This window comes from Nostoc sp., assembly GCF_036917555.1.
Classification (GTDB): Bacteria; Cyanobacteriota; Cyanobacteriia; order Cyanobacteriales; family Nostocaceae; genus Nostoc.
On record NZ_JBALDD010000044.1, the window covers coordinates 1 to 57,671 of the forward strand.

The following is a 57,671-nucleotide window of genomic DNA, read 5'->3' on the forward strand; positions in this document are numbered from 1 at the left end:
TGATTTTTTTGTACAAGCACTACTGGCTGACTCTAATAATAATTATCTGTCTCGCCCATCACTGCTTCCTAAATATTAGACCTGAATCCTTACCTTTTCAGCAAAATAAAACCAGGTTCGGCGATGGTAGAGCTTAAAACACTAAATTTAAAGGTAAATCATGGTATAGAAGGAGATATTAATGCCGATCCTATAAGTCCCAGGCAAGTTTTAATTGTTAGGTACGAAGATATTTTCGACTTATCAATTCAACCAGGAGAATTGCGAGAAAATATTGTGGTTCAAGGTATAGAAATTGATAATTTTATCCCTGGCTCTCTGCTAACCTTTGAAAGTGGTGCAGCAATTCGGCTAACTTTTCACTGCGAACCATGTAAGCGAATAGCTCACTTGGTAGAATCATTAAAAAGCATCCAAGGTAAAAGAGGAATTTTAGGTGTAGTTATTAAATCAGGTCAAATCAAGGTTGGTAGTAATTTTCAGGTTCAAACTAATAAATTTCCAGCATTATCTGAAATTCCATATAAACGATTCCTAAATTTTATTATCAAAATTCCAAGTGGAAAAGTAGTTACATATAAACAGATAATCAAAGCTATAGGAGTAGATAATAGCTATCTAAGAGCTATTCCTATATACCTGAAAAAAACTTCACCTGTTGATTATCCAGTACATAGAATATTAGACTCTAAAGGTTATTTGATAACTTATGTGAGCCAACAAAAAAATAAGTTGGAAATGGAAAAAGTTCAGGTTTTATCTAAAGCAGATTTATTAAATAATTTAAACAAAAGTTTTGTAGAAATTAAAGATTATTTATGGGAAGATGGTACTATATATTTATAATACATATTAATGTAATTACCAAAATCTTGGTAAGATTATCCTATATTCAGAGTTTTATCAAGACGATCCCTGATTTTTTATTTGTTTAGATGTAGCTTCCATAAAGTCGATAAAAACTTTTATGAGCTTATGAATTCCCTCGCTACCTCCTGCAATTAAACCTCCTGTCAGCAATGCATCTAAACAACGAAAAATAATTACTTGTATGGGATTATCTAAATCAATTACTACAAGCGGCTCAATTGAGCGAATACCTATTGCGCTCATTAAAAGACCAAATAAAAGAGATGTCCATAGAGCAATTGTTCGTGTATCAGATTTATAGGCTGCTCTTTGGCGCTCTTTTTCATTTATATCATCCATTTGTGGCTTGAATATTTTTAATGGTTCTTGTTGGTTTTGTGTAAAGTTTTGGATGATTTGCTGTTCTAAACTCATTCCTTCAGGTGGGAGTCCACTGGTTTGATTAGATTCTAAAGAAGAGAATTGGTTCTGTTGTGCTTCCATAAGTCTTATCTTCTCAGACAGGAGAGCCTTTTTTTGCTCAATACTAATATCTAATTGTTCGATGAATGGCCCACGCCAAGTAGTTATAAAAACTTCTAAAGAACGCTCTAATAGCAAAGAAATGAATAATTGTAATGTGAGCAGTTGGACAATATCATTAACCCCAAATGGTTTTAAAACAAATGGTTTAGATGATAACCAAGTTGATAAAGTTACTACTAGAAAACTAATAATGATTAATACAATAAATAGAGGAGATTCTGGAGAAAGCTTTAGCAACGTATCTATACTCCTGTTTCGCGTCACAATATCTAACACAGCCTGAAGGTGAAAACTACACCTGCTGAGTAACTTAACAACGTTAATTTGATAGAACAGTAAATAATTTATGACCCGTCCCTTTTTTCTAAAAGTGTGATAAGTCACGCCCTTGTGTGAGCAGAAAGCATTCCAGTGCTACTGTGCATGAGATGACGCTATACCAAGTAGCAACCGTAGCACTAACTAAAAACCCCTCCAAGGTTTTGTATTGGAGGGGTCAAAGTAATTTTTGCAAATGAGATGGTGATTAGGGGGAGACAGCAGCTTTTCCTGCTCGGCTACGCATTTTCTTGTCAAAGCAACTAGATGATAGTACAGCATTTCATAAATCCATTACGAACCTCTGCAAGTCTGTACTTAGTAAGAGAAATCATTAGTGGTGTTGTATGATGTCAGCTGCGACTCGACAGCCTTTAGATAACCTTCATTATTCAAAGCTTGTGCTGGTAACTTTTTAGCGTTGACAGCAGCCTTAACCACATTTAGTGCAGTCAGGTTTCCTGTTTGATATTGAGATACCAAAGCGCTACCGCTAGGAATACCCTGTGCTTTTAGATTACCTTGATAAGCTAGAAATGCAGCATCAAAGGGTTTGAAGTAGCTGACCTTATTGGAATGAGTAGATAAATTGTTAGAGTTGATAGCTATAGGTTCGCCACTATTGTTAGTAGCTATCTGAACGCCACCGATTCTAGGCAATAAAGCAATAGAAGTAACAATGAGTGCAGAATCGATCAAGATAGAGAGTTTCATAGGATTATCCTTAGTTATAGTAAAGTGCAATTAGTGTTCTTGAGTAATAGAGTCTTATTTTTTATCTGTTTTAACTTCCTGCACTCAGTTCACCTGAACGGTTGATTTGCTGCTCACCCATTCGGGTGATTTAATTGAGCGCATCCTACGGTTCATTCAAAGTTGCTAAGACCCATCATCTGATAAGCAAGAACAGCAGTATCAAAGGTTTTGAGGCAATTAATATCTGTGGAATGGTTGTGTAAAGTAGTAGATTTGATACCTGTATTGATTGATGTGCCACTCTTGCTATGAGTAGCTATTTGAGTCCTAGCGATTCTAGGTAGGACACTAGAATCAAGAATGTGTGCAAAATTGAGCGGGGGAAAGAGTTTCATTATTGATGCTGTGTTGGTTAATAAATTGGGAGTAAAGTTTAGGACAAACTTGAACAGATATATATTTAACAGAGGTTATCTAAAAATTTATGCAAAGCTGTTACTCAGTTGTAGATATAGCCCAACTGAGGCATCATATTTCTGCGCTATCCCTTCAGCAGCTTATTGGTTTAGTATAAATTAAATCTAATTTGTCTATTCGGGTTTACTGAACATACAAATTACAGTAGACCGTAAAATTTTTTCTATCTAATTTATTACGGTAATCATCAATTAATTGGTGTAATAAACCGAATTTACAGCAGGTTTAACTATATATAATATGAATATGTAAGCACAAAGTTAAGTGCAAAAATTATTAAATAAAGCTAACTAATGCGAGGAAGAGTTATGACACTAGTTCGTTAGAACCGTTGGAGAGAAATTGACACTCTACAACACCAAATCAATAGTTTATTTGAAGATACCAGACTACCATCTGCATTGTTTGACAAAGGCTTAAGCAAAGTTCCTGCTGCTGAAATCCAAGAAACTGAAGATGCGATTCATCTGAAGATAGAACTGCCAGGAATAGAAGCTAAAGACCTAGATGTGCAAGTCACAGAAAATGCTGTTTACATTAGTGGTGAGCGCAAGTCTGAAACGAAAACAGAGGAAAAAGGTGTTACCAGAAGTGAGTTTCATTACGGTAAATTTCAACGCGTAATTCCTCTATCTGCTCGGATTCAAAACACCAAAGTCACGGTAGATTATAAAGATGGCATCTTGAATCTAATACTGCCTAAAACTGAGCAAGAAAAGAACAAAGTTGTCAAGGTAAATTTAGAACAGTCTGTTAACTAATAGTTTGCGATCAGCTACGCTAGGCGGTTACACCATCGCACTACTTTACCTGCAATGATTGATTGAAATAGTTAAGAGCTTGGTCATGCGAGTGACTAAGCTTTTTTCTAAACACTTTAGTGTTTAGAAAAAGTACTATAGTGGTTCCCATTCAGATGCGGTACAACATTATATTGCAGGGTGTAGGGGCACGGCAGTGCCCCTACGTGTCAATTTAAGCCAAGGCTCATTCCATTCGCGGCTACACAGGCTCTCGTCCGCCGCCGCAAACTAACGAAAAATCAAAGTTTTGAAACCCACGGAGGTGGGTTTTGTTTGTATAGACGTGGTTTCTAACCGCCCATTTCGCGTTAATTTGACACCAATGGGCAGTGCTGTACCCCTACAGGTGTACCTCATGTAAACGAGAAGCACTATATGCCTGACTCAATTATGAAGAAGTGCTTCGGGAGAATTTACTGAGCAATTGCGTCAAATTTACACAGGCAAAATTACTAATTGGTAGCAAATTAGTCCCAAACTTCCAAATCTACCTGTAAAACCTTTTGCCCCAACTGAACCGGAAGCAATCAGTAAATTTCAAGAAATAGTCCTGAAAAATGCCCCTCAAAACGAAGCTTTATTTGCAGCGAAAGTTACTAAACTTGATACGACAAAAACCCAAAACCTAATATGCAGTGAGACTTTAGAGGGGCGAACCACTGGTATTATCAGTTTTAGGATTATCAGTAAAACTTCGACTCAGTGTACTGGCTATCCTCTAGCGATCGCAGATGCTAAAAAGTCTGCTATTCAACCTCTGTTTCAAAAAGCGTGATCGGCGCTCAATTAATCCCTCAGATGACTTGTGTCAACATGATGATTATTATGTTGATGTCACAACTTTCCAAAGCTACCCTCTGGGATACCCTATTTTTGTAGTGTACCCTAAAGACAGCAACCGCCTGCCTGGTGGTTCTACATTTGCCCAGATGCTAACTACTCGTCAGGGTCAGTGTTTACTTAATAAAGTAGGTCTTGTAGCTTTACAACCTATGCCTGATGATATAAAATATTATGCCTGCAAATCGGTGCCCTAATTCCAGTTGCGAATATTTTAACCGCATCCTGCCTAACAATGCTAAGGTTTGTCCCTGGTGTTCCGCTCCTGTGGGTAATGTAGTTGCCCCTACACCACAACCGCCTAGTCAACCACCGCCCAATCAACAACCGCCTGTTCAGTATCAGCGCCCAGCCACAGACCAACCTAACTACCAACCTCCCCAACAAGCTCCCGTTGATTATTCAACAGTCTATCAGCCAAGAGTTTCCTATCAACCAACACCGCCTGTTTATACCCCTCCCACTCAAAGAGCGCCAGCCTTAAAGCTGATTCATAGCACTGGCAGAGAATTTCACCTCGTTGGGGAAGGAGGTTATATTGGTCGCCGCAGTCAGAGTCCAGGAATAGCACCGCCAGAAATTGACTTGACTGGTATTCCCAATGAGGGAATAGTCTCTCGTCGTCATGCGCGAGTCGATTGGGACTGGTCGCAAAATTCCTACATGATTGTTGATATGAGTACAAATGGGATTTATTTAAACAACAATTTTCTGACTCCTGGTATGCAGTATCGCCTACTTAACGCTGATTCACTGCGATTTGGTCAGGATAATCTAGTCAATTTCACTGTATATATTGTGTAGTAACAAGTTGATTTGGTAATCAGCATTCTCTGTTTTGCAACTACATGAAGTATACCCCTCTCCAATCCTCACGCTACTTGCTTTCATAGCGGGAAGGCTAAAAGCGAACAAGTTGGGCATTGCCCCGGCCAACGCAGTGGTTCTAAAGGGCTGCGGTTTACACACAAGTCGAAAAAAGCTTGATTTTCCATTAGACTTCTTGCATAAATCCAAAATAAGAACCCCACCCCCAAGCCCTCCCGGAAAGCGGGGTGGGGTGTTAGGGACTTTTGCAAGAGGTCGATTGTTCTCTCGTTTATCTCGTTCCCATGCAGAGCATGGGAATGGCTTCTATTGTTTCGCACGACTGACCTTAATTTTAATACCGTCCTCTTCTTGCAGTGCTTGGCGTAGATGATCGCGAACCTCTGTCAAATCTGGTTTTAGTCTGATCGCGTGCTGATAGTATTTGATTGCAGCTTTGATATCTCCTGATTGGTGGTGAACCTTGCCCAAATCGTAATTGAGTGCAGCATAGTGATCTCGATCCGCTGCGGATAGTTTGTCTTGTGCATAGAGGACAGTTGCGATTCCTACCTCGGCTTCAAGGTAATTGGGTCGCAGGGTTTGGGCGCTTTGGTAATATGCGATCGCCTCGTCCAAGTTTCCTTGTTCTTGTAGAGTAAATCCTAGATGATAGTGAACTTCTGGTTGGTTTGGATTTAGGACGAGAGATTGCCGATAGTATTCCGTTGCAGTTTCTAAATCATCTACCTGTTTGCAGTGGTTGCCTAATTTATAATTGAGGGCAGCATAATGCGCTTGTTTTTCTGAGGGCAGCTTTCCCTGAGCATAAAAAGCATTCGCTAAACTCACTTCGGCTTCAAGGTAGTTGGGTTGCAGGGCTTGGGCCCTTTGGTAATGTGCGATCGCCTCGTCCAAGTTTCCTAGTTTTTGGAATGCGATGCCAAGGTGATAGTGAGCTTCTGCTAGAGTAGGCTGCATTGTGATGGATTGGCGATAGTATTCGATCGCAACCTTTAAATCACCTACCTGTTTTCGTTTGCTACCCAATTCATAGTTGAGAGTGGCGTAATGCAGCTGCTTTTCTGGGGATAATGTTCCCTGAGCATATCGGGCATTTGCCAAAATTACTTCTGCTTCGATGGAGTTGGGCTGGAGTTCTTGGGATTTTTGGTAATGTGCGATCGCAGCCTCCGATTGATTCTGTTGTTGCAACGTATAGCCAAGATTATGATGGATTGCTGATGAAAGCATTGAGGATTCGGAGGGGAGTGCTAAAGCTTGCTGATAGGCTGTTTCTGCTTCTGGTAATTGATTTTGAGCTTGGTGCAAGTTGCCTAAACTAAACCAGGCTTTCACATCTTCAGGTTGCAGCTCAAGGACATATCTGAACAACTCTTCAGCAATTGAGTACTTTTCTTTGTGGTGCATCAAGACTCCTAACCGATAGAGTGTGGCTGGGTGTTGAGGTTGCACGTTCAGAATTTGACGATAGCCTTGCTCTGCTCGATCGAGTTGGTTGGTTTGTTGGTAATGGGCAAAACGGTGGAGCGCTTCCGGAATTGTTCTTAAATTTAGCGCTTGATTTTGGTGCGATCGCTTGGGCTGGATCAGCATGGTTTTGATCTGACGGGCTTTGGCGCCAAACGAAAACTTGTATGCCTCATTGCCCATCAAAAAATCATAGACTTTAAATTTATTGTCGATTGCATGTTGAATCCCATAGGCATGAAGAACCAGACCAGAAGAAAGCTCTCTCACGGTATCGTCACGACCTGCGATGAAGAAGAGAGCCGTTTTCCGATCAAAATCCATTAAGTTTGCGATCGCGCCTAGCGGTTGTTTCCCTTGCCACAGCACCGGTAAGTATAAGCTTTGGTGTTCAAAGCAATGACGCAAAACAAACCCAATTTTCTCTGCAATTTTTTGGCAGTAGTCTGCGCTTTTTCTCCCTTCCCAATTGGTTTGCCAAAATCCAATATTCGGTCATGAGTCATTTTCGGTTATCACGAAAGAGAAAGGACAATGGACAAATGACGGTGGACAGAGGATAAAGGAAAAATGAGCAATGTATTTCGGGAATTTCTGCAAAAAGTAGGCAGCGGAAACCACACAGCCGAGAATTTAACTCGTATTGAAGCAGCCACTGCTACTAAAATGATGCTGCTGGGTGAAGCGACACCAGCCCAAATTGGAGCCTTTTTGATTGCTCACCGAATTAAGCGTCCTACGGGAGAAGAGTTAGCTGGAATGTTGGATGCTTATGAAGAACTGGGGCCAAAACTGCAACCCATAGCCTCTGGGCGACCAGCGATCGCTCTTGGCATCCCTTATGATGGTAGGACACGCACAGCACCAATTAGTCCGGTAACAGCTTTATTACTCGCCACAGTGGGACAACCAGTGGTAATGCATGGTGGCGATCGCCTACCAACGAAGTACGGCTTACCTGTGATAGATATTTGGCAGGGTTTAGGAGTCGATTGGACTACCCTACCCCTAGCACAAACTCAACAAGTGTTTGAGCAAACGGGAATCGGCTTTATTTATTTACCTCAGCATTTTCCCTTAACTACAAGTATTTGGGACTACCGCGACCAACTTGGCAAACGTCCGCCGTTGGCGACAATGGAGCTAATTTGGTGTCCTTATGCTGGGGATGCTCACGTAATTGCTGGGTTTGTCCATCCGCCGACAGAAGGAATGTTTCAGATAGCTCTCGGACTGCGGGGAGTAACAAAATTTACATTAGTCAAAGGATTGGAAGGTAGTTGCGACTTACCGCGCGATCGCACTGCAATCATCAGCTTATCTTCATCCGTAGCATCCCAAGAGGTAGAACGATTGCACCTCGTACCGCGTGATTATGGCTTTACTACCAAGAACGTACCCCTTGGAACTACTGAAGAACTGGTGGCGGATATTCAAGAGGTTTTGGCAGGTAAACCAGGTGAATTGATGCAAACAGCCTTGTGGAATGGCGGATTTTATCTCTGGCGGAGTGGTATTTGTTCAGATATGGCAGAGGGTTTAGTTAAAGCAGAAGAATTATTAACCAATGGTGTAGTAGCAGCTAAACTCCAAGAACTAAGCCAGGTAGTAAATTCAGTATCAGCAGATATATCCTTTAGGGTGTCAATGACTTCTCTAAAATAGATTTTTGTTGCAACCAATCTTTACCTACTTGGATACTAATATCTGAGCCAAGGTTGCCAGTGCTTTCCACGCGCACTTCTCCAAATCCCAAAGTGTTGCGAATTGATTCAGCACTGTCACCATCTCCTTGTTGGGCGACAATATGAGTTACCTCTAGAGGTTCACCCCATGCCTTGGCCACATAGATGTTGCGATATCCAGATTTTTCCAAGGCTCTAATTAACGGTTGGAGGTTAGAGCGATTGCTATCTGTACTATCTTGAATTGCTACACGCAAAGAGCGGGGGTCGGTCGCAGTCGCTAGCTGTTCCTGTTCTGACTCCAAACCAAAGTGTTGAGCCATCAGTTTCGCAATACCATCTTTGTTAGGCAACCAATAGCTAGCATCAAACTCGCCTTTTTCGCTAAAGCGACCTGGCAGCATTAACATTTGCATATTAGAGCGATTTGTCCGCACCCCAAAACCCATTAGCGCCACTAACTCTTCAACTGTCAAGTTGGTATCAATGTGTTCTTTGACGACATCAAGAACTTTGGGTAATTGAGCAACAGTAGCTGGGTTGAGTGTTTGCTCCATCAAAGCGCGGATGACCATTTGCTGGCGCTGAATCCGACCAATATCACCGAGTTCGTCATGGCGAAAACGCAGCAATTGTAGTACCTGATCGCCATTGAGATGCTGCTTACCCGCCTTCAAATTGATGTACAAATGCTGAGAATCATCTTGGTATTTCATATCTTTAGGGACGTAGACAGTCACGCCACCTAAAGCATCAATCAGCTTGGCAACTCCCAAAACATTAATTCGCACATAGCGATCAATTCCTGCCCCTCCTAAGAGATTACTGACAGTTCTGGCAGTCAAAGCTGGCCCACCTTCAACGTTGGCGGAGTTAATTTTTTTTACTCCATAACCCTCTATTTCCGTGCGGGTATCTCTAGGAATGGAGAGCATATTTATTTTTTTCGTCTCTGGATCGAATTTGACCAAGAGCATCACATCAGAAAGACCATCAAAGGAGTTGACTTGGGGGAGGTATTTGAGATTTTTAGTATCTTCAGGAGGGTTTTGGATATCTGGGGGAAGTACGCTCATTCCCATCACCAAAAGATTTACCGGACGAGTTAATTCTGAAAATCGCAGCACACCTCCAGAAATGCGATCGCTATCAAAGGCCGCCTCATCCTTTGGAGTTAGCTGCGCTTGTTGCAAAGGCGTACTGGTCAAAGACACTGCTAAAAGCGCCCCCGCAGTTGCTGATACCATCGCAATACCACTCATACCTACCCAAAACCACAGCCAACGTCCTGATGTCGAGTTTTGGGAAATTTTTTTATTGGACTTTGAGGCTTTTCCCGACTGGTTTTCTTCCGCCGAACTTCTTTGAATCGTCACAGACTTCCTCACACTTACTCAACTAATCAAATTCAGTAATTTTGCAGACTAAAAACACCTAAACAAATCAACCCATAATAGCTAACTCTTAATTATCGGTGCTAACTTTTTTAATGTAGTGTCAACCACAACACTTATAGCAGCATTTATTCTCTTTTTGGGACAACCTGGAGATGTTTTACTGAAGTATGGCAATAATAAACTGGATTTGACTAGATATATAAATAAATAAGCCAGAAATTTTCCAAAAATCAGTAAAAACACCGATAAATTATCACCATAAAAAATTAAGATAAATACTTGCCAAGCACTCGTTCAGCTAAACTACTAAACCCTGGTAAACGACCAGATTTGCCTTGCATTAAGCGCCAAATCAACCAAACACTTACTAAAAAGTAACCTGATGTGAGAAAGCTATTGAGGATAAATAGACGTAGCGGAAAAAAATCTGAAGTTGCTGCTCCGGTAGCTAATAATAGATAACTCAACAACCAAATAAGTGCCAAAGTAATAGACAGACGACTAATAGCAAGTTGTTCCCGACTACCCTGGCCCCGATAGAGCGTCCACAAGGATGGAAAAAAGCCGACGATCGGAATTAAATGTAAAAGCAACTGTGTTTTGGGCATTGGGGATGGTGGGGTCCCCTCTGGGGATAAGGGGTAAGGGGCATTATTATTCTCCCCCTGCTCCCCCTGCTCCCCCGCTCCCCTGCTCTCCTGCTCCCCTGCTTCCCTACTCCCCATTCCCCACTCCCCATTCTCTTTTAGTTCAAAATTCTTCATTGGGGTTAGTCTAACTCCTAAACTAGAAGGATGAATAAGACTCATATAGTTAGAGATAATAAGCTGTAAAGAAAAATTTCATTTAGTCCTATTCCGCAATCAGCTCAAAATGCAGACACGTAAGCTACTCGACTGGTGGCAAAGATTCACACCAATAGCGCGAATCGGGGCGATCGCGTTATTCCTTCCGCTGCTAGTTCTCAATGGTTGGGCAATTTCGGTATTTTTCAATTATTTCCATTCTCTCATAGTCATTTTAGTCGGAGCCTCAGTGCTAGCATTTCTACTCAACTACCCCGTGAGTTGGATGGAGCATCATGGTGCCAAGCGAGAGCAAGTTGCTATCCTAGTATTTCTCTTGGCTTTATCGATTTTATTGGCGTTGGGTGTGACACTTTTTCCCCTGGCTCTTACCCAAGCTCAACAACTGGTGGCGCGTTTGCCAGAGTTAATCGACTCTGGACGCTCTCAGTTAATGATATTAAACGGAAAAGCTGAGACTTTTGGCTTACCGATTAACCTCGATGCTCTAGTGGTGCAAATCAATGATCGCGTCAAAGGACAATTACAAGCGATCGCTGGACAAGTTTTAAATCTGGCTGTACTTACAGTTACTAGTCTGCTAGATATTCTCTTGACGATGGTTTTGACTTTTTATCTTTTACAGCACGGGGGTGAACTCTGGGAAAGTTTAGTCGAATGGCTACCTAATAAATTTCGCGAGCCTTTCTCTAAAACAGTCCGCTTAAGCTTCCAAAATTTCTTCATCACCCAGTTGATTTTATCTACCTGTATGGCTTCAGCCCTTATTCCTACCTTTTTGTGGCTGAAAGTACCATTTGGATTGCTATTCGGACTAACTATTGGTCTGATGGCTCTCGTCCCCTTTGGCGGTTCTGTAGGCATCGCCCTGACTACACTATTGGTAGCGTTGCAAGATTTTTCAATGGGTGTGAGAGTGTTGATCGCAGCAGTAATTGTACAGCAAATTCTCGAAAATTTAATTGCTCCCAGAATTTTAGGCAGTTTTACTGGTTTAAATCCAGTTTGGATTTTAATTTCAGTCTTAACAGGGGCAAGAATTGGCGGACTGTTGGGTGTAATTGTAGCAGTACCTACAGCTGTTGTGATTAAGACTGCTTTAAGTGCCTTGCGTCCTGGTACCGGGATAAACGACAGCGCCACTGGGGAGATAACTGCATCCGTTCCAGCAAATGAGTCCTCGAAAGCTGATGCCAACAACACTTTGAGCATTTCTGAAGCAACATTGCCCTAATACAATAAGGCAGAAGCAGGAAGTGTATCATCAGTTATTTATCAGGAACGGTAAGGGGCAAGGAAAAGGGTAAAAAGCTATTGCTCCTATGGTGGAGGACTATTATCAACCTTTTACCCTTTACCCCTCTTATTTATTTATTAAATTATATTGCGAGCGATTGTTTAATATAAAAATTTTCCAAATAGCTTGAAAAGTCAGTCCTTGCCACAAGACATGAATGCTAATTGGTGTTTTGATTCAAGGGTTTCTGACTCTTGAATTAACTCCAATAACTTGAGTGTTTTGAATTAAGTGCAAACTGAAAAATGAAGCATAAACATCATCACTAATCCAATCACAGAAGCTTTTAATCATAGAAGCAACAACTGCCTATTATAATTTTCAACAAACTCAACATGGGCGATCGCTTTCAAGCAGTTGTCTTTGCTCTCGATATACAAAGGAGTCACATGAGTACAATCACTACCAAAGACGGTACGCAGATATACTACAAGGACTGGGGAACAGGGCCCACAGTTATTCTCTCACACGGCTGGCCGCTTAATGCTGATAGCTGGGAAATCCAAGCGCTGTTCCTGGCATCGCAGGGCTATCGCGTCATCACCCACGATCGCCGTGGGCATGGCAGATCGAGCCAGCCCTGGAATGGTAACGAGATGGACACCTATGCCGACGACCTCGGTACGCTGATCGAAACGCTCGACTTGAATAGTATTACTCTAATCGGCTTCTCCACGGGTGGTGGTGAAGTCGCCCGCTATATCGGTCGCCACGGTACAGCACGGGTAGCCAAAGCAGGACTGATTTCCTCAGTCCCGCCGCTGATGCTGAAAACGGAGTCCAATCCCGGCGGACTACCGATCGAGGTTTTCGACAACCTCCGTGCTGGTTCCATCGCTGATCGCTCGCAGCTATATAAGGATCTTGCTAGCGGCCCGTTCTTTGGCTTCAACCGCCCAGGTGCAAAAGTCTCGCAAGGTCTAATCGACTCTTTCTGGTTGCAGGGGATGCAATCAGGACACAAAAGCGCACTCGACTGTATCAAAGCGTTCTCTGAGACGGATTTCACCGAGGATCTCAAACGGTTCGATGTGCCGACCCTGATTATCCACGGTGATGATGACCAGATCGTGCCCATCAAGGCTGCGGGGCTGGCTTCAGCTAAGATCGTCAAGAATGCCCGTTTAGAAGTCTACGAGGGCGCACCGCACGGTCTCACTAATACTCATGCAGACAGGCTCAACACAGACCTGCTGTCGTTCCTCAAAGGGTGACACTGAGCCACTGATTTAAAACATCAATAAGATATATTATATCTTGCAAAAATCCCTAACACCCACCCCTTAATCCCTTTCCCGCTTTTCGGGAGGGGAGACATAGCGTAGCTTGCTGGGGTGGAGTTCTTATTTTTGATTTATGCAAGAGGTCTATTGATGACTTTTCTTAGCACTGACATAATTCACACCTTGAGAGTACAGCCTGAAATGAACTCTGCAAGAATTGCTATTTGCTGAGTAAATTGGGATATAGATGCAGAAAATTTTTCTGTGTAAACTTGACCAGCAAATGGTAATGAAAAACTATTATCAAGATTTTTTAATTCGTGATTGGGTGAAAAGCGATCGCACAAGAGCCGCTGAAGTGATCAGTTATGTGTTATCAGAATACGGTCTGGGTTGGGAACCAAAGGGTGCTGACCGAGATGTGCTGCGCGTAGAGGAATGTTATTTAGCTACTGGGGGAGAGTTTTGGGTAATTGAACACCAAAGTCAGTTAGTAGGTACTGGAGCATACTACCCCATACACCGAGGCGAAAAAGCTGTAGAAATCCGCAAAATGTATCTTTTACCCAGCATCAGGGGTTTAGGATTAGGGAAATATTTGTTACAACAGCTAGAAGCAGCGATCGCAAAGCGTGGTTTTCAGCAAATTTGGATTGAAACCGCCAGCGTTTTGGTGGAAGCAGTCAAGCTGTATGAAAGCAATGGCTACACTCCAGCAACAGGAGTAGAAACAACAAGGTGCGATCGCGTGTATGTTAAGTCATTGGTCAAAGACTAATGACTAATGACTAATGACAAAGGACAATTCTAAATGCACCCTTGGATTAAAAATCTCACAGGCTTACTCAATCTTTTTCTCCAATCCCATTGCCCTCTATGTCAACGCGCAACTTCCCAAGAATTCTGTCAGAACTGCACCAGACAACTGCAAAAATGTCAACGTAAAGACCCGATTTCTCTATGGCAAGAGCCTATACCTGTGTTTGGCTGGGGGGAATATGGTGGCCCGGTAAAACGAGCAATCGCAGCGATGAAATACGAAAATCAACCCCAAATAGCTCGTCCTTTGGGTCAATGGTTAGGAGAAGCATGGTTGTTAAATTCACCGAGGCAAGATAGCCAGCCTGTAGTAGTTCCTATCCCACTCCACGCTAGCAAACAAAAACAACGTAAATACAATCAAGCCGCACTGATAGCACAAAGTTTCTGCGAAATAACTGGATTAAAATTGAAACTAAACGGTTTAGCAAGAGTGCGAGAAACTGAAGCGCAGTTTGGTTTGTCGGTATCTAAACGAGAAAAAAACTTGGACAAAGCTTTTGCTATTGGGCAAGAATTTCGCCATCGTCCTCCAAATGTCCCAGTGCTGTTAGTGGACGACATTTATACTACTGGTGCTACTGCCAGGGCTGCTGTGCAAACACTTCGTCAGTATGGAATTGTGGTCTTAGGATTAGTTGCTGTAGCTACTGCCGTCAAAGACGGATAAATTAAGAAATAATGGGCAAGCTTTGACAGATAAATGCATAAATTGACTGAATTACCCTATTTTTGGAGAAAAATTGCTTGAAATGTATGAATAAAGTTTTTGCAGCAGGTTTAAAACAACTCATCATCATTCCTGCCACATTGCTGGCAATAGGCATTAGTACCAGTCCAGCTTTTGCTCAAAATAAATTATATAGTCCAATTCCTTTATCTAACAGTACTGAACTTTCTGATAGCCTGTCTGACAAAGACATTCCCACAGGTCAAGGTGGGTTTGCCCGTGATTACACAGTGAAGTTGCAGAAGGGTGATAATTTAGCAGTTGACCTGTCATCGGAAAACTTTGACAGTATCATCACACTGCTGGCACCTGATGGTTCGACTTTAGCAGAAAATGATGATGGCCCTGATGGTAGTAGCAATTCCTTACTCTTTACTCGCATCGTGGAGACAGGAAGTTATGTGATTCGTGTCCGGTCTTTTGGAGAAACTGGGGTTGGGGCTTTTAAACTCAAGGTGACAAAGTTGCAACCGATTAAATGAAGTGGGCATAGGGCATTGCACATTGGGCATTGGGCTATTAGTTATTAATTCTTTTCTCCCCCTGCTCCCTCTGCTTCCCCCTTCCCCCTTCCCCACTCTCCTCATCTTAAAAAACGGTTAATACACAAAGAAATAGGGCTTCAGTCCACTCAACGACTGCGCCGTAGGTATCTCCAGTGTGTCCACCTAGTTTGTGGTTGAACCATGCACCAGTTAAAGTGGCGATCGCACTTCCAACAACTATCATTGTCAGTGCGAGAAATAGCTGCTGTTTATCTATTAGCCAAAGTAAACCACTCAAACTAAACAACAACAACAATCCCGGTAACAAATCTTTGTAAGAACGAATGGCTTGTTTGTGAAATGCGCCTTTACCAGTTGCTTTCAGATAAGGATATCGGGCGATCGCTAGTTGTTGTCCCCAACGTCCCCAACCACAAGCAGCCATCAGCAATAAGCAACGGTTTTCTGGCATATCCGCTAAAGCTGTTATTTTCAGTATCACCAAGGTGATCGCAGCCATTGCTCCAAAGGCTCCTGTAGCACTATCTGCCATCACCTCCAGTCGCCGATCTGGGTCGCCCACTGCTAAACCATCGGCAGTATCCATTGCCCCATCTAAGTGCAATCCTCCAGTGATGGCAATCCAAACACTTACTACCAAAGCACTACGAGTTAGCACGGGCATCCCCAGATAATCCATCCCTGTATCCAGTAACCCTAAAATTCCCCCAATTATCAACCCAACAAGGGAAGCAAGACGTGCCACTCCCTGAAAATCCAATCCGTTTAAATACGGTAATGGAATACTTGTGTAAAATATAATACTAGCTGCCAGCTTTAACAGCAGCTTTTTCCACCACTGTTGCTGTTTCGTCATCTGAATTACATTAATTTTTGGTAAATTGCTGGATAATAGTCTTGATTTCGGTACAACCGACATGAGCAGACTTTAAAACTTTAAATAAGATTTACTTCTATTAAACATTCTCGTTGAAAATTTTGTTATGCTGGTCTAAGTGGCAATTAAGTACTTTTGAGTAATTTCTTATACAAAAATAAGTGATTTAGGAAGTTAAAATTCCATCACGGAGCAAAATTTGTGTTTTGTATTCCTTAACTAAAAACTTACTCCAAATTATTAGACGATTGCCCCATAAAATTGATATTTTTTTAAATGTAGGGAGTAAACAAGCTATTCAATTATGACAGTTTAGCTATGTTACTGCTCTCCTTAGCTCAATCGCAATTTTCCTATGAGTCACCATCTACCCGACACCAGGATACCAGCTCCGTGCATTATTAACACGGGCATCATTGTGAATAAGCTCGACATCCGGCGATTGCTGGCAGATTTAGGTCGAGTCCACTACATCTACACCCAAGAAGATAAGGTACTGAGCGAGGGTGAAGGAGATGTGATGGAAGTTTTTGCCAATCCGCAAAGGTCTACCTTAGTGGCTAACCGCGCGCTATATCTGAATGTTTGTAGTTTTGATTACTTAGAACTAAAACAGTCGTTGCAACAAGAAACCTACTTCGATTTGATGCAAGAAGGAGTGTGTCTGCGGTTAATTCCCCGATCAACCCCTTTACAAGAGCGACGAGAACGAAGCTTCAATGTCAGCGCCATAGAAGCGATGATGGAACAAGTACTCTCAGCCAGGTGGGATGCAGAAATTGACGATGACTGTTCTGATTCTTTCTAAATAACAATTATTTAGAGTATATACTCGTAAAGTTGGTAACTAGGTTAGTAATGAATGCTTAAGTGTTCACTAAAACTCAATTACCAATTTTGATGTTTGTCCATAATTTAGCCAAATAATATTAATTTTGCCCTAATACCATTTGGTTTTATGGCTGCTAGTAGCGCAAGGCAAAAGTCAAAAGTCAAAAATCAAAAGTCAAAAAGCTTTCATCTTAAGCTTTCTGGCTGTAATGAAATGGTAGGTTTATTTCTGCCGCGTTGTACTAGTTATGGATTTCTGAAACTCTTTACTGATTAGTGTTTCACAATCCAAAATCTAAAATCTAAAATTCCAAATGGCATGAGTGCGAATTTTTCTTTTCAATGTCTTGCTTGCTGTAGTCAGACAAAAGCTAGAGCAGGAGTGTTTTTCACCCCTCACGGTCTTGTAGAAACCCCCAGATTTATGCCAGTGGGAACGCTGGCAAATGTCAAAACTATTACTCCAGCCCAGCTACGAGATACTGGGGCACAAATGATCTTATCCAATACTTATCATCTTCACCTACAACCAGGGGAAACGATCGTGGCTGGGGGTGGTGGGTTGCACAAATTTATGGGTTGGAACGGTCCAATGCTCACAGATTCGGGTGGGTTTCAGGTCTTCAGCTTAAGCGAGATGCGAAAAATTACTGAAGAAGGCGTAACTTTTCGCTCGCCCCATGATGGACAAATTATTAACTTAACACCAGAGCGCTCCATTGAGATTCAAAATACTTTGGGGGCTGATGTGATTATGGCCTTTGATGAGTGTCCGCCCTACCCAGCGACTCGCCAAGAGGTAGAAACTGCAACTGAGCGCACTTACCGCTGGTTAGAACGCTGCATAACGGCTCATCAACGCAGCGATCAGGCGTTGTTTGGGATTGTGCAAGGGGGTGTGTATTTGGATTTGCGTTGCCGTGCGGCGGAAGCTTTGGCTAAGTTGGATTTGCCCGGATATGCCATTGGTGGCGTGAGTGTGGGAGAACCGCCAGAATTAATGGCTGAGATTGTCAAAGTGACAGCACCGCTTTTACCCCCCGAAAAGCCGCGTTACTTAATGGGTGTAGGTACTTATCGGGAAATGGCGATCGCGATCGCATCTGGTATAGATTTATTTGATTGCGTCATTCCCACTCGCTGGGCAAGACATGGTACAGCGATAGTCCAAGGCGGACGCTGGAATTTAAAAAATGCTAAATTTCGTGAAGATTTTACGCCATTAGATGAAACTTGCCCGTGCTACACTTGTCAAAATTTTAGCCGTGCTTACATATCTCATTTAGTGCGATCGCAGGAAATTTTAGCTTATACCTTGTTGAGCATTCACAACATTACCGAACTAATTCGCTTTACGCAAAAAATTAGAGAAGCAATATTGAGCGATCGCTTTGTTGCAGAATTTGGTTACTGGCTCAACTCATCTGAATCAGCATCAGATAAGGGTGAAATTACAAATGACTATTGATCAATGATCGAGACTCAAACCATGTTAAGATACTTCTCAATTATGAAAGCTGTGTTGGATAGGTGGATTTAAACAAAAATGGAAGCAGCACTTTTATTAGCAAAACTGCCAGAAGCTTACCAAATCTTCGATCCTTTGGTAGACGTTCTCCCAGTTATCCCCGTATTCTTCTTGTTGCTTGCTTTCGTTTGGCAAGCAGCTGTGGGATTTAGATAAGTTAATTTATTGTTCAATTTATAGGGCAGGTACTCTACCTGTCCTATTTTTTTTGCAGCACTGTGTTTGATAAAGTTAATATTTATTAATATTTTGCAACAAATTATTATAAGAAATAAGATGTTAATCAAGCTATGTCAATATGAAGCCTTGAAAGCCAAGCTTATAGTCAAAAAGGAATTAGTTGTGGGTAATATCAAATTCGTTAAAGAAAATAAAGAGGTAGTAGCGGCAGATGGCGCTAATCTCCGCCTCAAGGCGATACAAAATGGCATTGACATATATACATTGATTGGCAAAATGACTAATTGTGGTGGTAACGGTCAGTGTAGTACTTGTGTTGTGGAAATAGTCGAAGGACTAGAAAATCTTTCCCCCCGCACAGACGTAGAAAACCGAAAATTTAAGAAAAAGCCGGAAAATTACCGTCTTGCCTGTCAAACTTTAGTGAATGGCTCAGTCAGCGTAGTCACGAAGCCTTAAATTCTCAAATCTGTCATGTATATATCTAGTCAGTAGTCAAAATACTTACCAAAATTGAGTTTCCTCTCTACGAGACGCTACGCGGATATTTTGAATACTTCGACAAGCTCAGTACAAGTTTTGAATTTTGAATTGGTATAACTCTGTCATCGTTGATGCTATCCTAATGTTATTGACTGGAAATTTAAGAGAGGCTTTCTTGCCATGCAAGTTAATGACCTAGGGTTCATAGCGAGCATTTTGTTCGTACTAGTCCCCGCTGTGTTTTTACTAATTCTGTACATCCAAACTGCTAGCCGCGAAGGTGGAAAAGATAGTTAAGATTAAGAGTTTGTGCATAAAATAAATAACCCCTGCACTATTGGTGAAGGGGTTTTTATTTATCAACCAGCAACTTAGCGCTGAATAGTAAAGGCAACACAAGTCTTACTTTACTATTCTATGACAACAATTATTATACTCAGCACTGTTAACTTTAAGCGATTGTCCGCGCCAATAATACTGGACAAGTGGCATTGACTCGAACATAGTCAGACAAAGAAGATCCGATGAGTCGATCTATATCAACAAAACTCTTAGCGATCGATGGACGACGATCTGGAGAACCGAGCAATAATAAGTCTATATTTAACTCTTCTGCCAATCGACAAATTTCTTCACCAGGCTTGCCACTGCTGATATAAGAACGAGATTGGATGCCTTGTTTTTCAGCTTCTGCAACAGCAGCTGCTAAAACTGGATTTTTATCTGAGTTAACCTGGGTTATTTCCGATTTTTTACCGCCAAAATCTGTACTAATATTTGCCAAAATTAATTCGCCGCCCGGAATATCTCGGAGTAAAAACAATGCCAATTTTAAGCAATTTTTTGCTGAATCAGAATTGTCTATTGCCACCATAATGCGCTTAATTCTTTTAACATAAATGTCATCTTTTACCAGCAACATGGGGCGAGAAGATAGTTGGAAAACATACTGACTGACTGAGTTTGATAAAATCGATTGCAGCCGCTTCAGTCCGCGTGAACCCATAATAATCAAGTCAGCGTCGATTTCATCGGCGACTTGGCAAACTACATCTTTGGGGTCGCCTTCACGCAAAATTGAAGAAACTTGGCTAGGATCTAAGTTCAAGGTTTGAATGGCATTCGCCAGGATTTTACCACCATTTTCCCATTTAGCTGTCATGGTAGTAGCAGTTCTTTGTGCAGGAACAACATGCAAAATTGTAACTTTTGCAGATTGAATTGAAGGGATTTCTTTCAGGGTTTTGAGCATTTCCTCTGCGTGTCCCAATCCTGATACAGCCAGCAAAATTCTTCTGATCATCTTACGTAATTTTTGTGAAGTTTACTTTTGTTTTCGCTGTTGGTACTTGGCTCTGGTCGGATTTTCACCACCTTGTTTGACAGCCTTGTTAGTAAGTTGGCACAAATAAACTTTGTTTTTTAGTATTTAACACTCAAACAAATAGCAAAGGATAAAAAACTAAACAAATATTTAAGTTTATTTGCACTTAGTTACTTAAACTTTCAACTAGACTTCAACTATTAAGGATACTCTCAATGTAGCCCGATGAACTTAATAAATTATAATGTTAGTTATTATTTTTAATCTAGGTTAAGTTTTTTTAATTAAGAGTTAGTTAAGTATTGCGAAGAAATGCTAAAACAACTCTTCAGCAAAATTGATTTAGTGTAATCTTTAACAGGCGATCGCTTTCGACTTGAATAGTCTACACTCCTCCTGAATTACCCATATTTTTTACCTTTTTTAAGTCTTTTGCAGTTTTGGTAACTCAGATAGGATTGCTATATCCAAACATTCGCAAAATGCAGGATAACAACATCCGAATTCGGATGTTGTTATAGTCGAAATTATATTTAATACTATATTGAAACCCCCCAATTTCTATTTGCAAGGTTTGTTTGATGACTTGTGAGATTTGCTTAACTGCACCGTTGAGGTCGGGGGAATTTAATTATTCACGGTGATTTGAGATCGTTTTACTTCAGAATTCTAGTGTATAAATTACGAATTATTTAAAATCTGCCATTCCCCTGAACAATGTGCTTAACGGTGGTTAAGGTTTCCAGGCTGATAAATCCCCGACGATGACCTTTTTGGTTAGACATACCGAGAAACACTGAATCTCCCCGTGAGGGGTTGCGGGAAAAACGTGGGGAAGTGTTGATGTAGGTAGAGGCGCTGTTAACTCCCAAGGCAAACTGCCGACTTTCCTGGTAAGATTCAGTAACGATGGAGTCAGCATGACCACTACTGTATTCATTAATCCAGGCGATTGCAGCCTCTAAGCTATCCACCAGTTTAAAAGCTACTGTTTTGGTTAAATAAGGGTTTCCCCATTCGCCTTCCTTCACCAGCTGCAACTGAGGAAAGGCTTGTACTAGTTCTGCATCCCCTTTAATTTCAAAGCCTTTTTCCATCAAACTGTTCCACAAAACAGCTAAAGATGATGGCAAGGCCTGACGATGAATTAGTACCTTTTCAATGGCGTTGACTTGATCGGGTTCACTTTGATGACTATTAAGAATCATCCAGCGCACCATTTCTAAGCTACTATTGGGCGACCAGTAGAGGTAACAGTTACCCATCGCTGATTTTAAAACTGGGCAAGTTGCTTGTCGGACTACCTGCTGTACTAAGCTAGAACGTCCGTAGGGAATAACTAAATTCACGTACTGGTCTTGGGTGACTAAATCCCGAATCGAAGCCCCATGTTCTGCTGTGATCAGTTCTAAACAGCCCGGAGCTAGACCAACTTCTGCAATCGCATTTTGCAGTGCCTCAGCGATAGCGGCGTTGGAATGGCTAGCTTCGGTGCTGCCTTTGAGAATTATACAATTGCCAGTTTTGATACAAAAACCCGCTGCGATCGCCCCTAAATCGGGAAACGCCTCATAAATAAATCCAATTACTCCCAAGGGCATTAACTGGGTATAACTCTGGGAATCTTCCAGTTGATAATCAGCAGTTCTGACACGTCGCAACGGATCTGATAATTCCCCCAACCGTTGTAAAATGTCTACTGTCATCTCTAGCCTTGTGGGAGTCAGCTTCAGCCAGTCCAATATCAACTCAGGTACTGCCATTTCCCGACTGGCTTCTAAATCCAAGGTATTGGCTTCTAGAATGTCGTCAAATGAGCGCTCAATCGCCTGTGCCATCGCCAATACTGCACGACTTCGGTCTGCTCCCTTTGTGAGTCCCAACTTTAGGGAAGCTTGATAGGCTCGTTGGGCACTAGTAATCGGTTCGGGGTGGTCATCCAAAACTTCAACAGTCATTGAGTTAACGTCTGTAGGTCAGCCAGACCATTAGTGCTGGTAAGATAGCCAATAGCACCGCCACCATTGCCCAAGCAATAATGCTGGAACCATTTGCCAATCGCAGTGCTAATGGCAGCCATATAATCACTAGCACGAAAATAATGCCCAGCGCTATAGGCAGATAGCTTTCTCCCAAGCGGGGATGGACAACATGCCAACTATTTCCCATCCAACGCCAAGCCCGTTTGTAGGGATAGGTGGTAGAAAGCTGTTCTAGGACATGACCATTATCTTCTACCACAAAGATTTGCTGACAGCGATCGCAACCAAATGCTTCTGTCAGCGTAATCGGAATTAACTGACCCCGGCGACGACAGGGACAGGGGTATTCGGTATTAAAATCGATTTTTTCGGGTTTTTGAGATTGCACAAGCGTTCTAATAACTTGAGCGTGTTTTACATGAACTGCGAGAATATGATGCCTTAGAGGCTTCTGTGTTTATATACATAGAAAGGCGATACAAACATTGTCCTGATTAAATATAGTAGATGCAGCTAACTTTTAGTATACTAGTTGCCAAATTAGTACGGAGTTATCTATTTGTAGTCTTTCTCCGTAGCTGGCGATCTTGTTTAAAAACTTTCTTCTTTTCATCTGTCACTTTCAAGGTAATGTGGTTGCGTTTTTGGGGATTTATTATGCTGACAGACCTGGTACAATTTTAAGCATAGGTAGCTACCACTCCGAAAGCAAATCCTTTGGGAAGGCTACGCTCGTAAACAACACACATCAACAAACCCGCTAATTTACCTTTGGGTCACTGTAACTATATATTACTATCAGTTCTCAAGGTTAGATCGGCATTATGTCCAATATCTACTCCTTGGAGTTCACAAGCGTTTACAGAGCGGGAATTGCTAAAATATCTATTGTAGTGTGTAACTCTTTGTCCAAATGTATAAGGATTGTGACTAATGTTGACTTACTTGTCCACATTTGGATGGGTTTACAAGAGTGCAGATCTAATCTACGAAAACTTCAACACACCCTAAAAACACCAAACCTCTTGGAACTGTTAAATTCAAGAGGTTTTAGTTGGAAGCGGGTAACGCGATTCGAACGCGCGACATTCACCTTGGCAAGGTGACGCTCTACCACTGAGCTATACCCGCGATCATCACCCAAATAGTAATATCTCAGATTTATCTGTAATTGTCAACCCCTTAATTCAGTTATGAGTGCTGAGTTTTTTAACTCATAACTCAGCACTCATAACTGAATTTAGCCCACTTCTTCTGACTCCACAGTTAAATTACCAACGCTGGCACTTGGAAAAGAGGCTGGTAAAGACTGACTATTACGAGAATATGGCTCTGCTAGGTTAGAACGCAGTTGCCGCATCAGGCTAGCCATTTCTAAGGCATTCAGGGCGTAATCCCAGCCATGATTACCTTTTATACCTGCCCGTTCTAGAGCTTGCTGCATAGTATCTACTGTCAAAATGCCAAAAATTACTGGCACCCCAGTTTGAAAGCTAGCGGCAGCAATGCCTTTAGAAACCTCTGAAGATACGTAATCAAAATGGGGTGTTTGTCCTCGAATGACTGCACCAAGACAAATTACAGCATCATAACGATGGGAAAGTGCTAATTGGCGAGCTACTAAAGGTACCTCAAAACTTCCCGGAACCCAAACATAGTCCACCTGATTACCTTGGGGATTAGGGTCTACACCGTGGCGTTTTAAACAATCTTGACATCCCTCTAGCAGCTTTCCGGTAACGAGGTCATTGAATCGACCAATCACCACTGCAAACCGCAAAGGCTCCGTTTGGGTAAAAGTTCCCTCGAAAACTGCCATGACTGCCTCTTTATCAACTATACTTCTGGCCAATATACATTTCATATTTAAATTGTAAAGGAGCAGGAAAGCGCGGTCAGGATGAAGTTAGTAGGAAAAAGAAAAAATCCTTTATTTCCCTTAACCTTTGACCTTGGCTTTTCTGCCCCTCTAGTTCTTATATTATGTGCCTGCGCCAGAGCGAAGCCGTCACCTACACGACAAAAAAGTTTAACAAACCAACTAAAAATACCAAACCAATCCAGACCCCAGAACCAACCCAGAGCAGTTTTTTAGATTCACCCCAATTTTGGGGAGTGGCGTAAGCAACCGGAACGCCCACAACTAGGACAAAAGACAACAAGACTAAACCTATCAAGGCAAATTGGAATATTATGGTCATTTTTGCTTCTCCCAATACAGCGAAATACTAAGGATAGAATATCCTAAAGGGCGACACTGACACTTTCTGATTATTTTTAAGCTAGCAGAAATTGCAACATTTTTGTCATTTGTCCTTTGTCTAAGTACAAGTGATTAATGACTCTTAACTATGGATTTAATTCTTTGCCATACGACAGCAGATTTTGACGCATTAGGAGCAGCAGTAGGGTTAACGCGCCTACTATCGGGAAGCAAGATTGTGCTAACTGGCGGCTCTCATCCTACTGTACGGGATTTTTTAGCATTGCATCGGGATGAATATTCGCTGATTGAACGCCGTTCGGTGAATCCAGAAAAAATTCGCTCTCTGAGTGTGGTGGATACACAACAGCGCGATCGCTTGGGTAAAGCTGCTGAGTGGTTAGATTTATCTAGTCTAAAAGAGATTATAGTTTATGACCATCACTTAGGACAAGAATCAGATATTCCCGCGACGCGATCGCATATTGACTCAGTAGGAGCCGCCACAACTTTAATCGTCGAGCAATTGCAACAACAAGAAATTTCCTTGACTCCTGCCGAAGCAACTGTGATGGCTTTAGGTATCCACGTTGACACTGGATCTTTGACATATGACCAGTCCACACCACGGGATGCCCTAGCTTTGGCTTGGTTGATGCAACAAGGGGCTAGTTTATCAGTAATTTCCACCTACCGTGACCCCGGATTATCTCCGCAATTACAGCAGCTATTAACTGAGGCACTGGAAAGTTTAGAAGATATCTGTCTGCGTGGATATACGGTTGCTTGGGTAATTTTGAAAACTGAGGCTTTTGTGCCAGGGCTATCGAGCCTAGCTTCGGAACTTGTGGAATTAACCGAAATTGATGCCCTACTGTTGGCTAACGAGTATCCTTTAGGTGAAGAGGATTCACGCTTAACTGTAATTGGGCGATCGCAAATTCCCAAAACGAATCTGAACCTATTATTTCAACTATTGGGTGGCGGCGGTCATTCGCAAGCCGCATCGCTAAATCTAAGGGGAGTTGATTCGCAGGCAATATTAAAACAACTCCTTGACGGGATAAAAGCACAAATTCCCCATCCCCTCACTGCTAGGGATTTGATGTCTTCTCCTGTCCGCACGATTCTGCCTGAAACGACAATTGCCGAAGCCCAGCGCATTTTATTACGCTATGGACACTCTGGTTTATTCGTAGTCGATACTCAAGGGCAACTAGTAGGTATTATTTCGCGGCGGGATATTGATATCGCCTTACACCACGGATTTAGTCATGCACCAGTCAAGGGCTACATGACTAAGAATCTCAAAACGATTACACCAGATACAACATTGCCACAAATTGAGTCGCTGATGGTGACTTATGATATTGGACGCTTACCAGTGTTGGAAAATGAGCAGTTAATGGGCATTGTCACCCGTACTGATGTCTTGCGGGAATTGCATCAAGAAAGGGATGAAGACCAAGAGGGAGAGCAAAAATTCAAAATTCAAAATGACGCTCACAGACTCGCTAACGCTGCGCTAACAAAATTTAAAATTTCTCTCAGCACTGAATTGCAAAATCGCCTTGCTCCGCAACTGTGGCAATTACTCACTACAGCATCACAAGAGGCAGAAAAACGGGGTTGGCATCTTTATCTAGTGGGCGGTGCAGTGCGGGATTTGCTATTGGCTGAAGCAGTAGCGGGTACTTTGATGATTAAAGATATCGATCTTGTGGTTGATGGCTTTCATAAATCAGCAGATGTCGGTGCTGGTGTGGAATTAGCAAAGGCATTCCAACAACTTTACCCTATGGCTCGCTTAGAAATCCACGGGGCTTTTCAAACTGCGGCTTTGTTGTGGCACAAAGACCCAGAATTAGATTCTCTATGGGTAGATATTGCCACTGCTAGAACAGAATTCTATCCTTATCCAGCTGCAAATCCAGAAGTTGAGGCGAGTTCCATTCGTCAAGATTTGTATCGCCGAGATTTTACCATTAACGCCCTTGCCTTGCGCCTGACTTCCCCTCGTACTGGTGAATTACTCGATTTTTTTGGTGGATTACTAGATTTACAAGCTAAACAAATTCGGGTTTTACACGCTAATAGCTTTATTGAAGACCCCACCCGCATTTTTCGTGGCGTGCGCTTTGCCGTGCGCTTCGGATTTCAAATAGAACTGCAAACTGAAGAATTTATCCGCTATGCCATCAACAGTGGTGTTTACGATCGCACTGCTCAAGAGAATAGCAGAACTCCAGCCCTGCAAACTCGACTGAAAACAGAACTAAAACACATCCTAGAAGCGCCCTACTGGAAATCAGCTTTACAGTTACTCGATAACTTAGAGGCATTGCAATGCATCCATCCTACCCTGAAGCTAGACGCAGAACTCTTGCGACAATTACGTTTGCTAGAACGCTGTTTGCGACGATTTGACCCGCAACCAACCCTGATTCATTGGGAAATGCGTTTAGAAGCGTTAATTGCTCATCTAGCACCACAATATCGGGCAAAAGTAGCAAAAAATCTGCAATTGCAAGAAGATGGCATTAAACGCTTGCAAAACTTGGCTTCTGCCCAAGCTGAGGTAATGGAATCTTTGCCTAAGTGTCAAAGTCCTAGTCAAGTAATGCAGTTGTTACGACAGTATGATTTACCAATGCTGATTTTAATTGCTGTGCAAAGTCCGCGATCGCTTAGACATCAGATTTGGGAATATTTAACTGTTTGGGCTAATGTGCAGCCACTACTGAATGGCAATGATTTAAAGAAACTTGGTTACAAACCAGGGCCTCAATATCGGCAAATATTAGATGATATGCTTGCTGCTACTTTGGATGGAGTAATTAAAGATAAGACTGAAGCTGAGGAGTTTTTAGCCCAACACTATCCTAAATAAAATAGCTCTGGTCTAAATTGTATCTGGATTGATATTTAACTCCCGCAGTTTTGCTGCTAAACGTTCAGCTTTTTGTTCAGCTTGTTCAGCTTTTTGTTCAGCTTGTTCAGCTTTTTGCTGTACCTGTTCTGCCGTTTCTTCCGGTGTTGGTACTAGTTGCCCATCTCGTGTAAAAAACCGCAATAAACCTTCATCAACTCCCAAATATAACCCTAGCTGATGGCTCCACAAATATCCTTGTTCACTTGCTTGTAGAGGTTGGTATTCTCCATCTACTAAATGAAATCCCGCAAATTCTTGTGTGTAAGGGTCAAACCAAAAATAATCGGGTGTGCGGAAGGCATCTTGATAAATTGTCTTCTTTAAACCTTTATCAGTATTAGCTGTTGAGTTGGATAAAATTTCTAGAATTACATTCGGATATTTGCCATCTTCTTCCCAGACTACCCAACTTTTGCGGGTTTTACGTTCTGTTCTCAGCACAACAAAAAAGTCTGGCCCCCGGAAGTGTTCTGATTTGCGTTGGCGTGGACTGTAGTAGATAGTCAGATTTCCCGCTGCATAGAAATCATTTCTATCTCGCCACAACCATTCCAGACATGTTAAAAGTAGGATTATTTGCCGTAAATGCAGTTCGCTTTCCAAGGGAGGTTCGTCACTATATAAATCACCAGGGGGAAATATAACATCTTGGCAAATGCCTTCTTGAGAATCTAATTCTTGAGCAATGGTCATAGAATAGATAGGGCATAAAGTAGTTATTAATTTATTTTACCACTGTCGTAGTTAGCGATCAGCCTGACAGCATAGCTATCCTTTACTGCGCTACATTAACGCTTGGTAAAAACAGGCGATCGCATTCTTGCTTTCCGAAATCCCTTAGTGCTACATTGTAGTCAATATCAAACCTCATCACAACTCCAATGAGATAGCACAAATGAAGTAGTACCAAACACCTGTTGCACTAAAGCAACAAATGTCAACGAAGAATAAACGCAACTAGTTTGACAGGTTTACTTCACATAGTCATGTACTAAAAATATTGTCATCACTCCTATCTACATAGAACCGCTTGACGATTGTCTGTGGCTGGTTTTTTTGTGTCTAATCTACCCGCAGCTTTTGGAAATACGCGGGTGGAATTTTGCGAATTGAGGTTTGAGAAGAATGTCGAAAAAATCAATATTGTTAGCTGAGAACTTAGCATATAAACTCAGTATAGATAAAACTTTGTTTCAAGGAGTTCATGTGAATATCGATGCGGGCGATCGCATTGCCTTGGTTTGTCGCAACGGAATAGGAAAATCAACCCTACTCAAGATACTTGCAAGTCAATTCAGCCCCAATATAGGCTCAGTTTTGTGTCATGGTCTAGTCTATTATTTGCCACAAATCAGCACTATCAGACAATAAATTAAAGCAGAGACAGTGCTTAATTTTTTGATTTCTATATTTGATGAATGGTGGAATATTGAGGATATTTTAGAAACACAATTTCACACCACCCTTGACCTGTCACTACCAATTACTAACTTGAGTGGTGGAGAACTTACTAAACTATTTCTGGCAATCGGTTTAGCTCAAGAACCAAAATTGCTATTACTTGATGAGCCAACAAATCACATGGATTTGCAAGCGTTAGAAAACTTAAAGCAGTTTCTTCAAGATTTTACAGGCGCTTTTGTAATTGTCTCACATAAGCCTTTTTTTTTAGACCAAGTAACAGAAGTAACGTGGGAACTTACACCTGTTGGCTTGAAAATATATGGTGGTAATTTCTCGTACTATCGAGAACAAAAAGAAATAGAGTTAGAGGTAGCATTACGATCGCACGAAGCCGCCAGAAAGGAACTCAAACGTACCCAAGCCACAGCGATGCAAGAACAGCAACACGCAGCCCAATCTAGTCGCAACGGTCGCGCCAAGTTTCTGAATGGTAGTATTGATAGAATGGCAGCAGGACTGATTAAAACCAAAGCTGAGGTGTCTACCGGAACAGCGAAAAAGAAACATGAAGCAGCAGTAGCAAAGGCTAATCAAAAAGTTGCAGAGACGAAGGTCAAAACTACTAAAGTAACGAGTATTCAGCTAGAAGAAAAAAATCAAAAACGCAGAAATTTAATTAATATCCAGGGTGCAAATCTTAGAATATCAGAACGTCTAATGATTCAAAATATTCAACTGTATGTATCATCTGGCGATCGCATAGCCATTATTGGTGCAAACGGTTCTGGTAAATCGAGTCTGGTCAAAGCAATTTTGGGGGTGGAAAACCAAACAGCAGTTTTAGAATCAGGTGAGATTTTGCTCACACCAGCAATGAAAGCTGTATATCTCGATCAAACCTACGAATTGGTAAATTGTCAATACACAATTCTGGAAAATATGCAAGCTACCAATCCTCGTCTCAGCTATCAGCTTTTGCGTCAACAACTAGGACACTTTCTCTTTAAATATGATGACGTTCACAAAAGCGCCTCTGTACTGAGTGGAGGTGAATTGGCAAGATTAGCGATCGCTATGATCAGTATCTCAGAAATCGATCTACTGATTCTTGATGAGCCAACTAATAACCTGGATATTGAAACTGTTGAACAAATGGTAATAGGTATCAATGATTACTAGGGAGCGCTTTGGGTAATTTCCCACGATATCGATTTCCTCAGCCGGATTAACATTACCCAAGGTTTCAAGTTGAGGGAACAAATCTTGCAAATGACAACTTATTTACCGAGTACACCAGAGCAATATTATCAAGAGTTGCTGGAATATGATAAATAAAGCGATCGCCTTATGTAAATTTCTAGCTCAACAACAGAAGCCGCAAAGCATACAGGCAAGTTATAATTCTCTTGCGGATCAACGTAACAAAAATTTATGAGTAACCCCCTTGTGCAAGCCTTTTTCGTAGGCAGAGCAGTAGCTGAAGTAGTTAATGAGCGTTTAGAGGTCGCCTTGACCGATGCTTTGAGCGATCTGGGCAAATTTGATGCAGAAGCTAGAGAGCAGTTGCGCCAGTTTACAGAAGAAGTCCTAGAGCGGGCAAATCGGGTAGCAGAAGCAACTAATGCAGGTCAAGCTACCGCAGGTACTGGGCAAGCCAGTTCTGATTCAGGTGACTTGCAAGCAGATATTGACGAATTACGAGCCGAAATTGCCCTTTTACGAACAGAATTGCAACATTATCGCCGAACTTCTGCATAAATTTTAGTCATTAGTCATTGGTCATTGGTCAAAAATTATGTACAAATGACAAAAGACAAGTGACAAAGGACATTTAAGAAAAAAACAGTTTAGGAATCAGAGTGTCTTTTCTTCCAAGTGATTCGGTTGCAAACCAACGGTAAACAAAGTATATGGAACAAGGTTATTCAGACAAGGCATACCGTTGGAATCGGGAAAAATACTCTAGCAAACGGCGTTTTGTGGACATTTGGTCTTTTGTCTTGACCTTATTGTTCAAACTTTGGCTATACAACAAATCTTGGAGTTATCCGGGAGGTGTGACTGATCTAAAGCAAGCTACAAGACGCAAAACCCAAGCAGTTTGGATTCGCAATACTCTACTGGATTTAGGCCCAACCTTCATCAAAGTTGGGCAACTGTTTTCTACCCGTGCTGATATATTCCCTGGTGAATATGTAGAAGAACTAGCCAAGTTACAAGACAAAGTACCCGCATTTAGTTATGAGCAAGTAGAAGCGATCGTTGAGAAAGAACTAGGCAAAAAAATTCCTGAACTCTTTCATAATTTTGAACCGATTCCCTTAGCTGCTGCTAGCTTGGGGCAAGTACACAAAGCTGTGCTACATACTGGGGAATCGGTTGTTGTCAAGGTGCAACGTCCTGGACTAAAGAAATTATTTGAAATAGATTTACAGATTCTCAAAGGAATTACCCGCTACTTTCAAAGCCATCCCAAATGGGGACGTGGACGAGATTGGTTGGGTATTTATGAAGAATGTTGTCGCATTCTTTGGGAAGAAATTGATTATCTTAACGAAGGTCGTAACGCCGATACTTTTCGCCGGAACTTTCGCGGCTACGATTGGGTGAACGTCCCCAGAATATACTGGCGTTACGCTACTTCCAGAGTGCTGACTTTAGAATATCTCCCTGGAATTAAAATTAGCCAATACGAAGCTTTAGAAGCAGCAGGTTTAGATCGAAAGGTGATCGCTCGTCAAGGCGCTCAAGCCTACTTACTACAATTACTCAATAGTGGCTTTTTCCACGCCGATCCTCACCCAGGCAATATTGCCGTTAGTGCAAATGGTGCTTTAATATTCTATGATTTCGGCATGATGGGGCGGATTAAGTCCAACGTCCGTGAAGGACTGATGCAAACACTGTTTGGCATTGCTCAAAAAGATGGCGATCGCGTTGTGCAGTCTCTGATCGATTTAGGTGCGATCGCCCCAACCGATGACATGGGCCCAGTGCGGCGTTCCGTCCAGTATATGCTGGATCATTTCATGGATAAGCCCTTTGAAAATCAATCGGTCGCGGCAATTAGTGACGACCTTTACGAAATAGCTTATAATCAGCCATTTAGATTTCCAGCAACTTTCACTTTCGTGATGCGAGCCTTTTCTACTCTAGAAGGGGTAGGCAAAGGTTTAGATCCAGAGTTTAACTTTATGGAAGTTGCCCAACCGTATGCAATGCAGCTTATAACCGATATGAATGGTTCTGAGGGGAATAGCTTTCTGAACGAATTAAGTCGCCAAGCAGCTCAGGTAAGTAGTACCGCCTTTGGTCTACCACGTAGATTAGAGGATACACTAGAGAAGCTAGAGCAGGGAGACATGCGCTTGCGCGTTCGGTCTATAGAAACCGAACGCCTGCTGCGGCGACAGAGCAGTATTCAGCTCTCAATAAGTTATGCTCTGTTAATCAGCGGTTTCACGCTTTCAGCTACTATTTTAGTGGTTAAGGATTATGTATGGTTGGCACTGCTGCCTGGTTTAATTGCAGCAGCGCTATCAGCGATCATGATCCGATTGCTTTTACGCCTCGACCGTTACGATCGCACGTATTAATTGTTGCAAAAAATTATGAAACTTAATTTCACGGGTTTTAGCGATCCGGGACTTATTCGTTCTAATAATCAGGATGCTTACTATATAGACCCAGAAGGACGATTTTTCGTTGTTGCCGATGGTATGGGTGGTCATGCCGGAGGTGAAGAAGCAAGTCGCATTGCTACTGGAGAAATTCAGGCGTATTTGGTAGCAAATTGGGAAACTTCTAAGTCTTCTCAAGAATTACTAGAGCAAGCTTTGTGGGGAGCCAATGAAGCGATTTTGCAGGATCAGCAAAATCATCCTGAACGCGCCGATATGGGGACAACTGTTGTAGCAGTGATTTTTCGCTCCCCAGAGTCGCCTTGGTGCGCTCATGTTGGCGATTCGCGGCTGTATCGCTTCCGAGAGTCGCACTTAGAACAGGTGACGGAAGACCACACTTGGGTAGCACGAGCAATCAAAATCGGTGACATCAGCTTAGATGAAGCACGATTACATCCTTTTCGCCATGTATTATCGCGCTGTTTGGGGCGCGAAGACTTGCATCAAATTGATGTGCAACCACTAGATGTAAAAGTTGGCGATCGCTTGCTGTTATGTAGTGATGGTCTTACAGAAGAACTTGTCGAGCAGAAGATTGCTAACTGCCTCAAAGATAGTCCTTGGCTTGATAAAGCCGCCATCTCTCTTGTTGAGGCTGCCAAAGAGCATGGAGGACACGATAACATCACAGTTGTCATCGTTTCCCTTGAAGAAAATAGTCATTAGTAATTGCTTTTCGTCCAAAAACAAAGGACAAATAACTAATCCGGTAAATATACTCAGTAATTTGTTCAGCGTGAGCATTTTTCCTTTTTACAATTTGATACAAATATTTTTAGCCTCTAAAATAACCTAAAGAGGCTAAATTTGTATAAATTGGTTAATTGACATCTTGCACGTAATAAGGTAAAACGACTATAATTCACGCTTATTACCATTAACTCCCCAACCTCCTTAAAATCTCCACCCTCCGAAGCTTCCTCCACGCTTGGGGAGGTAGCATCTTAGACTTTTTAAACACAAAGACTAAGACGGGTTTTGCATAGCACCAGATATTCTCTTTAAAGGAGATTTGTGGAAAACAGGAAGGAATTAGGGAGGTAGTTATACCTATCTGAGACCAAATAGAGCTTATTTTCCGGAATATGGTTCAGCTGACTTGGGTGGTATATCAGTAGGATTAGGTGCAAGATATCAAAGCAGAAAAAGTCCACACTTTGGATGTGGGCAATCTGTCAAACAATTGTTATCTTTCGTAATACGGAGGAACAAATGCTGGACAGATATGAGTCCAAATCTTATCCCATTTGGACTTCTGTGAGTGATATCACCTTTACGCGTTGTTTTTTCGGAGTAATTAATTATGAGTCAACCAATGAAACTATCCTTGGAACAGCAATTCAGCATCTGCTCATTTGCTACTCAGGTGCAGAATATGAGCCACGATCAAGCTAAAGATTTTTTAGTCAAGCTCTATGAGCAAATGGTCGTGCGCGAGGCAACTTATCAAGAGCTTCTTAAGCACCAGTGGGGCTTAGATTCCGGTTCCACTATGGCATAGAGTCGTTCTAATGTCGCAGTGGGCGACCTCCTTCTCTTGCTTGGTTCCAAGGAGGAAAAGAGCTGGGGATGTCGGGGCGTCAACTTCGATAAGCAATTCTACAAGATAGCGCAAAAGTTCAATTCACGAAAGTTAACTAACAATGAGTAAACGCTGTCTACGGCATATTTGCTGGAGTCTAGACTAACCTTAGCATTGCAGGCTCAATCCGTTGTTTGCTTTAGCCAAACTTTTTGTTGTTTTGTCTAGTGTGAGAATCACATTTGTATACGTTTACATTTCACTGGAATGTTTGCACAGGAATAATTCAGAGATAATTTGGATACCACTGCTTTAGCAAGCTAATGATTTCACTCTTTATACATATAACTAGAACTTACATCTTTATATATATTTTGTTTATAAAACGTTACATTCTTGGAGCGACCACCTATAAAACACGTAACATTAAGAAATTATGCTTAGCTGGAAAGATCGTATGGAGAATCTGTATCAATACTTTCCAGTTTTATTATAATTTGGGGCTTAATCTTTTCGTACTCGTTTTTGAGTAAACTTTTACTGATTTGCGGGTCGGCAGAGGACATCAACGTATTGCTCATTGCGACCCACTCTTGCAGTCGTTGCCGCTGGGCAGAAGCGACGCTTGAAAGTAAGATGTGGGTACAGCGATTTGGTGCTTCTCGTGCAAAGAATAAGAGGCGGTAGTAACCAGTGTGCTGTAATAACCGGGCAATTTCTTGACCAAGGCTGGTTTTGAGATCGAGGTAATAAGGCAACCATTTAGCGCCATGCTTGCGATTGTAGATGACAGTAATCCATAGCAGCATGGGATGAGGCATAGAGATGAACAGAAATTGGTTATAGCGAGTACAGAGTAAGCGTTTTTGAATTTCCTCTTGCGGTAGCATCACCCACAAAGCTGGTAAAACCTCACCATTGATATGAATGGGCTGGGGAAACACAATATCGGCAATTGGTTTATTTTGGGGCCAGGAAATGGCACGAGCAATTTCATCGTTTGACCAAGATACTCGCAAATCAGCTTTGGTCTTTTGTTCAAGCTCGGTGCTAGCTGTAGTAGTAGGAACTAAGGCATGACCCGCTTGCTGAATTTTGCGTGTATGCTCAGGCTTTTCTAAAGATGCTAAAACTCTGAGGATTTCAGTAATACTTTGGGGGCGATCGCGTGCTACTTTAGCTAGACAACTCATCACCAAATTTTCAATTTCTTTTGGTAGTTCTAATCCAGGCACAGCCTCAGCAAAAGAACGTGGTTTTTGATGATGATGTGTTTTATACCACGCACCAAAAGAGTGAGTTGGTGCCACCAGTGGCATTTTGCCTGTGAGCATCTCAAACATCATGACGCCCAAACTATAAATATCAGCACGGTTGTCTAATTCCTTACCCTCCATCTGTTCGGGAGAAGAATAAGCCAATGTCCCCAAATAAAATTTTGTATGGTCGCCATCTGACTGTAATAACTTAGCAATACCAAAATCTAGAACCTTGACCAATTCTCCAAAACTGGGATCTTGAATCACCAGCATATTACTTGGCTTAACATCACGATGGATAATTGGGCAAATAGTGCCATCAACCGGGATGCCATCATGGGCGCACTGTAACCCCAGGCTGAGTTGACGCGCCATACTGAGGAATCTTGGTAAAGGTAATCGTTGCTTGCGAATAATATTGTTCAGGCTTTGTCCTTGTAAGTATTCCATGACGTAGAAGGGGATGTTATTGTCATCTACGCCATAGTCCATAACTCGGACAATATGGATACTTTTTTGCCCTAGTAAAGCACAGGTTTTTGCTTCTCGCTCAAAGCGGTCTTGCAATCGCATCTTTTCATTTTGGATTGATAGAGCTAGAAACTTAACCGCAACAGGTACACCTCCCAACAATGTATCTTTAGCACGATAAACCCGACCCATTGCTCCAGTACCGATTAACTCTTGGAGTTGGTAGCGTTTGCTGAGTAAGCGACCAATGTTGGGGTCTGACATAGAAAATTCGACTCCAAAAGCAGGTTGTAAGTGTTTGGGAGGACAAGTGCATTCAAACTGATATCTGATTATTGCGCCTAGAAATGACTTTTTATGCTCGTACTGCAAGACAGAAATGGAAGTCAAAAGGCAAAAAGCTTATAAGCTAGGCTTTTGTGCGATTTCCAATCGTTGGTCTATTTACGCGGTGCTGTACTAGCTTTTCAGTCCTCTTTTAGAAGATTGAAACCACGATCGATCTGACCGTTTACAACCGAGACGGCTATTGCAACTGGTGCAACATACCAAATCAAACAAGCATAAAGAGTAGATTTATAATGACGCTTTGTACCATTTTGCACTTTAATTGTGGTGTAGTTTTAGTTTGCCCAATTTTAGCTAATGCGCTATCACTCTTGGTATCTCCTCAACTCTTGGAGACGTCGCTTTGTGTTGGGAGAAGACGGCATTAGTTTGGCTACATGAAACCTTACCTGCCTTTGCAGGTTAACAAACCCTTAAATTTGCATTAGTCCACGGAGATAGACTTTGTTTGTGTAATAGCGAATTATATTCGCCCAATACTTTTAAAACATTTTCTAATTACCTAACAATATTTTTAACCTCAAGCTCATTGTTACTATATAAGGATGCATTATTTATTGATAAAACTGTAATAGGCTAAGAGGTAGTTTTTCGTTTACTCTGTTGGTTAGGATATATATCAAAACTTGATTTATTATTCATCACATAGTATTGAATTCGACGTTTGACAATACTATTAAATCGGCACATAAAATCATAAAAGAAGCCCGGATATTTCCTGATTTCTGTGAATGCTGTTAACCATTTTCCTTGTTTTATAGGTTCTACAACTTGAAGGTAAGCTAGATTTTTCTTATAGACTGAGAGATTATAAGATAGAGCACGCATTAGAGCAGGATTTTTTTTCACAACGTCTTGTTGCATGAAATATTTAGCAGCTTTGCAAGATTGATTTAGACGTGGTAATTGGCTTTGATATACAAGAGAACCAGGGCGTGAACGGTAAAAATAATAGGGTTTAGGTTCAATAAAAAACCTAGCTCCTTTAATTAAGCATTTCATATCAAGCCAAAAATCTTGACCCATCCTGATTTCATCATCGTACTCAATGCCGTGCTTAACTAGAAATTCTCGTTTGAATAGAGGTTTGCTTAAGCCAAGATGCAATCCTGCTTCCCCAAAGATATCAGTTTCTACAAAATAAACGATATCAATTTGGAGAATTTTATCTATACTTTCTCCACTTTCTTGAATCAATGTACTCCAAGGAGATGTTGCACCGTCTTTGATAAAATAAACATCATCAGCAATCATGTCTGCATTTGTTTTATTTGCCAGAGACACAAGCTTGGACAATCTTTCGGGAGCATACCAATCATCTGAATCAAGTACAGCAATCCATTCTCCTTGGGCTGCTCTGAAGGCGCGATTACGTGCAGCTGCCGCTCCAAGATTTTGCTGATTAACTATCACTTTGAGACGTTGATCGGTAAAACTTTTAGCGACTTCTACAGTTTTATCAATTGAGCCATCATCGACAATAATAACTTCAATGTCAGTGAGTGTTTGCTCTAAGGCTGACTCTATTGCCTTCCCAATATAACTTTCTGTATTGTAAGCAGGCATAATAACGGAGACTTTAGGATTCACGAAACTGAACTCCTGACTATACGGTTAGGTAAAATACTAAAATCCTGACGATAATTTGATCATTTCTTTTTTACTATACAACTCAGTAGGTCAGTGAGAATAAACGATGAGTGGTTAAAGTTGGGCAGGAGATATTAGGCGTTGGGAAATCAGTGTGTTGCCAGAGTTTTTTGAACGGCGGTTTTTGGCCCAGAAGAACAGCAAAGCAGTGAGGCAGCGTTGCCTTTAAGCTGACTGACGCTCTAGCCTAGCTTCCATTGTGTTAGTTAAAAAATGACCAGCCAAAATACCACTACTGAGGTGATATGTATCTTGCGAAATCCGGTGTAGGGTTTCAAAGCCACTACGACGCTGACGATCGCCTAGTACCCAGTAACGCTGTACGATAGTATCCAGACCAATCCAGCCTTCGCCTTCAACCTGCCCCAAAATATTATGTTGTAGTAAAAAAGTATACTGACGCTCTCCATCATGCAACCGCCCCTTATATTGCAGAGAAATTTCAGAGCGATCGCTACCTGGGAAAATCAGTTTTGTGGCCATAGTAAACCAGTTATCTCGATTCCAAGCTACCAAGGTCATACCCTTGACGCTAATTGGCATACCATTGCGTTCCAGCCAATTTCCTTCCATTGCCCAGCGTCCTGGTTCCAATAAAAAAGTATGAGCCACCTTTTATTCCCTGTCTTGCTTGAGTGCCGTCAAGACTATAGTTATAGCAGTGCTAAGTTACGAGTGTTGAGTTGCGAGTGAGAATGAAGAAATTTTTTATCTTGTTTATTTATCCTGACTCAGCATTCAGGATTGACCTTGGTGAATTTCTCCCAAAAGTACTTCTTGAGGTGCACCTGTGGCAGTGGGTAGGTTGCCAGGAATACCCAAATGTCGCCAGTAGGCTAAAACTGCGAAAGCGATCGCTTCTTTAAAATCTGCACTTAAGCCGACCTCATCTGTCGTCGAGACTGGTATTGATTCCAACAACAACTGTAATCTTTGTTTCAAATAGAGATTGCGACTACCACCACCACATAATAGTACTCGTTGTGGCATTTCTGGCAAAAAAGTGCGGTAACTGTGAACAATTGAAGCAGCTGTAAGTTCTGTAAGAGTTGCCAGAATCTCAGCTGGATTGAGTTGGTATGCTTGAGCATCTTTTAAACACTGATGTAGGTAAGTCACACCAAATAACTCACGTCCTGTCGATTTTGGTGGCGGTAGATGAAAGTAGTCTTGGTTGAGCCATTGTTTTACTAAAGGATGGCAAAAAGTACCACTCGCTGCCCAATTCCCATCTTGATCATAAGTTTTAGCACCAGCGCTTAAATGCTCCACCGCTAGATCCAACAGACTATTTCCTGGGCCAGTATCCCAAGCGCGAATTTTTGAGAGCCAGTCTCCATGCTGAGGCGGAATATAAGCAACATTGCCAATACCACCAATATTTTGAATACAACGCCCCTCCTGGGGATGACTGAGTAAATAAGCATCTACTCTGGGCACGAGAGGCGCACCATGACCACCAATAGCAATATCAGCAACGCGGAAGTTGCTCACAGTTGCAATGCTTGTAAGATGGGCAATTAATGCACCTCGCCCTAGTTGAAGACTGTAACCCAAGGAAGTACCCTGTGCTGTTAGCGGATAGCTAGGGTTTAGCCCGTGGGTAGTGAGCATTTCTCTCCCCCGACTCCCCTGCTCCCCTGCTCCCTCTTTGGGTGGTCGATGATAAACTGTCTGACCGTGGGAGCCAATGAGAGTGGCGGGCTGATAACCAATTTGAATATTTTGGGCGGCTTGGGCAAAGACTTGGGCGATCGCATCATCTATTTCTGCTAATTCTGCCATTGAGATGGCAACGCCTGCACCAACTGCTAATATTCTTTCTCTGAGTTCGGCTGGATAAGGATATGTTGCCCCGGTTAGCAACTCAACTTTGAGATCCAATTCTGTGCCGGAAATCTCTACCAACGCAGCGTCTATGCCATCTACGGATGTGCCACTAATTAAACCAATAACGCGAGTAGGGACAACAGCTTTTTCAGTTGGATGCATCGATTGAGATTCTTTTGTTGATTGCAAGAGTTTAGTTTAATTCATGTTACTAGCTATGTCAAAACACTCAGGTTGCATAGTTGACTACAGAAGGAAAAGTAAATAAAGCAAGGGAAGAATATCAAAACCAATAGTAATGACCGCGAATCTATTTCTATTTATCAGCAACCAAATAATTTCATATAGTTTTGTTTGTTATCTTGATTGTTCCTTAATCAAGACAACATCCGAAGATACAAATTCTTAATATATACGAGCTAACTTTACAACTTTTTTATCTTCAGATAAAGAACAGATACTTTCTCCACTTTCTCAGCAAGTGAAACTACTTATTTTTGTTCAAAAATCAAGCAAGTGCTTTACTAGATATAGCAGGTTTTCAGTAAATATAAATCCAGTATTTTTATCCTATTCCTTTTGATAAAAGACATTACATAATGAACTCAAATCGCACAGCGAGTTTTTCAATAAATAAAAATACAGAATCTCAAAAGTATGTCTCTTACAAAAATTGCTTGTATCGCGGCCTTGTCTTTATCTGCAATCTCCTCATTTATCTGTGCAGGTTCTGCCCAGGCTATTTCCTTCAAAGTAACCGCTGGTATTGCAGCCCCTGATGGAAAAACTGACAAAGGTGCTTTTTCTGAGTTTACTCAGCTTTCTGGTACAACAACTATTGACTTCAATAATGGTCAAGCACCAACCACTGGTTTCGCTAAGTACTCATTTGAGAATAACAGTGGAGCCAGCAGTGTTAAGTTAGATCGATGGGCACCTGCTGGGGCAAACGGTGAAGAGAATAATAAGGGTAATTATTTGGCAGTTTTCAACGGCGATCAAGTCACAATTAACCTTGCAAAATCCCTCAATTATTTCGGTATTGACTGGGGAGCTATTAGTTCTGGTAACGTTTTTTCCTTCTACAATGGCAATAATCTAATAAAATCATTTTCAACAGAGGATGTGAACCCAGTTGCTCCAATTCATGCATCACAGCATGGCGGTGAAGGAAATGGCTACCTTCACTTCTACTCAGATAGTAGCAACGATATTTTCAACAAGATTGTCATTACCCAAGCAGGTGGTGGTGGATTTGAAAGTGACAACCATTCTTTCCATCAAGGAACTGACAGATTTACAGGTTTTGACCCTAAGTCTGTTCCTGAGCCTAGTGTTACCTTAGGTATGCTGGCTGTAGGTGGTATGTTTCTACGCAAGCGCAAGAACGAGAAGTTGCAAAGTGTAAGGCAATTTCATTAAATATATCAATCTTAGCTCAGTAAGATTTTCCTGATTTTCTCTACACTCTAACCTTAGTCTGTATAAGGATTTCAAAGCTAAGTTAATATTAAATACAAATTAGGGTGAGCTTACTTAGGTAAACTCGCCCTAATCCTTTTGCTATTTACGATCCGGCCTTTTTCTACGATCAATGCTACGCATAGCAAGCTTGAAAAAAATTTTCTTTTTCTATACTCAATAACTGCTTAGAGCTTAACCGAACTGGATTAAGAGTGAACTATAATTTTGACTCCTAACTCCTAAATTACCTTATAGGTTGTTGCATGAATAAAATATACATGGATTAGTTTAGATATAATAATGACTCATTCTTTGTTGTCCTAACTGGAGAAATTAATGGGTCGCGCCAAAAAGGTTGTCCTGGCATATTCTGGCGGAGTGGATACCTCAGTTTGCATCCCCTACCTCAAGCAGGAGTGGGGTGTGGAAGAGGTGATTACCCTAGCAGCAGATTTAGGTCAGGGAGATGAATTAGAGCCAATCAGAGAAAAAGCTCTGAAATCGGGTGCAAGTGAATCCCTAGTGGCGAATGTCAAAGACAGCTTCGTAAAAGATTACGCGTTTGGAGCGATTCAAGCCAACGCCCTTTATGAAAATCGTTATCCTCTAGGAACCGCCCTGGCTCGTCCCCTGATTGCCAAGGTATTAGTAGAAACAGCCGAAAAATATGGTGCTGATGCGATCGCTCACGGTTGCACCGGCAAAGGCAACGATCAGGTTCGCTTTGATGTCTCTGTAACCGCCTTAAACCCAAACTTGAAGATCCTTGCACCAGCCAGAGAATGGGGAATGAGTCGTGAGGAAACGATCGCTTATGGGGAAAAGTTTGGTATTCCCTCACCAGTCAAAAAATCTTCTCCCTATAGTATTGACAAGAATTTGCTTGGTCGTAGTATTGAAGCTGGTTTACTCGAAGATCCGTCATTTGAGGCACCGGAAGAAATTTATGAGATGACCAAAGCGATCGCTCACACTCCCAACGAGCCAGAGTACATCGAAATTGGTTTCCACGGTGGTATTCCCACAACCATCAACGGTATAGCCAAAGAGCCGGTTGAGCTAATTGAAGAACTCAATCAGGCGGTAGGAAATCATGGCATCGGACGGATCGATATGATTGAAAACCGTCTGGTGGGGATCAAATCGCGGGAAATCTACGAATCACCTGCGATGTTGGTGCTAATTCAGGCACATAGGGATTTAGAAAGCTTGACTTTAACGGCAGATGTCACCCATTACAAGCGTGGGATTGAAGAAACTTACAGCCAAATTGTTTACAACGGTTTGTGGTACAGTCCACTCAAAGTTGCACTTGATGCCTTTATTCAAAAGACACAAGAGCGAGTCTCTGGAACTGTGCGAGTGAAGTTGTTCAAAGGAAACTCTACGATAGTTGGGCGTTCGAGTGATAATTCTCTCTATACTCCCGATTTGGCAACCTACGGAGCCGAAGACAAATTTGACCACAAAGCCGCTGAAGGCTTTATCTATGTTTGGGGACTACCAACTCGCATTTGGTCAAAGCAGATTAGAGGTTAAGAGTTAGGAGTTAGGAGTTAAAAAAGCAAAATACAAAAGTAAAAGTTAAAAAATTCACTTTTTACTTTACTCCTCACTCCTCACTTATTTATGCTTGACTTACTCTTCTGTTGCACTTTTAACCTGGCGAGATTCTAGCCACAGGGGCACAAAAATTAAGGCAGCGAGGATTAGTAACGCTGCGATCGCAAATTGACCTACCCAAGCAACCAATTGTTCTAAAGAGACAATTTTGCCTGCAAAAAAAGCTAACGTCACCATCAAACTAGCCCAAGCTGCTGCTCCTAACAAGTTGTATAAAAAGAATTTTCCAAAGGGCATTTCAGCTATACCAGCTAGTGGTGCAGCAAAAACTCGTAACAATGCCAAAAAACGTCCAAAAAACACTGCTTTAGCAGCATTTTGACTAAATTGATCTTTAATACTCAGCAGCCGCACTTCAGAAATCCGAAATATGCCACCAACTTTTACCAGAAAAGCCCAACCGCTAACTCTACCAATCCAATAGCCACAAGTGCCACCAATGACAGCACCCATGATTGCGTCACCGAGAACCAGCCAGAAATTTAGTTCATCGCTGCCAGCTAAAAACCCGCCCACTAAGGTCACGGTTTCACCAGGAAGGGGAATGCCTAAATTTTCTAGCAAAATTCCGAAAAAGATTGCCCAATACCCGTAATTATGAGCAACTTCCTGGATATTTTCTAGTGAAATCAGCTCTAAAGACATTCCGCACCGCCGCCTTTACAAATTTTTACTTTTACTATATCTTTGCTTGTTTTTGGGTGGGGTGTCAATCAAACTAATACATAGAGTCATTAAGTCATTAGTTTAATACTGACTAATCCATAACTTTTACTCTATGGTAACTGTTAACTTTTGAATATTTTTGGAATTTCTACCACATGTTCATAATTTATTAAAAAAAGATTAAAAATTTTATAGAAAATTTATAAATATCCGTTTAAATTGTGAAAATTTTGTAAAAGATACGGTTGATACCGAAATTGTTAGGCGCTTATGCCTATATTGATGAAAGTTATCACAAATTATACGACATGAATACTGAAATAATCTCTCTCAACTGTAGGACTGCAATTGCCCAAATATCTGGGTAAAAGAGTCATTTCACCGTTGAAAGAGAAGAAGTATTGATGTCTTTTTCAATTTTTTGTCAAGTGTTCCAATTACCCTGTTAAATTCATGGCTTTCACACAAGAACTTCAAGTGATTTTGTTTAAACCCCAAGGAAGCATAGATTTGGAAGGCGGTAAGGCTTTAAGCGAACAGATGGCTGGAGTAGTTCCTCAAGCTTATCAACTCTGGGTTATCGACCTAGCAGAAGTTAACTTCATGGACAGCTCTGGGTTAGTTCCTTTAGTAAAAGGGTTAAAAGCCGCACGTCAAAGTGGTTGCCGCTTGGTTCTATGCAACGTACAAGCTCCTGTACGGTTGATTTTGGAACTTACCCAACTCGATACAGTGTTTGAAATTTTTCACACTTACCAAGATATTTTTACCACCGTCAAAGATAACAGTCTGGTGCTAGCAGACTAACTAATAAATCTACCTAAAGAAGGATGGCGGAGTCAAGCAATATTTGCATTCTTTCACATTCTCTAAGATAACAGTCTGGTGCTAGCAGGCTGATTTTCTTTCTTGTCTAGAAAAGAATCTTGAGGGAAACTCATGGCTTTGAGCTAGGTAGTATAAATTACAGATGAATGAATCTGCTTATTGGAAGTCATCTACCTAAAGTAGTAAAGTTCAGAAATGACCAAAATTAGTCAAAGCAAATGCAACTGTTTGTGACACTCCCCAGCCTTTTAAAGACAGGGTTTTTTAAATTACTCTAAGCTAATTGTTTTATATGCGGCGTAACTAGTGAAAAGAAGCAGGAGGTAAGAAAGGTTAGAATATCAGCTTCTACGTTATTTCTAACTCTATGGTTATTGTTTTGTTTGCCTCGATCTACTACTTAGATGCCTCCAAGATGCTTTGATGCACCAATTTTTTACCTCTTAGATTCTACCATAATGGTAATTTTAGACATTCTGGGGAGTCGAAATATTAGTTTGTTCGGATGCTGGGCGGGGAAAATTTGGTAAATCAATACCGCTGTGACTAGCATTGCGAGTCTTGAGTGCTAAACGGTAACTCACACTTTGCAGTTCTGCTTGCAGTTGGCGGTTTTCCCGTTGTAGCATTGCTACCTTTTCTCTCACTGGTGTCATCCGCTCCTCAAACTTCCGACGGTAAATTTGAGGTAACTCTTGTACTACTTGCTCCAACATCCGAGTGCGATCGGTAAGTTCTTGAACTGACTGTCGCAATTGGTAAATTTCGGAGTCACGAGTTGTAATTTGCTCTTGGTAGAACGCCACCTGCTGTTCCACAGCTTGAAGTTGTTCTTGTAAAGCGTGTAACTGAGTCAGATCGCGCTCAAATTCCGGCTGCTGGGGCATAAAACTAGTGTTACCCTTTACCAGCCGGAAGAGTTCTTGAGATAGTTGCTGCACTAATTGATCGCGAAGTTGCAACTCTTGGCGTAGCTGCGATACTTCTGTCGAGAGAACTTGAATATTAGGTGTATCAGATTGGCTCACAGTAGCTTAAAGCTCCCATTCAGAATCTTGTCCACTCTTAGGTATAACTGCGGGAGTACTACCTTTGGCAAGTATTTGTTAATTTAGCATTCCCAAACAAGTCACGAAAAAAGAAAAAGACAAAATTTTATTGAATGGGAGTGGGGATTGGACATTCAGTTTCTTTCCTAGTTACTAGTTCCTAGTCCCCAGTTCTCAGTCTTTTAGACTGTTGCAGCTGTTGCAGCTACTTTAGTGGGCTTTTCTTTTTCCTCTTTAGGGGGTTTTTCTTCTTCAATGTCCTGCTTAATTGTCAAATAGCGAATCACTTCTTCACTCAAGCGCATGGCGCGTTCAAAGGGGGCGATCGCAGTTGCAGGCGCGCTGTAGTTTAATTGGATGTAGATGCCATCCCGGTGTTTTTTGATTTCGTAAGCCAGACGGCGCTTACCACGATTTTGAATTTGGATCTCCTGGGCGCCTTGATCGCGAAGCAAATTCTGATATTTAGTAACTGCTTGCTCTACCTGTTCCTCTCCTAGGTCAGGACGGAGGATGTACATTGTTTCGTAATTTGTAGTCATATTTTTCAGTTTCCTCATGGACAAAAGTGGCTGCTGATATTAATTTATACCTATATTTTATTTAAAATGCCAGTATTAATCAACATCTGAAGCAACAAGGAACTATAATCTTACCAGTTTTCAATTTGAATAATTAGCCAAATCGCCGAAGTTTGGATTTTTGGATGTCCCTAATGAAAACTAGGTTGGCAGGGTGGTTTCATACGAAAAAAGAAAAATACATAAGTCTTGATTTCTCGTTTTGTGTCCAGGCTTTTTCCCTCACTTACATTCCTCTCTCCCACGGGGGGAGAGGCTTTGAAACCCAGTTTTAGTTTTTCTCTGCTTGTATGAAACCACCCTGCTAATGAAAACTAGGTTGGGAGGTAACCCTGATATTTCTTTAACAAGATTGATCGAGCTATTAGCTTCGCTAAGGGGTATCTTTCTTTAAGGGCATCTTATAGCGATCGCTTTTTTGTTCAAAGCTCAATCGGTTCCCTAAACAGCTAACTGACGATTGCTACCTGCTCACAGCTTCTAATCGCAGAAAAAAGGATATTTATCAAGGTTATGGCGCAGCGCTACGTGCGAATTCAAAATCCAGAAGGACAAATTTACTATGGGTTACTACAGCTATCCCTGAATGTGCAGGTGTTAGATGCTCCACCCTGGTTACAAGGACAACCCACTGATTTAACTTTGACACCAGAAAATTACCAAATTCTAGCTCCCTGCGCTCCCTCAAAAATTGTGGCGGTGGGTAAGAATTATGCAGATCATGCAGCCGAAATGGGAACTCCAGTACCTTCTGAGCCACTAATCTTTCTTAAGCCACCTACGTCGATCATTCCATCGGAGAGGGAAATTAAGTATCCTCCCCAGTCACAAAGAGTTGACTATGAAGGAGAGTTAGCTCTAGTAATTGGCGATTACGCCTTTGAATGTACACCAGAAGTAGCCCAAACCAAAATTTGGGGCTACACCATCGCCAATGATGTAACAGCACGGGATTTACAAAAACAGGATGGTCAATGGACGCGAGCCAAAGGTTTTGATACTTTCTGTCCCTTGGGCCCTTGGATTGTACGGGAATTAAATCCAGGAGCGAGATTGCAGACTTTTGTCAATGACGACGCTAATCCAGTTCAATCTACCTGTATTGATCGGATGGTGTTTTCCCCCGATGTTTTAGTTTCCTATATCAGTCAGGTAATGACGCTACTACCTGGTGATTTGGTGCTTACAGGTACGCCAGAGGGTGTAAGTGCTTTGCATCCAGGCGATCGCGTCCGCGTAGAAATTGAAGGTATCGGTCGCCTGGAAAACATCGTAGCGACCCGTTAACTTCTAACGCACTTGCATATACACTGCATCAGAAATCGCTGGAATTTCTGCATAACGTCCGCTCACAGACTGGATGACTGAATATGCGACTGCTCCCACTATGCCGATAAAAATAGTTGTGGATAGGGTTTGGATTGCAAAACCACCGGAGGGAACTAGTCCCACAACATCAGTTAGGATGCTAAACAAAAAGATAATGATGTCCAAAAGGATTGCTTGCATGGTGTTGAAACGAATAAAGTGACTAATTTTTTCGTTTCTTACTACCAGCAAAAATAAAGCAAAGAAAATAATCATTCCTGCATAACGCACGCCATAGTAAATTCTCAATAATGGCAGAAGCGGTAGAAACAGTAGTTGTAATGGTGGAAACTCTGAGAGCAAATATCTACCAAATACAAAAACTTCAATTAGAGGAAGCAAATAAGGCAAGGAAGCAAAAATCCGATCTGAAACTGTTGTAGACCCGCGCCAAGACATTATGCGTTCTCCTGTGGTTAAATTTCAATAGTTACTTGAGCTTAGGATAACGCAGTTACTTGGTCTTGCTGAGAAATTCTACTATTCTATATGGGCGATGCGAAAGCCCATCATACATTCATATTGGTCTGGCTGCTGTTGAGTAAGTTTGCGAATGGCTTGACCACAGCGCAGTTGACCCCCACGCCAACGGGGTTGACCACTCCCGTCAGCGAGTAAACAAGACTGGCAAACTTGCTCAGGGGCAAGGATTTGCTCGTCCATTAAAATGACTAGCATCGAATCCCTCCTGTAAATCCTCATTGTCAACCCACATTTCACTCAAGGGAAGACGTGTTTTGTAGCGGTTTAAAGAGCCACTTCAGATAGATTGGATGCGTTTTGTGTGGTTAAGTGTTGTGATTTGCGATCTCGCTTTGCGCCTAACTTGGGCGATCGCAGAAGACACTTAAAAACCACATCCTACCTCTTTGTAACAAAAATGTAGGCAATTACGATTCAATAACAATTCTCAAGTGAATTTTAATTTATTGTACGTTGTGTCTATTACAAAGTGGGAATGTTAGTAAAAAATAATACAAAAAATTTTGCATTAAGTTGAGCAAAGACAACTAAAGGTATTCATTGCATTCCTGTTAATTTAGCACTAGGATGTGTCAAACTTAATATTCAGAAAACAACAAAAGCTTTACACACAAGCAACACAGTGACTTATTGAAATTCCCTTGAGGTGAGTAGTTAAAGTGTGAGAAGTCAAGTCAGTAAAACTGAGTTAACTTGATAGCCATTTAAGTGAGGCATTTCTAAAATACTGAGGTAAACTTGCAAGCAAGTTAATCCACAATATTACTCAGCGGCTCGTCGGTCTGGGCATCACTTACAATGGAACACTGGCAATTTCTGATACAGAAACAAGGCGCTCGCTCGTGGCATATCCTAGAATCGCCAAATTTGGAAATTTTGGAAGGACAGTATAGAGTTTTGGCTCGTTCTAACCTTCTGAATACAGACGTGGAAGTGCGGGTAACTCACTCTTCAACCGAGGAAGTTCAACCAACGCGGCGAATTTTCAAGCGATCGCGTCGCACTAATTCAGAAGGCTTAATGCCGATAATTCCTTTTACCTACTTCCAACCAGGAGTTTGGGAGTTGCGGTGTTCTGGCGATTTGATGTCGGATCTGCTCGGTAAATCTTGGCAATACAGCGTGCAAGTGCAAGTCTTCTCGCTGTTAGCAGAGAGAGAGCCGAGGAAAAATTTAGAATCAAGTTCACCCGGCGAGCGCCCAGATAATGTTTCTGACAACTTGGAATGTAATGCCCCAGAAGAAACTGCAATTACGTTATTTACGTTTGAGAAAGCGATCGCAGTTTCTGAAGAACTGGCAATCACTACAAACAGCAACCTTACTACCACTGTTGCCTCAGATGAAGAGAACTTGGAATCTAATGCCCCACCAGAAACAGTAATTGAGCTAGATCATGCGATCGCAGTTTCTGAAGAACTGGCAATTACTACAGATAGCAACCTTGTTACCACTGTTGTGCTAGATGAAGGGAACTTGGAATCTAATGCCCCACCAGAAACAGTAATTGAGCTAGATCATGCGATCGCTGTTTCCGAAGAACTGGCAATTGCTACAGATAGCAACCTTGCTACCACTGTTGTGCTAGATGAAGGGAACTTGGAATCTAATGCCCCAGCAGAAACTGTAATTGAGCTAGAGAAAGCGATCGCTGTTTCCGAAGAACTGGCAACTACAGACAGAAACCTTGATATCACTGTTGTATCAGAGAAAATGGAAGAAGATGAAGATATAGTTATCGATCAGCCTGTGAGTCCTGTGTGGCTAAAAGGAGAGACGGCAGAGCAGATTTTACAAAATTTAATAGATTTAGCTTTACCCACCTCTGAACTGCTGCTCAAAGATGAAAAGATTACAGATTCTTCGGCAACACAACTACCGCCACCATTACTGCTAACTTTAAGTCAGGATAATTACATTGCTCGTTGGGGACAAGCTCTTATAATCAACGGGTACATAGAATTCCAAGAAAAGACAAATCTAGATTGGGGTAAAACATTATCTTCAAAAAGCTTGCGGGCGCTTGAAGTAGAAATTGAACTGCGATCGCCCAAGAACTCGAAAATCTTGACCAAAGTACGGAAACCCTTATCAGATCAGGAATTGCCTTTCAACATCAATACCTCAATTGATATTCCTGCTGATTGTGAATCCAAGTTAATTTTGGCAGATATCAGTTTGTATGGTAAATTTGCCGATGCTGGTGAAGTCATGCGGTTAGCCAGCCAGTCCTTCACCATTACAGCAGATGTAACAGAATTACTGGCAATCACAGCCGCAGCAAAACCCAGTACATCTTTAAATGACAACATAGTACTATCGGACTCATCTACTGCTCTCACAGAACGAGAGACACCTGTTAGGCTCGATTTGAAACTATTAAATCTGGTCAAGACTCCAAAAACAGACCAGTTTCAGATAGTTAATCCATCCCCAAACACACCTCTACCACCACAAATTAACCTGCAAGTTTTGCGAGAAGCTAACCTGCGAACATCTAAGCTCAAGAATTCAAGCATTTTGTTGCCTCAATTACCGAAACTGCCCCCTATTCAAAGTGATGCCAACATTCCCACAGATATTGTTGCAGAACTACAGACACCCGAGGAGCTTGTAGAAAAGGATGCTACTATAGCCACCATCAACTTGGAGCAGTTGGTCATCAAGCAACGTCGAACGCCAATAATCGAGACTACTTTGCCATACTTGAAACGGCTACAAGCTTTGCCAGGTGATGCAGAAGAAAAAGTAGAAAATAATGTTTCTCCAGATGCGTTGGAAGTTAAAGCGGCTGAAGATTTTCCAAAGTTGGATGCAACTGTGGCTGAAGATGAAAATATACCTGAATTAGTAGTAGGTGATGCACAATTCCAGGAAGAATCTGTTGTTGAAGTAGTAGCCCCGCAAAATGAACAATTCCACGAAGAATCTGTTGCGGAAGTCGAAGCCCTACAAAACGCACAATTCCAGGAAGAATCTGTTTCGGAAGTTGAAGCCCCGCAAAATGCACAGTTAATTACAACAGGAAACCTTTATTCATCTCCCCTGCTGAGGAAGTGGATGCAGAGCCAAGGATACTCCTTGCCTGAATCTATCAACGATCTGCAACCTCAAGATTACAATAACTATGTTCCAGCACAGCAGATACCCCTTTCTCCTAGTGCAGAAAATGCGAATATTGATATTAACTTGCCGTTAGACCTAGATGCCAACACGGAGAATAATCTGAGCGAAGGTTGGAGCAGTTCACAACTTCTCCTAACTGAAACGCCCAAGGGACAAGAGACATGGGAAGAAGTTGAAGGATTGGCTCTTGAACTAGAGAACTTTGGGGAAGATATAGACACAGCGCAGGAAGTGGAACTAGGGATTGGAGAAAATACGGAAATAGAAAAAGTCCTAGAAGAACCAACAATTTCATCGGCTCTGTTAACACAAGTACCGCCCCCTCCTCCTCCGATAAAAATAAATATAGCGTCAGCTTGGTTGGCGCAAGAAATCGTTGTAGATGATACAGATACCGAACTAGAAGCCGATACAACTGGGAGTTACACCTTTGAAGAAAAGGAGCATCCACTGTTATATTCATCTTCTTCCTTACCTATAATTGCAGCAGCCACTGAGCCTTTGCCAACTCCACATTTGTATGTACCAGAAGGCGAATTAATTGCTGGCAAGTCTCTCATAGTGCGCGTAGTACTACCAGAAGTACCTCTGCAAGTTGTTGTCAAGTTATGGCTTGAAGATTATCAAACTCGCTACTTACTAGATGGTCCCCATTTATTGACAAATTTACTTCCTAATGCATCGGGAGGGTTGGAAGTGATGACACAATTAAACATTCCCTTTGGCTGTTTGGAAATTCGCTTAGAAGCGATCGCACTCGATCTTACAACCCAACAGGAGAGTCACAAAGTCACAATAGTACGAACCGTTATTCCTCCAGACTTGCCAGACTTGCAGCTAGATGAACTCCTGGGTATGTAACTCAGGTATGAGGGGCATTAAGCATTGGGCATCCCTTCCCTGCGGGACGCTACGCGTAGCTAGCTTGCTTCCCCGGAGGGGTACGGCTTCTCTACGAGACGCTACGCGAACGCTCAGGGCAAGTGGGCATTGGGCATGGAGAAGAGACAAGGTAGACAAGGAAGAGACTTGTTCAATAATTCCCCCTTGTCCCCTTGTCCCCATCTCCCCTGTGTTAAAAATATGAAAGAATTTCAAAAATTTGGCAGAATTTGCAGTAAGCTCATTTTGAATCGTAGTGTGATTTAATAGGAACCTTTACTATGGCAGCTTCTTTTTTGCCTACTGTCTTGGCTAGTACTTCGTACTTGTCTGCTATCTTCATTCCCATAATTGGTTGGGTTTTGCCAGGTGTGGTCTTTGCATCTCTGTTTTTATACACTGAAAGTGACGATATCAGTGATATCAACTGATACTGATGTAGTCATTAGTGATTAGTCATTAGTCATTTGCAAAAAACAAATGATATAGATGCGCCAAGGGCTACTCTTCGAGTTCTCCAACGGAGTACCCGCAGGGTAAGACAAATGACTAATGACCAAAATTAATACCGCCCATCTCATAGAGACAGGCGGTTTTTTTAACGTTGATTTCTCAACAAATGCTAGAAAATTCTAACTTATAGTGTTCGGTTCAAACTAACTCATGTTAAATCGAAGAACCGAGTCCGGCGTAGGCACCATAAAAGAAAATGCCCAAGACTGTAATTATACCTAAACCTGCGATCGTAGCGACGACCCACAGGGGAATTCTCCCACTTCCAGACACAGCTTCTCTCCTCCCTTAACAACAAATTAACACACGTTCAATAAACAAAGATTAACAACAGTACTTCTAATTAGTTAAAGAAGTAACTAGAAAACAGAATACCCAGAACGAAAATCATTAGTAATCCTAGGTATAGCGAAGTCCGGTTTAGTTCAACCGGCTGATTATTGGGATTGGGCGATCTTTCTGCCATAATTGCTCCTAACGATGAATAAATTGCATTGCGGCGATCGCGCCCAAAAAGAATACAGTTGGTACACCTAAAGTGTGAACCGCCAGCCATCTAACAGTAAAAATTGGATAGGTAACTGGTTGATTGATGTTGTTGCCGCTAGTCATGATTTCAAACTACTTTCCAATAAATTCTTCAACTTGTTTTTTAGCTTCAAAACGATTCTTCACAATGGGCACTTCTTGCCGCGCTGGTGTGAAATACTCGTTGGGACGGGGTGTACCAAAAGCATCATAAGCCAGTCCGGTGCTGACAAATAGCCAACCAGCAATAAATAATGCTGGGATGGTGATGCTGTGGATTACCCAGTAACGAACGCTGGTAATGATGTCCGAAAACGGACGTTCTCCAGTGGTACCTGACATTTAGATCCCTACCTTATACATAGAGTGTTATTGAGTTTATTATCCTACAAAGTTAAGAAAGAGTTACAAGTTGCAACGTTCTTCTCAGAAATTAGGTAGTGGGGACTGGGGATTGGGAATTGGGGATTGGGGATTAGGAAAACTCTTACCTAGTCCTTAGTCCCTAGTACCCAGTCCCCATTAAGCTGCTTCTGGGGAAGTTGTTTCAGGATTTGGTAGATATTTGAGCAAAACGCCGCGATCGCCAATTATAAATCCCCGCTCTGGCTCTAAGAAAACAATCTTGTACAAATTAGCCGCAACTTCTTCTATGTCACGGTCTTTTTCCCAGGTTTTGCCACCGTCGCCACTGCGTAGCAAATTACCGCTACCGCCACCTACCCAAATTTCATCGGGTGTGCGATATGCCAAATCCAGCAAACCCCAGCTGGTAGATAACTCTGGATATTTTGCCTTTTGCCATTCTTCAGGTTTAGTTGGGTCACTAAACTGAACTTGACCTCCTCTAGCTAGCAACCACAATTGCCCATTTTCACCAAAGCCCATGTTTTCTACCCGCCGAGAACTATTGCGGTTATGGGGTACCCAAGCATCTTGCCCTGGTTCCCAAGTCGAGTAGAAACTACCCTTGGCCGAAACTGCAACATATTTACCATCAGCAGAACGCTCTAGGTTACGCACCACACCCACTGCTGATTCCACTTGGGCTTTCCAGTTTTTGCCGCCGTCTGTGGTCTTATATATGGCTCCCACATCAGTAGCCATTTCAGCTGTATTGTCTGCTAGCGCCTTAACTGCGATCGGGCTACCTGGTAGCTTTTCGCTCAGGGGAATACGCGACCAAGAAGCACCTTCATCGGTAGTGTGTAGTAAAAGTCCAGGCTCTCCGGCAATCCAGCCTTCTTTACCTGCAAAACTTACTGAGTCAAAGCGATACTTTTGCTCATCCAGTTGCAGTATTATTGGTTTCCAGGTATTACCACCGTCATTGGTTTCCAATAGGGTGGCATTGCTACCTACTAAGTAGCCATGCTCAAGGTTATTAGTAAAAGCAATATCCAATAAATTCGAGTCTGTTGGCACAGAAATGACTTTCCAAGGGTTGTAGCTAACAGAGGGGACTTGGCCACAACCTATACATATCAGGACTACTATTAACAAGGCAAATATTCGTTGCCAACTTTTCACAATTGAATGCATCAGTATTTCTTAGTTATTTCTAAATTTCTGTAGGAGTTGGCAGTCAGGATGTTGTACAGTCCTGGGTTTCTCATTTTGAATTTTGAATTTTGTTAGCGCAGCGTTAGCGAGTCCGCGAGCGTCATTTTGAATTGCTTAAGGGCTGTCATTGTAAGCCGTAGAGACTGATAAAAAACAAGAAGCCAAGAGCCAAAGCACCAAAAATTAGGATATTCTTTTGGGTTGGCGTTAGGTTGTTGACACCCAAACCGTAACCAAGATTTTCTTTGAAGCCGGATGCAGTACCGGCAGGGCCGATGTTGGCAAAAGCGGTCTTCTTAGCACTACAAACTGGACAGCGCCAATTAATGGGCAGTTCTGCAAAGGTTGTCCCTGAAGGAATATCATCCTTGTCGTCTCCCTTTTCGGGTTCGTAAACATAACCGCAGGCGCGACACTCGTAGCGGTCTAACACTGTAGTCTCAACAGCTGGTTCGCTCATGGCTAAGGCCTCGCAGAGAATAAATCTTAAATATACGTTAAAAATTATGACATAATTGTTAGACTTTTCTATCACTAGCAAAAGCGAATCAAATACCTGAAGTGCGTCTGTTTCCCAGATTTCAGAAAAACCAAACAGATATAATGTAAAAGAAAGTTACGCAGTTAAGGGATTGGGCATGGGGCATTGGGCATTGGGGCATTGGGGAGCCAGTGCGTTGGGCGGGCAATGCCCGACTTGTACTCCTACGGAGAAGCAACTGGCGTCATGGGAAAGAAAATTTCTTTGTCCTCCCACTCCTAAATCCCTAATCTCTAGTCGTCAGTACCCAATCTCCACTCACTACTTAAAATACTCCATAAGCGGTAGATACTCATTGTGTTTGTCCTCAGCGGTTACGAGTACCTTCTAGGCTTCTTCATTATCTGTAGCCTAGTACCTGCCTTAGCGCTCTCAGCTTCCAAGCTCCTACGACCCAGTGGTTACAGCCCAGAACGTCGCACCACTTATGAATCTGGGATGGAACCCATCGGGGGAGCCTGGATTCAGTTCAATATCCGCTACTACATGTTTGCTCTGGTCTTCGTCGTCTTTGATGTGGAGACTGTATTCTTGTATCCTTGGGCGGTAGCTTTCCACCGTTTGGGGCTATTGGCATTTATTGAAGCGCTAGTCTTTATTGCAATTCTTGTAGTCGCTTTAGTTTACGCATGGCGTAAAGGAGCTTTGGAATGGTCTTGAATTCTAACTTAACAACCCAGGGCAAAGAACGAATCATCAACCCCATTGAACGGACTACAATCACTCAAGAACTTTCAGAAAACGTCATTCTGACGACGGTTGACGATCTCTATGACTGGGCGCGGCTTTCTAGTCTGTGGCCGTTGCTGTTTGGTACTGCTTGCTGCTTTATTGAGTTTGCAGCTTTAATTGGTTCCCGATTTGACTTTGACCGTTTTGGGCTAATTCCCCGTTCTAGCCCCCGCCAAGCCGATTTAATTATTACGGCAGGGACTATTACGATGAAGATGGCTCCGCAACTGGTGCGTCTTTATGAACAAATGCCAGAGCCGAAGTATGTAATTGCGATGGGAGCTTGTACAATTACTGGCGGAATGTTCAGCGTTGATTCCCCCACGGCAGTGCGCGGAGTTGATAAACTGATTCCTGTGGATGTGTACTTACCTGGTTGTCCTCCCCGTCCAGAAGCAATTATTGACGCAATCATTAAGCTGCGGAAGAAAATCGCCAATGAATCGATGCAAGAGCGGGGTAAAATTAAGCAAACTCACCGCTACTACAGCACGACTCATAATTTGAAGCCAGTAGAAGAAATCTTAACTGGTAAGTATTTGCAGTCTGCAACTCGCTCTGCACCACCGAAGGAATTGGCGGAAGCGATCGGTATGCCAATACCACCTGCACTACTGACAGCAAAGGCACAAAAGGAGGAACAAACTCGTGGCTGAAGAAGAATCTAAACCAGTAGCAGCAGACGAAGAAGAGTCTAAACCAGCAGCAGCAGCGAAAGAAGAGTCATTGGTACAAGCGGGTAAAGTTTCCCAGTGGTTGACGGAAAATGGCTTTGAACATGAGTTTTTAGCACCAGACAAGAATGGTGTAGAGATAATTAAGGTGGCGGCAGATTTCTTGCTTCCTACCGCTACAGCCCTTTATGCTTATGGGTTTAATTATCTCCAGTTTCAAGGTGGTGTTGACCTTGGCCCAGGACAGGAATTGGTGAGTGTATATCACTTGAATAAAGTCGGTGATAATAGCGATCGCCCCGAAGAAGTACGGGTAAAGGTGTTCTTACCACGGGAAAACCCCGTAGTGCCTTCTGTATACTGGATTTGGAAGACCGCAGATTGGCAAGAGCGCGAGTCTTACGATATGTTGGGCATTATCTACGAAGGACACCCAAATCTCAAACGGCTTTTGATGCCGGAAGATTGGGTAGGTTGGCCTTTGCGGAAGGATTATATCTCGCCTGATTTTTACGAGTTGCAGGACGCTTATTAGAGATTGCTGAATAGAGATGCGATGAATCGCGTCTGTACAATATAGTGCTGAGTTTCGGCAGTGATTAACCCCTTTCCGGTGGCGGAGAGGGGTTATATTTTTGGTATTTCATATAAAATTAGTTGACAAAATTTGCTGTAATTCATTGACTGTATTTACAGTTTTAATTGCCTGTTGAATTGCTTTTAATTTCTGCAAATCCGTAATTTGAGAGATTATCGGCATCAATTCTGAACCTGGATTGCCAAACTTAATTTCTAATGCCAATTCAATCCCTGAATATAACTCTTCCTTTCTTCCTCGTTCTTCCCCTTTGCTAAAAATTTCTTGATACCAAGGTGACTGCTCTAAAAGTGCCATATCCCACCTCAAAATTTGTTGAACTATTGCACTATCTAATACAAACGTAGCAAAAAATCCTAATACTGTTTCTAGTTGATTCAATTGTTCATCTGCATGTAAGATTCGCAATGCATCTCGAATTGTAGACTCGTTATCACCTCCTTTGAGGATAGGTACAAATGGAAGTAGTGATGGTAATGGTTGTGCAAAGGCAATGTTTACATCAACTTCCCACAGATTAATGACACGGTAATCTTAAATAGCACGTAAACCAGCTATATTTAATGCATAACTTGTAGGTATTTCAGCATCACTTGCCTTGAGGATATTAATTAGTACTGGATACGTTGGCAAATTATATTTTTCTTCTGCAAGT

General features: G+C 41.9%; 58 protein-coding genes, 1 tRNA gene and 1 pseudogene (1 of these 60 running past the window's edge). 30 read left to right on the plus strand and 30 right to left on the minus strand.

Going from position 1 to position 57,671, the window contains the following annotated elements; genetic code table 11:
• Positions 1-123 precede the first annotated feature (123 nt).
• The gene (locus V7K60_RS17685; protein WP_334927150.1) at positions 124-846 is read left to right on the plus strand and encodes an MGMT family protein; all 723 of its coding nucleotides are present in this window, start codon (positions 124-126) and stop codon (positions 844-846) included.
• Between the two features lie 57 nt (positions 847-903).
• Here the strand turns inward: V7K60_RS17685 and V7K60_RS17690 are convergent, their stop codons facing one another.
• The 3 genes from V7K60_RS17690 to V7K60_RS17700 form a co-directional block, all read right to left on the minus strand.
• A complete protein-coding gene (locus V7K60_RS17690; protein WP_334927151.1) occupies positions 904-1,671 on the minus strand; it encodes a hypothetical protein in 768 nt (255 codons plus the stop codon).
• A 360-nt stretch (positions 1,672-2,031) separates the two neighbouring features.
• Positions 2,032-2,427 (minus strand): hypothetical protein, encoded by a 396-nt coding sequence (locus V7K60_RS17695; protein ID WP_334927152.1) that lies wholly within the window; start codon positions 2,425-2,427, stop codon positions 2,032-2,034.
• Positions 2,428-2,579: 152 nt separating this feature from the next.
• On the minus strand, positions 2,580-2,804 hold the full coding sequence (locus V7K60_RS17700) for a hypothetical protein (RefSeq protein ID WP_334927153.1): 225 nt from the start codon (positions 2,802-2,804) through the stop codon (positions 2,580-2,582).
• A 423-nt stretch (positions 2,805-3,227) separates the two neighbouring features.
• Between V7K60_RS17700 and V7K60_RS17705 the strand changes: the two genes are divergently transcribed.
• Positions 3,228-3,647, plus strand: coding sequence for an Hsp20/alpha crystallin family protein (locus V7K60_RS17705; protein ID WP_334927191.1), 420 nt, complete (start codon positions 3,228-3,230; stop codon positions 3,645-3,647).
• A gap of 1,056 nt (positions 3,648-4,703) precedes the next feature.
• Positions 4,704-5,333: an FHA domain-containing protein gene (locus V7K60_RS17710; protein WP_334927154.1), complete on the plus strand. Its 630-nt coding sequence runs from the start codon at positions 4,704-4,706 to the stop codon at positions 5,331-5,333.
• A 330-nt stretch (positions 5,334-5,663) separates the two neighbouring features.
• Here the strand turns inward: V7K60_RS17710 and V7K60_RS17715 are convergent, their stop codons facing one another.
• Positions 5,664-7,235, minus strand: a complete 1,572-nt coding sequence (locus tag V7K60_RS17715; protein ID WP_334927155.1) for a GNAT family N-acetyltransferase — start codon at positions 7,233-7,235, stop codon at positions 5,664-5,666.
• Positions 7,236-7,397: 162 nt separating this feature from the next.
• Between V7K60_RS17715 and V7K60_RS17720 the strand changes: the two genes are divergently transcribed.
• Positions 7,398-8,492, plus strand: a complete 1,095-nt coding sequence (locus V7K60_RS17720) for an anthranilate phosphoribosyltransferase family protein (protein ID WP_334927156.1) — start codon at positions 7,398-7,400, stop codon at positions 8,490-8,492.
• Here V7K60_RS17720 and V7K60_RS17725 read toward each other — a convergent pair.
• Both V7K60_RS17725 and V7K60_RS17730 read right to left on the minus strand, forming a co-directional pair.
• A complete protein-coding gene (locus V7K60_RS17725) occupies positions 8,464-9,888 on the minus strand; it encodes an LCP family protein (RefSeq protein WP_334927157.1) in 1,425 nt (474 codons plus the stop codon). The genes V7K60_RS17720 and V7K60_RS17725 overlap by 29 nt on opposite strands.
• A 287-nt stretch (positions 9,889-10,175) precedes the next feature.
• Positions 10,176-10,517: a hypothetical protein gene (locus V7K60_RS17730; RefSeq protein WP_334927158.1), complete on the minus strand. Its 342-nt coding sequence runs from the start codon at positions 10,515-10,517 to the stop codon at positions 10,176-10,178.
• Between the two features lie 265 nt (positions 10,518-10,782).
• Between V7K60_RS17730 and V7K60_RS17735 the strand changes: the two genes are divergently transcribed.
• The 5 genes from V7K60_RS17735 (at position 10,783) to V7K60_RS17755 (ending at position 15,266) form a co-directional block, all read left to right on the plus strand.
• Positions 10,783-11,949: an AI-2E family transporter gene (locus V7K60_RS17735; RefSeq protein WP_334927159.1), complete on the plus strand. Its 1,167-nt coding sequence runs from the start codon at positions 10,783-10,785 to the stop codon at positions 11,947-11,949.
• A 452-nt stretch (positions 11,950-12,401) separates the two neighbouring features.
• The gene (locus V7K60_RS17740; RefSeq protein WP_334927192.1) at positions 12,402-13,226 is read left to right on the plus strand and encodes an alpha/beta fold hydrolase; all 825 of its coding nucleotides are present in this window, start codon (positions 12,402-12,404) and stop codon (positions 13,224-13,226) included.
• 298 nt (positions 13,227-13,524) lie between these two features.
• On the plus strand, positions 13,525-14,013 hold the full coding sequence (locus V7K60_RS17745) for a GNAT family N-acetyltransferase (protein ID WP_334820672.1): 489 nt from the start codon (positions 13,525-13,527) through the stop codon (positions 14,011-14,013).
• Between the two features lie 33 nt (positions 14,014-14,046).
• Positions 14,047-14,724 carry a ComF family protein gene (locus tag V7K60_RS17750; protein WP_334927160.1) on the plus strand — a complete coding sequence of 226 codons (678 nt, stop codon included), beginning with the start codon at positions 14,047-14,049 and terminating at the stop codon, positions 14,722-14,724.
• An 86-nt stretch (positions 14,725-14,810) separates the two neighbouring features.
• Positions 14,811-15,266 (plus strand): PPC domain-containing protein, encoded by a 456-nt coding sequence (locus V7K60_RS17755; protein ID WP_334927161.1) that lies wholly within the window; start codon positions 14,811-14,813, stop codon positions 15,264-15,266.
• 106 nt (positions 15,267-15,372) lie between these two features.
• Here the strand turns inward: V7K60_RS17755 and cobS are convergent, their stop codons facing one another.
• Positions 15,373-16,146 (minus strand): adenosylcobinamide-GDP ribazoletransferase, encoded by a 774-nt coding sequence (gene cobS, locus V7K60_RS17760; RefSeq protein WP_334927162.1) that lies wholly within the window; start codon positions 16,144-16,146, stop codon positions 15,373-15,375.
• A gap of 376 nt (positions 16,147-16,522) precedes the next feature.
• Here cobS and V7K60_RS17765 point away from each other — a divergent pair, with 376 nt between their 5' ends.
• The 5 genes from V7K60_RS17765 to psbM all read left to right on the plus strand — a co-directional run bounded on the left by V7K60_RS17765 (position 16,523) and on the right by psbM (position 19,486).
• Positions 16,523-16,975, plus strand: a complete 453-nt coding sequence (locus tag V7K60_RS17765; RefSeq protein ID WP_334927163.1) for a hypothetical protein — start codon at positions 16,523-16,525, stop codon at positions 16,973-16,975.
• Positions 16,976-17,317: 342 nt separating this feature from the next.
• Positions 17,318-18,466 (plus strand): tRNA guanosine(34) transglycosylase Tgt, encoded by a 1,149-nt coding sequence (gene tgt, locus V7K60_RS17770; RefSeq protein WP_334927164.1) that lies wholly within the window; start codon positions 17,318-17,320, stop codon positions 18,464-18,466.
• A 78-nt stretch (positions 18,467-18,544) separates the two neighbouring features.
• Positions 18,545-18,682 (plus strand): photosystem II reaction center protein K, encoded by a 138-nt coding sequence (locus V7K60_RS17775; RefSeq protein ID WP_006195022.1) that lies wholly within the window; start codon positions 18,545-18,547, stop codon positions 18,680-18,682.
• Between the two features lie 186 nt (positions 18,683-18,868).
• Positions 18,869-19,165: a 2Fe-2S iron-sulfur cluster-binding protein gene (locus V7K60_RS17780; protein WP_322700633.1), complete on the plus strand. Its 297-nt coding sequence runs from the start codon at positions 18,869-18,871 to the stop codon at positions 19,163-19,165.
• A gap of 204 nt (positions 19,166-19,369) precedes the next feature.
• Entirely contained in the window at positions 19,370-19,486 is a 117-nt protein-coding gene (gene psbM, locus V7K60_RS17785; RefSeq protein ID WP_084227279.1) for a photosystem II reaction center protein PsbM, read from the plus strand.
• Positions 19,487-19,640: 154 nt separating this feature from the next.
• On the opposite strand, the gene V7K60_RS17790 is transcribed toward psbM, so the two are convergent.
• The 6 genes from V7K60_RS17790 to psbZ form a co-directional block, all read right to left on the minus strand.
• A complete protein-coding gene (locus V7K60_RS17790; protein WP_292863035.1) occupies positions 19,641-20,492 on the minus strand; it encodes a universal stress protein in 852 nt (283 codons plus the stop codon).
• A gap of 713 nt (positions 20,493-21,205) precedes the next feature.
• Positions 21,206-22,471: a glutamate-5-semialdehyde dehydrogenase gene (locus tag V7K60_RS17795; protein ID WP_334927165.1), complete on the minus strand. Its 1,266-nt coding sequence runs from the start codon at positions 22,469-22,471 to the stop codon at positions 21,206-21,208.
• Between the two features lie 4 nt (positions 22,472-22,475).
• On the minus strand, positions 22,476-22,883 hold the full coding sequence (locus V7K60_RS17800; protein WP_094348002.1) for a hypothetical protein: 408 nt from the start codon (positions 22,881-22,883) through the stop codon (positions 22,476-22,478).
• Between the two features lie 671 nt (positions 22,884-23,554).
• Positions 23,555-23,626, minus strand: a tRNA-Gly gene (locus V7K60_RS17805).
• Positions 23,627-23,735: 109 nt separating this feature from the next.
• Complete coding sequence (gene ribH, locus V7K60_RS17810; protein WP_292779074.1) at positions 23,736-24,314, minus strand: 6,7-dimethyl-8-ribityllumazine synthase; 579 nt, start codon at positions 24,312-24,314, stop codon at positions 23,736-23,738.
• Positions 24,315-24,507: 193 nt separating this feature from the next.
• Positions 24,508-24,696, minus strand: coding sequence for a photosystem II reaction center protein PsbZ (psbZ, locus tag V7K60_RS17815; RefSeq protein WP_179068007.1), 189 nt, complete (start codon positions 24,694-24,696; stop codon positions 24,508-24,510).
• 150 nt (positions 24,697-24,846) lie between these two features.
• On the opposite strand from psbZ, the gene V7K60_RS17820 reads away from it, so the two are divergent.
• A complete protein-coding gene (locus tag V7K60_RS17820; RefSeq protein WP_334927166.1) occupies positions 24,847-27,588 on the plus strand; it encodes a CBS domain-containing protein in 2,742 nt (913 codons plus the stop codon).
• Positions 27,589-27,600: 12 nt separating this feature from the next.
• On the opposite strand, the gene V7K60_RS17825 is transcribed toward V7K60_RS17820, so the two are convergent.
• On the minus strand, positions 27,601-28,323 hold the full coding sequence (locus V7K60_RS17825) for a Uma2 family endonuclease (protein WP_334927167.1): 723 nt from the start codon (positions 28,321-28,323) through the stop codon (positions 27,601-27,603).
• Between the two features lie 432 nt (positions 28,324-28,755).
• On the opposite strand from V7K60_RS17825, the gene V7K60_RS17830 reads away from it, so the two are divergent.
• From V7K60_RS17830 to V7K60_RS17855, 6 genes are all read left to right on the plus strand, one after another.
• Entirely contained in the window at positions 28,756-29,001 is a 246-nt protein-coding gene (locus V7K60_RS17830; protein ID WP_334927168.1) for an ATP-binding cassette domain-containing protein, read from the plus strand.
• Between the two features lie 27 nt (positions 29,002-29,028).
• Positions 29,029-30,213 carry an ATP-binding cassette domain-containing protein gene (locus V7K60_RS17835; protein ID WP_334927169.1) on the plus strand — a complete coding sequence of 395 codons (1,185 nt, stop codon included), beginning with the start codon at positions 29,029-29,031 and terminating at the stop codon, positions 30,211-30,213.
• A gap of 252 nt (positions 30,214-30,465) precedes the next feature.
• On the plus strand, positions 30,466-30,792 hold the full coding sequence (locus V7K60_RS17840; protein WP_334927170.1) for a DUF6825 family protein: 327 nt from the start codon (positions 30,466-30,468) through the stop codon (positions 30,790-30,792).
• 152 nt (positions 30,793-30,944) lie between these two features.
• Positions 30,945-32,630 carry an ABC1 kinase family protein gene (locus V7K60_RS17845; RefSeq protein ID WP_334927171.1) on the plus strand — a complete coding sequence of 562 codons (1,686 nt, stop codon included), beginning with the start codon at positions 30,945-30,947 and terminating at the stop codon, positions 32,628-32,630.
• 15 nt (positions 32,631-32,645) lie between these two features.
• Positions 32,646-33,383: a PP2C family protein-serine/threonine phosphatase gene (locus V7K60_RS17850; RefSeq protein WP_334927172.1), complete on the plus strand. Its 738-nt coding sequence runs from the start codon at positions 32,646-32,648 to the stop codon at positions 33,381-33,383.
• Between the two features lie 637 nt (positions 33,384-34,020).
• Positions 34,021-34,218 carry an NblA/ycf18 family protein gene (locus V7K60_RS17855; RefSeq protein WP_292779026.1) on the plus strand — a complete coding sequence of 66 codons (198 nt, stop codon included), beginning with the start codon at positions 34,021-34,023 and terminating at the stop codon, positions 34,216-34,218.
• Between the two features lie 461 nt (positions 34,219-34,679).
• Here V7K60_RS17855 and V7K60_RS17860 read toward each other — a convergent pair whose 3' ends face one another.
• The 4 genes from V7K60_RS17860 to V7K60_RS17875 form a co-directional block, all read right to left on the minus strand.
• Complete coding sequence (locus V7K60_RS17860; protein WP_334927173.1) at positions 34,680-36,233, minus strand: serine/threonine-protein kinase; 1,554 nt, start codon at positions 36,231-36,233, stop codon at positions 34,680-34,682.
• Between the two features lie 660 nt (positions 36,234-36,893).
• Positions 36,894-37,907, minus strand: coding sequence for a glycosyltransferase family 2 protein (locus tag V7K60_RS17865; RefSeq protein ID WP_334927174.1), 1,014 nt, complete (start codon positions 37,905-37,907; stop codon positions 36,894-36,896).
• A gap of 225 nt (positions 37,908-38,132) precedes the next feature.
• Complete coding sequence (locus V7K60_RS17870; RefSeq protein ID WP_334927175.1) at positions 38,133-38,579, minus strand: hypothetical protein; 447 nt, start codon at positions 38,577-38,579, stop codon at positions 38,133-38,135.
• A gap of 126 nt (positions 38,580-38,705) precedes the next feature.
• On the minus strand, positions 38,706-39,959 hold the full coding sequence (locus tag V7K60_RS17875) for an anhydro-N-acetylmuramic acid kinase (protein ID WP_334927193.1): 1,254 nt from the start codon (positions 39,957-39,959) through the stop codon (positions 38,706-38,708).
• A gap of 495 nt (positions 39,960-40,454) precedes the next feature.
• On the opposite strand from V7K60_RS17875, the gene V7K60_RS17880 reads away from it, so the two are divergent.
• Both V7K60_RS17880 and V7K60_RS17885 read left to right on the plus strand, forming a co-directional pair.
• Entirely contained in the window at positions 40,455-41,219 is a 765-nt protein-coding gene (locus V7K60_RS17880) for an Npun_F0296 family exosortase-dependent surface protein (RefSeq protein WP_334927176.1), read from the plus strand.
• Positions 41,220-41,597: 378 nt separating this feature from the next.
• A complete protein-coding gene (locus V7K60_RS17885) occupies positions 41,598-42,800 on the plus strand; it encodes an argininosuccinate synthase (protein WP_334927177.1) in 1,203 nt (400 codons plus the stop codon).
• 99 nt (positions 42,801-42,899) lie between these two features.
• On the opposite strand, the gene V7K60_RS17890 is transcribed toward V7K60_RS17885, so the two are convergent.
• Positions 42,900-43,529 carry a DedA family protein gene (locus V7K60_RS17890; protein ID WP_334927178.1) on the minus strand — a complete coding sequence of 210 codons (630 nt, stop codon included), beginning with the start codon at positions 43,527-43,529 and terminating at the stop codon, positions 42,900-42,902.
• 474 nt (positions 43,530-44,003) lie between these two features.
• Between V7K60_RS17890 and V7K60_RS17895 the strand changes: the two genes are divergently transcribed.
• Positions 44,004-44,357 carry an STAS domain-containing protein gene (locus V7K60_RS17895; RefSeq protein WP_094348023.1) on the plus strand — a complete coding sequence of 118 codons (354 nt, stop codon included), beginning with the start codon at positions 44,004-44,006 and terminating at the stop codon, positions 44,355-44,357.
• A 488-nt stretch (positions 44,358-44,845) separates the two neighbouring features.
• Here V7K60_RS17895 and V7K60_RS17900 read toward each other — a convergent pair whose 3' ends face one another.
• Both V7K60_RS17900 and rpsF read right to left on the minus strand, forming a co-directional pair.
• Positions 44,846-45,406 carry an Npun_F5560 family protein gene (locus V7K60_RS17900; RefSeq protein ID WP_334927179.1) on the minus strand — a complete coding sequence of 187 codons (561 nt, stop codon included), beginning with the start codon at positions 45,404-45,406 and terminating at the stop codon, positions 44,846-44,848.
• Positions 45,407-45,609: 203 nt separating this feature from the next.
• Positions 45,610-45,969 carry a 30S ribosomal protein S6 gene (gene rpsF / locus V7K60_RS17905; protein ID WP_104908252.1) on the minus strand — a complete coding sequence of 120 codons (360 nt, stop codon included), beginning with the start codon at positions 45,967-45,969 and terminating at the stop codon, positions 45,610-45,612.
• Between the two features lie 552 nt (positions 45,970-46,521).
• On the opposite strand from rpsF, the gene V7K60_RS17910 reads away from it, so the two are divergent.
• A complete protein-coding gene (locus tag V7K60_RS17910) occupies positions 46,522-47,295 on the plus strand; it encodes a fumarylacetoacetate hydrolase family protein (RefSeq protein ID WP_334927180.1) in 774 nt (257 codons plus the stop codon).
• 3 nt (positions 47,296-47,298) lie between these two features.
• Here the strand turns inward: V7K60_RS17910 and V7K60_RS17915 are convergent, their stop codons facing one another.
• Together V7K60_RS17915 and V7K60_RS17920 are read right to left on the minus strand one after the other, a co-directional pair.
• A complete protein-coding gene (locus V7K60_RS17915) occupies positions 47,299-47,775 on the minus strand; it encodes a Tic20 family protein (RefSeq protein WP_094348027.1) in 477 nt (158 codons plus the stop codon).
• An 81-nt stretch (positions 47,776-47,856) separates the two neighbouring features.
• Entirely contained in the window at positions 47,857-48,054 is a 198-nt protein-coding gene (locus V7K60_RS17920; RefSeq protein ID WP_094348028.1) for a hypothetical protein, read from the minus strand.
• Positions 48,055-48,657: 603 nt separating this feature from the next.
• On the opposite strand from V7K60_RS17920, the gene V7K60_RS17930 reads away from it, so the two are divergent.
• Both V7K60_RS17930 and psaI read left to right on the plus strand, forming a co-directional pair.
• A complete protein-coding gene (locus tag V7K60_RS17930; protein WP_442944420.1) occupies positions 48,658-51,846 on the plus strand; it encodes a hypothetical protein in 3,189 nt (1,062 codons plus the stop codon).
• 302 nt (positions 51,847-52,148) lie between these two features.
• On the plus strand, positions 52,149-52,298 hold the full coding sequence (gene psaI / locus V7K60_RS17935) for a photosystem I reaction center subunit VIII (RefSeq protein WP_334927181.1): 150 nt from the start codon (positions 52,149-52,151) through the stop codon (positions 52,296-52,298).
• Between the two features lie 235 nt (positions 52,299-52,533).
• On the opposite strand, the gene V7K60_RS17940 is transcribed toward psaI, so the two are convergent.
• The 6 genes from V7K60_RS17940 to V7K60_RS17965 form a co-directional block, all read right to left on the minus strand.
• On the minus strand, positions 52,534-52,653 hold the full coding sequence (locus V7K60_RS17940; RefSeq protein WP_012411803.1) for a photosystem II reaction center protein J: 120 nt from the start codon (positions 52,651-52,653) through the stop codon (positions 52,534-52,536).
• 70 nt (positions 52,654-52,723) lie between these two features.
• On the minus strand, positions 52,724-52,846 hold the full coding sequence (locus V7K60_RS17945) for a photosystem II reaction center protein L (RefSeq protein WP_104908255.1): 123 nt from the start codon (positions 52,844-52,846) through the stop codon (positions 52,724-52,726).
• An 8-nt stretch (positions 52,847-52,854) separates the two neighbouring features.
• Positions 52,855-52,992 (minus strand): cytochrome b559 subunit beta, encoded by a 138-nt coding sequence (gene psbF / locus V7K60_RS17950; protein ID WP_012411801.1) that lies wholly within the window; start codon positions 52,990-52,992, stop codon positions 52,855-52,857.
• A 9-nt stretch (positions 52,993-53,001) separates the two neighbouring features.
• Positions 53,002-53,250, minus strand: a complete 249-nt coding sequence (gene psbE, locus V7K60_RS17955) for a cytochrome b559 subunit alpha (protein WP_094348030.1) — start codon at positions 53,248-53,250, stop codon at positions 53,002-53,004.
• A gap of 180 nt (positions 53,251-53,430) precedes the next feature.
• Positions 53,431-54,450: a photosynthesis system II assembly factor Ycf48 gene (locus V7K60_RS17960; RefSeq protein WP_334927182.1), complete on the minus strand. Its 1,020-nt coding sequence runs from the start codon at positions 54,448-54,450 to the stop codon at positions 53,431-53,433.
• A 145-nt stretch (positions 54,451-54,595) separates the two neighbouring features.
• Positions 54,596-54,931 (minus strand): rubredoxin, encoded by a 336-nt coding sequence (locus V7K60_RS17965; RefSeq protein ID WP_104908258.1) that lies wholly within the window; start codon positions 54,929-54,931, stop codon positions 54,596-54,598.
• Positions 54,932-55,309: 378 nt separating this feature from the next.
• On the opposite strand from V7K60_RS17965, the gene ndhC reads away from it, so the two are divergent.
• From ndhC to V7K60_RS17980, 3 genes are read left to right on the plus strand one after another with little or no spacing between them, the layout of a single operon-like run.
• Positions 55,310-55,672, plus strand: coding sequence for a photosynthetic/respiratory NAD(P)H-quinone oxidoreductase subunit C (ndhC, locus tag V7K60_RS17970; protein ID WP_094333328.1), 363 nt, complete (start codon positions 55,310-55,312; stop codon positions 55,670-55,672).
• Complete coding sequence (ndhK, locus tag V7K60_RS17975; RefSeq protein WP_334927183.1) at positions 55,663-56,400, plus strand: photosynthetic/respiratory NAD(P)H-quinone oxidoreductase subunit K; 738 nt, start codon at positions 55,663-55,665, stop codon at positions 56,398-56,400. The genes ndhC and ndhK overlap by 10 nt, the downstream gene beginning before the upstream one ends.
• Entirely contained in the window at positions 56,393-56,953 is a 561-nt protein-coding gene (locus V7K60_RS17980) for an NAD(P)H-quinone oxidoreductase subunit J (protein WP_334927184.1), read from the plus strand. The genes ndhK and V7K60_RS17980 overlap by 8 nt, the downstream gene beginning before the upstream one ends.
• A 108-nt stretch (positions 56,954-57,061) precedes the next feature.
• On the opposite strand, the pseudogene V7K60_RS17985 reads toward V7K60_RS17980, so the two are convergent.
• Positions 57,062-57,671: pseudogene (locus V7K60_RS17985) on the minus strand (Rpn family recombination-promoting nuclease/putative transposase) (it continues 251 nt past the right edge of the window).

Excerpts from the sequence above, each read along its gene's own strand:
- V7K60_RS17685 (WP_334927150.1), top strand. The coding sequence starts at position 124 with ATGGTAGAGCTTAAAACACTAAATTTAAAGGTAAATCATGGTATAGAA.
- V7K60_RS17695 (WP_334927152.1), bottom strand. The coding sequence starts at position 2,427 with ATGAAACTCTCTATCTTGATCGATTCTGCACTCATTGTTACTTCTATT.
- V7K60_RS17700 (WP_334927153.1), bottom strand. The coding sequence starts at position 2,804 with ATGAAACTCTTTCCCCCGCTCAATTTTGCACACATTCTTGATTCTAGT.
- V7K60_RS17710 (WP_334927154.1), top strand. The coding sequence starts at position 4,704 with ATGCCTGCAAATCGGTGCCCTAATTCCAGTTGCGAATATTTTAACCGC.
- V7K60_RS17720 (WP_334927156.1), top strand. The coding sequence starts at position 7,398 with ATGAGCAATGTATTTCGGGAATTTCTGCAAAAAGTAGGCAGCGGAAAC.
- V7K60_RS17730 (WP_334927158.1), bottom strand. The coding sequence starts at position 10,517 with ATGCCCAAAACACAGTTGCTTTTACATTTAATTCCGATCGTCGGCTTT.
- V7K60_RS17735 (WP_334927159.1), top strand. The coding sequence starts at position 10,783 with ATGCAGACACGTAAGCTACTCGACTGGTGGCAAAGATTCACACCAATA.
- V7K60_RS17740 (WP_334927192.1), top strand. The coding sequence starts at position 12,402 with ATGAGTACAATCACTACCAAAGACGGTACGCAGATATACTACAAGGAC.
- V7K60_RS17745 (WP_334820672.1), top strand. The coding sequence starts at position 13,525 with ATGAAAAACTATTATCAAGATTTTTTAATTCGTGATTGGGTGAAAAGC.
- V7K60_RS17750 (WP_334927160.1), top strand. The coding sequence starts at position 14,047 with ATGCACCCTTGGATTAAAAATCTCACAGGCTTACTCAATCTTTTTCTC.
- V7K60_RS17755 (WP_334927161.1), top strand. The coding sequence starts at position 14,811 with ATGAATAAAGTTTTTGCAGCAGGTTTAAAACAACTCATCATCATTCCT.
- cobS (WP_334927162.1), bottom strand. The coding sequence starts at position 16,146 with ATGACGAAACAGCAACAGTGGTGGAAAAAGCTGCTGTTAAAGCTGGCA.
- V7K60_RS17765 (WP_334927163.1), top strand. The coding sequence starts at position 16,523 with ATGAGTCACCATCTACCCGACACCAGGATACCAGCTCCGTGCATTATT.
- tgt (WP_334927164.1), top strand. The coding sequence starts at position 17,318 with ATGAGTGCGAATTTTTCTTTTCAATGTCTTGCTTGCTGTAGTCAGACA.
- V7K60_RS17775 (WP_006195022.1), top strand. The coding sequence starts at position 18,545 with ATGGAAGCAGCACTTTTATTAGCAAAACTGCCAGAAGCTTACCAAATC.
- psbM (WP_084227279.1), top strand. The coding sequence starts at position 19,370 with ATGCAAGTTAATGACCTAGGGTTCATAGCGAGCATTTTGTTCGTACTA.
- V7K60_RS17790 (WP_292863035.1), bottom strand. The coding sequence starts at position 20,492 with ATGATCAGAAGAATTTTGCTGGCTGTATCAGGATTGGGACACGCAGAG.
- V7K60_RS17795 (WP_334927165.1), bottom strand. The coding sequence starts at position 22,471 with ATGACTGTTGAAGTTTTGGATGACCACCCCGAACCGATTACTAGTGCC.
- ribH (WP_292779074.1), bottom strand. The coding sequence starts at position 24,314 with ATGGCAGTTTTCGAGGGAACTTTTACCCAAACGGAGCCTTTGCGGTTT.
- psbZ (WP_179068007.1), bottom strand. The coding sequence starts at position 24,696 with ATGACCATAATATTCCAATTTGCCTTGATAGGTTTAGTCTTGTTGTCT.
- V7K60_RS17820 (WP_334927166.1), top strand. The coding sequence starts at position 24,847 with ATGGATTTAATTCTTTGCCATACGACAGCAGATTTTGACGCATTAGGA.
- V7K60_RS17825 (WP_334927167.1), bottom strand. The coding sequence starts at position 28,323 with ATGACCATTGCTCAAGAATTAGATTCTCAAGAAGGCATTTGCCAAGAT.
- V7K60_RS17830 (WP_334927168.1), top strand. The coding sequence starts at position 28,756 with ATGTCGAAAAAATCAATATTGTTAGCTGAGAACTTAGCATATAAACTC.
- V7K60_RS17840 (WP_334927170.1), top strand. The coding sequence starts at position 30,466 with ATGAGTAACCCCCTTGTGCAAGCCTTTTTCGTAGGCAGAGCAGTAGCT.
- V7K60_RS17845 (WP_334927171.1), top strand. The coding sequence starts at position 30,945 with ATGGAACAAGGTTATTCAGACAAGGCATACCGTTGGAATCGGGAAAAA.
- V7K60_RS17850 (WP_334927172.1), top strand. The coding sequence starts at position 32,646 with ATGAAACTTAATTTCACGGGTTTTAGCGATCCGGGACTTATTCGTTCT.
- V7K60_RS17855 (WP_292779026.1), top strand. The coding sequence starts at position 34,021 with ATGAGTCAACCAATGAAACTATCCTTGGAACAGCAATTCAGCATCTGC.
- V7K60_RS17860 (WP_334927173.1), bottom strand. The coding sequence starts at position 36,233 with ATGTCAGACCCCAACATTGGTCGCTTACTCAGCAAACGCTACCAACTC.
- V7K60_RS17875 (WP_334927193.1), bottom strand. The coding sequence starts at position 39,959 with ATGCATCCAACTGAAAAAGCTGTTGTCCCTACTCGCGTTATTGGTTTA.
- V7K60_RS17880 (WP_334927176.1), top strand. The coding sequence starts at position 40,455 with ATGTCTCTTACAAAAATTGCTTGTATCGCGGCCTTGTCTTTATCTGCA.
- V7K60_RS17885 (WP_334927177.1), top strand. The coding sequence starts at position 41,598 with ATGGGTCGCGCCAAAAAGGTTGTCCTGGCATATTCTGGCGGAGTGGAT.
- V7K60_RS17890 (WP_334927178.1), bottom strand. The coding sequence starts at position 43,529 with ATGTCTTTAGAGCTGATTTCACTAGAAAATATCCAGGAAGTTGCTCAT.
- V7K60_RS17895 (WP_094348023.1), top strand. The coding sequence starts at position 44,004 with ATGGCTTTCACACAAGAACTTCAAGTGATTTTGTTTAAACCCCAAGGA.
- rpsF (WP_104908252.1), bottom strand. The coding sequence starts at position 45,969 with ATGACTACAAATTACGAAACAATGTACATCCTCCGTCCTGACCTAGGA.
- V7K60_RS17910 (WP_334927180.1), top strand. The coding sequence starts at position 46,522 with ATGGCGCAGCGCTACGTGCGAATTCAAAATCCAGAAGGACAAATTTAC.
- V7K60_RS17915 (WP_094348027.1), bottom strand. The coding sequence starts at position 47,775 with ATGTCTTGGCGCGGGTCTACAACAGTTTCAGATCGGATTTTTGCTTCC.
- V7K60_RS17920 (WP_094348028.1), bottom strand. The coding sequence starts at position 48,054 with ATGCTAGTCATTTTAATGGACGAGCAAATCCTTGCCCCTGAGCAAGTT.
- V7K60_RS17930 (WP_442944420.1), top strand. The coding sequence starts at position 48,658 with ATGGAACACTGGCAATTTCTGATACAGAAACAAGGCGCTCGCTCGTGG.
- psaI (WP_334927181.1), top strand. The coding sequence starts at position 52,149 with ATGGCAGCTTCTTTTTTGCCTACTGTCTTGGCTAGTACTTCGTACTTG.
- V7K60_RS17945 (WP_104908255.1), bottom strand. The coding sequence starts at position 52,846 with ATGGCAGAAAGATCGCCCAATCCCAATAATCAGCCGGTTGAACTAAAC.
- psbF (WP_012411801.1), bottom strand. The coding sequence starts at position 52,992 with ATGACTAGCGGCAACAACATCAATCAACCAGTTACCTATCCAATTTTT.
- psbE (WP_094348030.1), bottom strand. The coding sequence starts at position 53,250 with ATGTCAGGTACCACTGGAGAACGTCCGTTTTCGGACATCATTACCAGC.
- V7K60_RS17960 (WP_334927182.1), bottom strand. The coding sequence starts at position 54,450 with ATGCATTCAATTGTGAAAAGTTGGCAACGAATATTTGCCTTGTTAATA.
- V7K60_RS17965 (WP_104908258.1), bottom strand. The coding sequence starts at position 54,931 with ATGAGCGAACCAGCTGTTGAGACTACAGTGTTAGACCGCTACGAGTGT.
- ndhK (WP_334927183.1), top strand. The coding sequence starts at position 55,663 with ATGGTCTTGAATTCTAACTTAACAACCCAGGGCAAAGAACGAATCATC.